This window comes from Pantoea sp. (assembly GCF_032114055.1).
Lineage (GTDB): Bacteria > Pseudomonadota > Gammaproteobacteria > Enterobacterales > Enterobacteriaceae > Pantoea.
Genome location: NZ_DAMCTB010000009.1, coordinates 57,672 through 114,239 on the forward strand (window position 1 = coordinate 57,672; position 56,568 = coordinate 114,239).

Below are 56,568 nucleotides of genomic sequence, written 5' to 3' on the forward strand. Positions count from 1 at the left end.
TCTGGTGATGAGAAGCGCTGCATCAGATGACGAACAATCACGGCCAGCTCGGCGCTGATTTTATCCAGCAACTGCGTGTCACGCTCTTTTACCGGTATCACTTCGGGGAACGTCAGGATAACCCGGCGACGTGACACGCCGCCGCTTCGGTCGCTGAAGCGCATCGGGTTGTTGTTCACCGCCAGAATGACCGCCGGTATATGAGTTGAATAGGCGTCGCGATATTTTGGATCGATAGCTACCGCGTCGCCGCCGGTTATCGCCTTGATGCCTGCGCCGTCGCCGCTCCATTTCTCCTGGTCAGGAAGGATAATAAGTGAGAAGCCCACCACGCTGGCGCGCTCGCGCGAGGATTCCAGCGTGTCGATGGTGGCGGACGTGGTGTTGTCTTTTCCGGCCAGCAGAGTGGCTATCGAAGCCATGACGCTTTTACCGCTGCCGCCGGGGCCGGTGACTTCGAGAAACATCTGCCAGTCATAGCGATTTGCCAGCACCATAAATAACGCCGCGAGGATGCGCTCCTGCTTGTCGTGATTATGTCCGGCTGCCCGCGTTAACCAGCGCCAGAAAGCCGGGGCGTGGTCTGCGAGGTTCTCACCTAGTCGCGGGGCGGTGTAGTCCACGCTGTTGACGGTGCGCAGCCAGTGCTCGCGGCGGTGCGGGCTGAACGTGCCGGTAGCGGTATCAAACACGAGGTTATAAAAGCCAATCTGAGGAACGCCAGCCCTGACAATCAATTCGCTCTCAGTGCAATACAGGCAGGCTGACTTGTCGGTCAATCAGCGTACACCATCGTTAACTGGACCACAGCGAATCTATTCATAGGCTTACAGACACAAAAAAGCCCGCATGGCTTGTGCCGTGCGGGCTTTCAGGACTTCAGCGGACAATTCTGGTATCGCCGCGAAAGAATTTTGGTGGAGCTGGCGGGAGTTGAACCCGCGTCCGAAATTACTACACCGTCGGCACTACATGCTTAGTCAGTTTTTACATTCGCCGGTTAGCTGCGAACAGACACGCCACTAACAGACTATCCTGATTGGATTTAACGCTTCAACCCCAGGCAAGGCATCCACGCGATCTCTTTTGGGTTTGACCTCTCTTGATCCCCGTCTTAAGAGCGGAAGCTAGGGAGAGAGGGCTCAGAGCAGGTTATTAAGCTGCTAAAGCGTAGTTTTCGTCGTTTGCGACTATTTTTTTGCGGCTTTTTACGAGGCAAACCGCCCCTCGGCATGCTCCTAAGGCTTCACAATCCCGTCGAGTCCAGAATCAGCCCCAGAACTTCAAATACTAGCAACTAAACAGCTTAAAATCCAGTGGTTAGCGCGCTGAATTCTTCATAATACGTGCTTTATCCAGCTTCCATTCGCGGTCTTTGATATCGTCGCGCTTGTCGTGCTCTTTCTTACCGCGTGCAACACCAATCTTCAGTTTGCACCAGGCGTTCTTCCAGTACAGCGACAGCGCCACGATGGTATAACCTTCGCGATTAACGCGGCCATAAAGGGAGTCAAGTTCACGTTGCTTCAGCAGCAGCTTGCGGCTGCGCGTCGGGTCACAGACTACATGGCTGGAGGCAACGGCTAAGGGTTGAAAGGTTGAACCGAACAGAAAGGCTTCGCCATCGCGCAGCAGAATATAGCTGTCGCTGATGTTGGCTTTACCGGCACGAAGCGATTTCACTTCCCATCCTTGTAACGATAATCCCGCCTCATACTCCTCTTCAATGAAGTATTCATGACGGGCGCGTTTGTTCATGGCAATAGTGGCAGAACCGGGTTTGTGTGCTTTTTTCTTTGTCATAGTGCGGCGTATTTTACATCACTTAGTCGGTTATCGCATCCCCAGTCCAGCAGGGCGGCAGGAAACGGGATATTCTAGCACACCCTTACTCAGGGACATTTTTGTTTAATCGCTGAAAATGCTATTATTCAGCGGTTTCGTGATGAACAGGAACCATTATGGCTCAGATTAGTCGTTCGGCGCTGGTCCCGTTTAGTGCCGGGCAGATGTACCAACTTGTAAATGATGTGGATGCCTATCCGCAATTCCTGCCGGGTTGCACGGGTAGTCGCGTACTGGATGCGTCTGAAAATGAGATGACTGCATCGGTGGACGTGTCGAAAGCGGGCATCAGCAAAACATTTACCACCCGCAACACACTGACCGACAACCAGAGCATTCACATGCAGCTGGTTGACGGGCCGTTCCGCAAGCTGACCGGCGGCTGGAAGTTCGTCTCGCTGGGAGATGACGCCTGCAAGGTTGAGCTCAGCCTGGAGTTCGAATTCACCAATATGCTGGTTGAGATGGCCTTTGGACGCATCTTCAAAGAGCTGGCTAACAGCATGGTGCAGGCGTTCACTCAGCGCGCCAAAGAGGTCTACCGTGCCTGATATCAGCGTCGAGGTGGTCTATGCGCTGCCCGATAAGCAGTATCAGCGCTATGTAAAGGTGGAGCAGGGCAGCACGGTCGAACAGGCCATCAGAGAATCCGGATTACTTGAGCTGCGTCGTGAGATCGATCTCGCCAGCAACAAAGTCGGCGTCTATAGCCGACCGGTGAAACTGGATGACGTGATAAACGAAGGCGATCGTATTGAGATTTATCGTCCGCTGATAGCCGACCCGAAAGAGTTGCGGCGTCAGCGCGCAGAGCGTGCGGCGGAAAGCAAAAAGTAGGGCAGTGTTGCGCCAGTACTGGCGGACAACGGCCATAAAAAAAGGCGCTCAGTGCGCCTTTTTGCTGTCTGTCGTGCAGACTATCCGGGATGCAGACGGCCTGCTGTTCGATCAGTTGCCGCTCTGGGAGAGATTCTGCTTGTTATCGATATGAGTCAGTACACCGTTGCCATCAAAGGTCAGCGTCAGCGTCTGCTGTTTCACATCTTCATGACCCGGTTCCTGACGGAAAATGTAATACCAGACGTTGCTGCCGAACGGATCTTTCATCATCGGTGTGCCCAGCGTATAGGCCACCTGCTGCTGTGTCATGCCGTTATGGATCTTGGCCACATCGTTGGCAACCAGGTAGTTGCCCTGGTTGATATCAGGACGATAGACCACGCGCTCTAAGGTGGAACATCCGGCGGTCATCATTAACATTACCACTGCCGCGGCAGTCAGCGTTTTACAGCGCATCTAAACATTCCTTTTCCGGGGCCAAACGCCTTTTACAGGCGATTTTCTTGCCATCAAAATCTGAACTCTGCCTGCGGCAGGCTTTATTACTCTGGCGACATAAGTGCCGATGATAATAAACCTTTTCGCTGTTGGAAACCTCTACAGAGCAAGCTTAAGACCACGGTAGGTTAAAAAAGTGCGCTGCTAGGCGGCTAAAAGTTCTTTTGCGTTCGCCAGGGTATTGCGGGTGACCTCGCTGCCGCCCAGCAGTCGTGCCAGTTCCTGCAGACGCGCCCGCTTGTCCAGCGGCTGCATGTGCGTTTCGGTCATCTCGCCATCGGTCTCTTTACTCACAAAGAAGTGCTGGTGACCGCAACCGGCGACCTGCGGCAGGTGAGTCACACACATCACCTGCGTGGATTCGCCCAGCTGACGCAGCAGTTTACCGACTACCGCAGCGGTTGGCCCGCTGATCCCGACATCGACTTCATCGAAAATCATCGCCGGGGTTTCCATTTTCTTCGCGGTGATCACCTGAATCGCCAGCGCTATACGGGACAGCTCACCACCGGAGGCGACTTTGCCCAGCGGCTGCAGCGGCTGACCCGGGTTAGTCGTCACCTGGAAATCGACGCGGCTGGCGCCGTCTGCGGTGAGCTGATCCGGGTTAAAGGTCAGGACGATGCGGAACTGGCCGTGCGGCATGGAGAGCAGATGCATACTCTGCGTAATCAGCTGCTGCAGTTCATCGGCATAGTGGCCGCGCTGCTGATGCAGCTGCTCCGCGCTTTTCAGTGCGGCCTGATAGTGCTCGCCAACCAGCGACTGCAGGCTCTCCTGGTCGCTCTCATGCTGCGACAGCAGCTCGGCCTCGGCCAGCAGCTGTTGGTGCAGTTCTGGCAGACCTTCAGGCGTGACGTGATGCTTGCGCGCCAGGGCAATCTGACGCGAAATACGCTGTTCCAGCTCATACAGGCGGTTCGGATCCAGATCCAGACTGTCACAGTAGTGGCGCAGTTCGTCGCTGGCTTCGCTCAGCTGAATGGCTGCCTCTTCCAGCAGGTTATGAACTCCATTGAGCTTCTCATCCAGTGAGGTGAGTTCAGCGATCATCTCACGCGCGCTGTAGAGCAGGCTGTGAAGGTTGTTGTCATCGCTGTCGGCTAACAGCTGCAGTGCCTGCTGACTGGTAGAGAGCAGCTGTCCACTGTTGGCCAGACGCTTGTACTCTTCATCAATCTGCTCATATTCGCCCTGCTGCGGCGCAAAATCATTCAGCTCTTTTAGCTGATACTGCAGCAGCTCGCGACGCGCTTCGCGCTCCTGCGCCTGCTGCTGATGCAGCGCCAGAGTCCGGCAGCTCTGATGCCAGGTCTGATAGCTGGCGCGCATCCGCTGCAGCAGATCGTCGTGACCGGCATAGGCATCCAGCAGATGTTTCTGGTGATCGGATTTAGTCAGAAGCTGATGGGCGTGCTGACCGTGGATCTGAATCAGTAACTGGCCCAGATCGCGCAGCTGAGAAAGCGGCACGGCCGTTCCGTTAATAAAGCCACGGGAACGACCATCCGCGCTGATGACGCGGCGCAGCAGACACTCGTTGCCGTCATCCAGTTGATTTTCTGTCAGCCAGCGCTGAGCGGAAGGAGAGGACTTAAGCTGAAAGCGGGCGCAGAGATCGGCCCGGCTGGCACCCTGACGCACCATATCGGCATCAGCACGACCGCCCAGACATAATCCCAGCGCATCGATAGCAATGGACTTACCGGCACCGGTCTCACCCGTGATTGCTGTCATACCGCGTTGGAAATCAATGTCGAGCTCACGAACGATAGCAAAGTTACTGATGGTCAGTTGGGCCAGCATAGGTTCACCTGTATGGAAAAACAGATATGGTTTTTCATACAGTATAAACTGGTTTTTTATCCAGTAAAGAGGGGAGGCCGGTTTTCAGAACAATTTTTTTGACCAGCCCAGCTTAGAGCTCAGCGTATTGAAATAGCTGTAATTTTTCGGGTGAATCAGGTTGAGATGATGGGCGCTGCGCCGGATAAGCACATCCTCACCTTCCTGAATCGGCAGTGCGATCTGACTGTCGCAGCTGATCTCCAGGTCACTGCGGCGCGAAGAAAAGCGCAGACGAATGGTACTGCTGCTGTTGATTACCAGCGGTCGCGCCGACAGCGTATGCGGGAACATTGGCACCAGCACAATGGCTTCCAGAGACGGCGTCAGAATCGGTCCGCCAGCGGAAAGCGAGTAGGCCGTTGAGCCGGTCGGCGTTGAGATAATCAGTCCGTCGGAGCGTTGAGAAAACGCAAACACTTCATCGATATAGACTTCAAATTCGATCATGTGCGCGACTTTACCGGGATGCAGCACTACCTCGTTGATGGCTGAACCGATGCGCGGTGAGCAGTCCGATTTGCACACCTGCGCTTCCAGCAGAAAGCGGCTTTCGACGAAATAGTTGCCCTGCAACACCTCATCCAGCTGCTGCTGCGCATTGTCCGGATCCAGGTCAGTCAGAAAGCCCAGATTACCGCGGTTAATGCCGATCACTTTGATGTCATAGCGCGCCAGCACCCGCGCCGCGCCGAGCATGTTGCCGTCACCGCCGACCACAACGGCTAAATCAGCCTGCTGACCAATCTCCGCCAGCGTGCCCGTTTCTACGTCGTGAAGCGACAGCTCCTGGGCAATCTGCTTCTCAACGATCACTTGATAACCTTTGGCTGTCAGCCAGCGCCAGAGCATCTCATGCGTGGTTAACGCGGTGGGATGGCGCGGATGACCCACAATACCAATGCAGTTAAAGTGTTTGTTCATCTGGTCGGTGTTCCTTATAAGCCAAAACGGCAAGGCAATGTGATAGGTTCCCTTGAATCCGTCATACCAATCCCCATAATAAGCCAACCAGCGAAATGAATGTGCAAAACGCGGAGAAATTCATGAGTAGTAAAGAACAGAACACCCCAAACGAGCAAGTCTCAGACGAAATTCAGCAGGATCAGCAGCAACCTCAGGAAGCGGAGACAGCAACAGAGGTGGATCCGCGTGATGAGCGTATTGCTCAGCTCGAAGCTGAATTAGCGCAGTCGCAGATCGGTGTACGCGATGCCCAGCTGCGTGCGCAGGCTGAAATCGAGAACATTCGTCGTCGTACCGAGATGGACGTTGAGAAGGCGCACAAGTTTGCGCTGGAAAAGTTTGCCAACGAACTGCTGCCGGTTATCGACAGCCTGGAACGTGCGCTGGAAGTGGCTAACAAAGAAGACCCTCAGCTGGCGTCGATGATCGAAGGGATCGAGCTGACCCTGAAAGGCCTGCTGGGTGCCGTGCGTAAGTTCGGCGTCGAAGTGGTCGGGGAAACGGGTGTGCCGTTCAACCCGGAAGTGCATCAGGCGATGTCGATGATGGAGTCTGAAGAGTTCGAGCCGAACCATGTCATGCTGGTGATGCAGCGTGGCTATACGCTGAATGGCCGCCTGCTGCGTCCGGCGATGGTTGCGGTGTCTAAAGCCAAAGGCTGATTGATCGCTGAATCCTGTCACACGGCCGCGCACTGACGCGGCCGTGTGCTTTCTGCCGTTAAGCCGGTAAGACCGGCGTCCAGTCTACCGGCTTTTTGCCGGCAGCGGTCAGCAGTTCATTGGTCGTGGAAAAGTGTTTACTGCCAAAGAAGCCGCGATGCGCGGAGAGCGGCGAGGGATGCGGCGCCTGCAGCACATGATGACGCTGACGATCGATGATGCTGCCTTTCTTCTGGGCATGAGAGCCCCACAGCAGGAAAATCACACCTTCACGGTGCGCATTGATCGCCGCGATCACGTTGTCCGTAAACGTCTCCCAGCCGAATTTCGCATGCGAATGCGCCTTCCCCGCCTCAACGGTTAACACCGTGTTCAGCAGCAGCACGCCCTGTTTAGCCCAGCTTTCGAGAAAACCGTGGTCAGGCTTTTCAAAGCCGGGAATATCCTGCACCAGCTCTTTGTAGATATTCTGCAGTGATGGCGGCACCTGAACACCGGGCAGCACCGAGAAGGCCAGACCGTGCGCCTGATTGGGACCGTGATAAGGGTCCTGACCCAGGATGACGACGTTGACATCGCCCAGCTCCGTCAGGCGGAAAGCATTGAAAACGTCTTTCTGCGGCGGATAGACGGTCACGCCCGCCGCACGTCGATCGGCGACCTGTTTCAGCGTTTCGACAAAATAGGGTTTCTCTTTCTCTTCGGCCAGCACATCGTGCCAGGTCAGCTTCTCAGCCATATTCAACTCCCTTAACGTTATTGTCCGTAAGCTTAGCGGTTCCGCGCAGAGAGCAGAAGGTAAAATAATTTTGATTAATACAAATTAAGTTGAAGGCGAAGATGATGGAAGATCAAGACGTTAGCCCAAAATGCCTTTTTATGGCCGGCCGATGTTGATACAGGTCAAAGCTGCACGCAATGAAGGGTGGTATACCGGGGCCTCTTAATCAGCTTATTCATCTATTACCCGGGAGACGCAATCATGATCACTGGAATCCAGATTACGCAATGCAGCAATCCACAATTACTGAACTCATTCTGGCTGCTGGATGAAGAGAAAGGCGAAGCTCGCTGCCTTTGTGCTAAAGCGGGCTATGAAGAAGATCAGGTTGTCGCCATCCGTGAACTGGGCGAATTCTCATATCGTGAGGTGCCGGTTGAAATTAAGCCTCAGGTTCGTGTGGAAGGCGGACAACATCTGAATGTCAACGTTCTGCGCCGCGAAACGCTGGAAGATGCCATTAAGCATCCTGAAAATTATCCGCAGCTGACTATCCGTGTTTCAGGCTATGCGGTGCGCTTTAATTCCCTGACGCCAGAGCAGCAGCGCGACGTTATTACCCGTACTTTTACAGAAAGCCTTTAAGTGCCCGGGTTAAAGGGGTGCTGAAAAAGCGCGCAAAGCACACACAGCAATTATTCATTGATAAATTAAGGGGATAGGGAGTTTGAGGCCGGATGTCTGACCTCTACTCTCATCAGGCGTGAACGTTGAGCGAAAAAACAGGCTGAAAGGGCTGTTACGCGCTGTTAAATAAAAAAAATCGCCTCCTGTGAGGCGATTTTTTTATTACGGCGACGATTTATTCTGCATTCCCGCTCGCCGGTGTCGTGCCGCTTGCCTTGCGACGTTTGCCGACATTTTTAGCGTCACGATGACGTTTCTTCACGCGGGGTTTTTCCGTTTCGCTCGCTTTCTTCTCTGCACGCTTCGCCAGTGCCTTTTTCGACGGTTTTCCGGTGGTTTTAGGGCTAGGCGCGCGCGTCACCGGGCGCAGCTCATCAATCACACGCGCTTTGATAGGCTCGTTCACGTAACGGGTGATTTTGCCCAGCAGAACGAAGTCGTGCGCTTCGACCAGCGAAATGGCGATGCCTTTACGGCCCGCGCGACCCGTACGGCCGATGCGGTGCAGATAGGTGTCAGCAGTGCGTGGCATGTCGTAGTTAAAGACATGGCTGACATCCTCAACATCGATACCGCGCGCGGCGACATCAGTCGCCACCAGCACGTTAACGCGGCCTTCACTCAGACGCTTAATCGCTTCGTTACGCTTGGCCTGCACCATTTCGCCTTCGAGATAGCTGGTGCGAATCCCCGCTTCATGCAGCCAGCTCACCAGCTCATGCAGACGTTCACGTTTGCGCACGAAAACAATGCTGCGCGTGACATCGGGCTGTTTCAGCAGATGAACCAGTAATTTGGTCTTGTGCTCCAGATCGTCCGCGCGGTAGTACCACTGCTGGATCTTTTTGCGTTCGCGGCGGCTCGGATCGGCCTCCAGCTCCACCGGGTCGTTGAGCAGACGCTCAGCGAAGTCGCGGATATTGTCGCCTTCCAGCGTGGCGGAAAAGAGCAGGGTCTGTTTGCGCCAGCGGGTTTCAGCCGCAATGGTTTCGATATCCTGGGCAAAGCCCATATCGAGCATACGGTCTGCTTCATCCAGCACCAGCGTCTCAACGGCGCGGCAGTCGAAGTTCTCTTCTTTGATGTACTGCAGCAGGCGACCGGTGGTCGCGACCACGATGTCCTGGTTTTCGCTGAACACTTCAGCGTGGTTCATATAGGCCACGCCGCCCGTGATGGTGGCGATATCCAGATGGGTATGTTTTGCCAGCTCACGCGCATGGTCGGCAACCTGCATCGCCAGTTCGCGTGTCGGGGTCACAATCAGGATGCGTGGCGGGCCGGACTTCTTGCGCGGAAAATCAAGCAAATGCTGCAAGGCCGGTAACAGATACGCGGCCGTTTTCCCGGTCCCGGTAGGTGCCGAACCCAGAACATCGCGGCCCTCCAGTGCGGGCGGAATTGCAGCAGCCTGGATCACTGTTGGGCGCGTAAAGCCTTTTTCCTGCAACGCTTGTAGCAGGCTTTCGTCAAGTTCGAGTTCGGAAAATGTGGTTACTGTCATGGTCTACCTCAGTTTGGGGCGCTGATTATAGACAGATCAGACTGAATCTTCATCTGTTAATCCGTTTCGGCTGTACCCGGCGTTGTCTGTTGCGTGAAATCACGCTGCTGTCACGTTACACTCATGCGCTGCCAGACGGCAGGAAAAATCGATGGTAGTGACGAATGATGCAGGATAAGCCGCGCAAACGGCCACAGTTAAACAATAACGGATTTACCTTTAAACAATTTTTTGTGGCGCACGATCGCTGTGCGATGAAAGTGGGCACCGATGCCATCCTGCTGGGGGCCTGGGCACCGGTTGCCAGCGTCAGGCGCATTCTTGATATCGGCAGCGGCAGCGGGCTGATCGCGCTGATGCTGGCGCAGCGCACGCCGTCACAGGTCGCCATTGATGCCGTTGAACTGGATGCCGACGCCGCGCAGCAGGCGCAGGAAAATGTGCAGCTCTCCCCCTGGCCTGATCGCATCTCGGTTTATCAGCAGGATATCGCCAGCTGGGCGGAAGCGTGCGATAAACGTTATTCGCTGATTGTCAGCAATCCGCCCTATTTTGCGCCTGGCGTGGCCTGCTCCAGCGTGGCCCGCGACAGCGCCCGTGCCACGGCCTCGCTGGACCATCAGACGCTGTTACGCAGTGCGGCGCTACTGATCGAAGAGGAGGGGATGTTCTGCGTGGTGCTGCCCGTCGACATTGGTCAGACATTTATCACCCTGGCGCAGGCCGACGGCTGGCATCTGCGTTTCCGGCTGGATGTGGCTGAATATGCTCATCGTCCGCCACACCGCGTCGTGCTGGGGCTCTCGCCGCAGGCCGGGGAAACGCTGCTGGAGCGTCTCGCTATCCGTGCGCCCGACACCCGCTATTCGGATGAGTGGTGCGGCCTGACGCAGGCGTTCTACCTCTTTATGTAGCCAGAAGGGGCCAGCACGGTCGGCAGCGCCTCCGGCAGTAATGCCGGATAGTCGCGGATAAAGTGCAGGCCACGACTCTCCTTGCGCGCCAGCGCACAGCGCACCATCAGTTCTGCTACCTGCACCAGGTTCCGCAGCTCCAGCAGATTATTGGAGAGGCGGAAATGACGATAATATTCATCTATCTCCTGCTGAAGCAGCGTAATGCGGCGTAATGCCCGTTCCAGTCGCCGGGTCGTGCGGACAATCCCGACGTAATCCCACATGAAAAGCCGCAGCTCGTGCCAGTTGTGCTGGATCACCACGCGCTCATCCGCATCATCCACCTGACTCTCATCCCAGGCGGGCAGTTCCGCAACGGCCTCAATGGCGGGCAGGGTACGCATCAGCTCTTCGGCTGCGGACCAGCCATAGACCAGACACTCCAGCAGCGAATTGGACGCCATGCGGTTCGCGCCATGCAGGCCGGTATAGCTCACTTCGCCGATGGCGAAAAGACCACTGACATCAGTCTGTCCATGCTGATCCACGACCACACCGCCACAGGTATAGTGCGCGGCAGGCACAATCGGGATTGGCTCTCTGGTGAGATCAAAGCCAAAGGTCAGCAGCTTCTCGTAGATCATCGGGAAATGCGCGCGGACAAAAGCTTCAGGCTGGTGGCTGATATCCAGATACATACAGTCGACGCCAAGCCGCTTCATCTCATGGTCGATAGCCCGGGCGACGATATCGCGCGGGGCCAGCTCCGCGCGTTCATCAAAGTCGGGCATAAAGCGGCTGCCGTCGGGACGTAACAGCCAGGCTCCTTCGCCGCGCAATGCTTCGGTTAACAGGAAATTCTGCGCCTGGGGATGAAACAGACAGGTCGGATGAAACTGGTTGAACTCCAGATTAGCGACCCGACAGCCGGCGCGCCACGCCATCGCAATGCCATCACCGGAGGCGATATCGGGGTTGGTTGTGTATTGATAGACTTTGGCCGCACCGCCGGTGGCGACCACCACGGCCCGCGCCTGGCAGGTTTCAACCTGCTCGCGGTTCCGGTTCCAGATCCAGGCCCCGATTACCCGGCGAGGGCCAGGCAGGCCACTTTTGTCTGAGAGGATCAGATCGACCGCGTTGGTGCGCTCCAGAATCCGGATGTTGGGGTGGCTCAGCGCCTGGCTTACCAGGGTGGTTTCCACCGCGTGACCGGTGGCGTCAGCGCTGTGCAGGATACGGCGATGGCTATGGCCGCCTTCGCGCGTCAGGTGATAACGCATGTCGCCCGCCGCCTGAGGATCGAGGTCGAAGGCCACGCCATTGTCGATCAACCATTGCACGCAGTGGCGCGCATTGCTGGCCACAAAGGAGACGGCCTCGCGATCGCACAGCCCTGCGCCGGCAATCAGCGTATCTTCAATGTGGGACTCGATGCTGTCCGTCTCATCAAATACGGCTGCAATACCGCCCTGCGCATAGAGGGTTGAGCCCTCATTAACCTGCGCTTTACTGAGAACCGTTACCTGATACTGTCTGGCCAGCCGTAACGCCAGCGACAGTCCGGCAGCACCGCTGCCGACAATCAAAACATCACACTGATAATCCGGGGTTGTTTTTATCATAATGTTTAATTTACTAAACAAGGACTGGTCTGAGCATAAGCCGGAACGGGTATTCTGTGAAGTATTTTAAACAGGCGGCGGGGCTTTTCGGCGGAGGTATTCCTGAAATTGCTGGTAATCAAGGAGTTAAAACAGCACGTCTGCTCATTTTGTTTTTTATAGCAAACACATAAAACCTGATTGATTTAATGATGAAAAAGCTGTCGTCATAGGTTAATCTGCCTGCGATTTGTGCTCCTTACACTGAACGAAAACGAACAACCCGTGTAGCGGCCACTGGAGCAGTAAATATCAGGGCGAAAAGTGAACTTCGCACCACATCACAACTCTAAGCGCATGCTTGCTCAGAATAATGAGATGTGCTGGCAGTTACTTTATGCATTTAGAATTTGGGGAGACATTACCTCGGATGAGCGAGCAGTTAACGGATCAGGTCCTTGTCGAGCGGGTACAGAAGGGAGATCAAAAGGCGTTTAACTTACTGGTGATTCGTTACCAGCACAAAGTGGCGAGTTTGGTTTCACGCTATGTTCCTTCGGGCGACGTACCAGACGTTGTACAGGAATCCTTTATTAAAGCGTATCGCGCGCTGGACTCATTCCGGGGCGATAGCGCGTTTTATACCTGGCTGTACCGCATTGCGGTTAACACAGCGAAAAATTACCTGGTTGCTCAGGGGCGACGTCCGCCATCCAGTGACGTGGATGCAATTGATGCGGAAAATTTCGAAAGTGCGAGTGCATTAAAAGAAATTTCGAACCCTGAGAACTTAATGTTGTCTGACGAATTGAAACAAATTGTCTTTCGTACCATCGAGGCGCTACCCGAGGATTTGCGTATGGCAATCACCCTCAGGGAACTGGACGGTCTGAGTTATGAAGAGATCGCCGTCATCATGGATTGCCCGGTAGGCACTGTTCGATCACGTATATTTCGTGCACGAGAGGCCATTGATAACAAAGTTCAACCGCTTATCCAACGTTAGTGATAACGGCTACTGGAAGGGTACACAGGCATGCAGAAAGAAAAACTTTCCGCTTTAATGGATGGTGAAACCTTAGATAACGAGCTGTTTTCCGCCTTATCTAAGGACGCAGAATTACAGAAAAGCTGGGCGAGCTATCATCTCATTCGTGACACGATGCGCGGCGATGTCGGCGAGCAGCTGCATTTTGATATCTCTGCGCGCGTCGCGGCCGCCATTGAAAAAGAACCGCTGCGTACGGTAACCACGCTGATTCCGGAAGCTCAGCCAGAACCTTCCCGCTGGGAAAAAATGCCCTTCTGGAAAAAAGCGCGTCCATGGGCTGCACAGTTGACGCAGGTGGGCGTTGCGGCCTGTGTTTCTCTGGCGGTGATTGTTGGCGTTCAGCACTACAACCAGCCGCAGGGTAGCGCCACACAGACGTCTGACTCACCGGTTTTTAACACGCTGCCGATGATGGGCAAAGCCTCGCCGGTCAGCCTGGGTGTGCCTTCTGATGCGTTTGATACCAACAGCGCGAATCAGCAGGTTCAGGACCAGCGTCGTCGTGTAAATGCTATGCTGCAGGATTATGAACTCCAGCGTCGTCTGCATGCGGATCAGCTGCAGTTTGAAACCAGTGCGCCAAAACAGGCACAGGTTGATGTTCCCGGCAACCAGTCATTAGGACAGCAGCAGCAGTAATGAAGCCGCTTTGGTATGCTGTTAGCCTGCTGGCAGGCAGCCTGTTATGGTCATCTGCAGCCCCGGCGCAAAATTCTGCGTCCGGGGCGCTATTACAGCAGATGGAACAGGCGAGCCAGAACCTCAACTACGAATTCGCCTATATCAACGTCTCACGCATCGGCATTGAATCGCTGCGTTATCGTCACGCGGTGATCGATAACCGGATATTTGCGCAGCTGCTGCAGATGGACGGGCCGCGTCGGGAAGTGATCCAGCGTGGCAACGATATCAGCTACTTCGAACCCGGACTCGATCCCTTTTCCCTCCCTGGCACGCATATTATCGATGCATTACCTTCGGTGATTTTTGCTGATTTCGGCAGGCTTTCTTCTGCCTATGATTTCATCACTGTTGGTCGTTCGCGCATCGCCGATCAGATGTGCGATGTGCTGCGCATCGTGTCGCGTGATGGCACCCGCTACAGTTATGTGGTCTGGCTGGATGTGGATACCCGGCTGCCGCTGCGCATCGATCTGCTCGATCGCGATGGCGAAACGCTGGAGCAGTTCCGCGTCATCAGCTTTGCGGTGGATGAGGGGGTGCGTAACCTGATGCAGGGACTGGAAAAGGCAAATCTGCCGCCGTCGCTCTCCGTGCCGAAAGGCGACGCGGTGACGCTCAGCTGGCAGCCAGGCTGGCTACCCGCCGGGATGTCGCTGGTATCGCAGAACCGTCGTACGCTGCCGGGACTGAATAAAAATATGGAGTCGAAGCTCTACAGCGATGGCCTGTTTAGCTTTGCGATTAACGTGACGCCAGCCGATAAAACCAGCAATACGCAGACATTGCGCACTGGGCGTCGCACAGTCCAGACCGTTGTGCGCAATAATAGCGAAATTGCGGTGATCGGCGAATTGCCGCCATCCACTGCCAAACGCATTGCAGACAGCATTGATCTGGGGTCACAAAAATGATGAGAGAATGGGCCACCGTGGTGGCATGGCAGGATGGCATCGCCACGCTGCACACTGAAGCAAAAACCTCCTGCAACAGCTGCCAGGCACGTAAAGGCTGCGGCAGCCACATGCTCAACAAGCTCGGCCCAAAGAATGCGCACGTCATGCAGATCGCCAGCAGCAAACCACTGCAGCCGGGACAGCGTATCGAACTGGGCATTAAGGAGAGCAGCCTGCTCGGGTCAGCACTGCTGGTCTACATGACACCGCTTTTTGGGCTTTTCCTGCTGGCGGGCCTGTTTCAGTCGCTCTTCGGCAGCGATCTGGCGGCTGCCTGTGGCGCACTGCTGGGCGGTGTCGGTGGCTTCATCGTCGCCAAAGGTGTTTCGATGAAATTTGGCGACCGCGAAGCCTTTCAGCCCGTCATTCTCAACATCGCCTTGCCGCCCGATGCGCTGCGCGTTGAAAGCGAAGCGTAACCTGTGTCCAGGCCGCGCCTCCCGCGGCCTTTGTCTGTTCTGCCCTGCGCAGATTTCTGTTTCGCTTCCACCACGTTCCATTCTTTTATGCGCGGCGTTAACAGTGTAATATGCGTCGTCATTAATGAGGCTGACAGGATTGTGGGTAAAGAGCGATCTTCCTGAATGTGTCTGTGCTCAGATTTTAAACTGAATTTTAAGCGAAGATATCTCAATAAATGAAGCACATAAGAAATTTCTCCATCATCGCTCACATCGACCATGGCAAATCTACGCTCTCTGACCGCCTTATTCAGATTTGTGGTGGCCTCACTGACCGTGAGATGGCTGCGCAGGTTCTCGATTCAATGGATCTGGAGCGTGAGCGTGGCATTACCATCAAAGCCCAGAGCGTGACACTCGATTATCACGCGCAAGACGGCGAAACTTACCAGCTCAATTTCATCGATACTCCGGGCCACGTCGACTTCTCTTACGAGGTCTCCCGCTCACTGGCAGCCTGTGAAGGCGCACTGCTGGTGGTGGATGCGGGTCAGGGTGTTGAAGCGCAGACACTGGCGAACTGCTACACCGCGATGGAGATGGATCTGGAAGTGGTGCCGGTTCTGAACAAGATTGACCTGCCTGCCGCCGATCCTGAGCGCGCCGCGCAGGAGATTGAAGATATCGTCGGTATCGATGCCGCCGATGCCGTGCGCTGTTCCGCCAAGACCGGCGTAGGCGTACCGGATGTGCTGGAACGCCTGGTACGGGATATTCCACCGCCGGAAGGCGATCCTGATGGCCCGCTGCAGGCACTGATCATTGACTCCTGGTTCGATAACTACCTGGGTGTCGTCTCGCTGGTGCGCGTGAAAAACGGCACCATGCGCAAGGGCGATAAGATCAAAGTCCTGAGCACCGGTCAGACCTACAACGCTGACCGTCTGGGGATCTTTACGCCAAAACAGGTCGATCGCACTGAACTGAAATGCGGTGAAGTGGGCTGGCTGGTCTGCGCCATCAAAGACATCCTCGGCGCGCCTGTGGGCGATACGCTGACCACCGCGCGTAATCCGGCAGACAAAGCGTTGCCAGGCTTTAAAAAAGTGAAGCCGCAGGTCTATGCCGGTCTGTTCCCGATCAGCTCTGATGACTATGAAGCTTTCCGTGACGCGCTCGGCAAACTGAGCCTGAACGACGCCTCGCTGTTCTATGAGCCAGAAAGCTCAACGGCGCTGGGCTTTGGCTTCCGCTGCGGCTTCCTGGGTCTGCTGCACATGGAGATCATTCAGGAGCGTCTGGAGCGCGAATACGATCTTGATCTGATCACTACGGCACCAACGGTCGTGTATGAAGTCATGACCACCAGTGGTGAAGTCGTGTATGTCGACAGCCCCTCTAAGCTGCCGCCGCTGAACAACATCGAAGAGCTGCGTGAGCCGATTGCGGAATGTCACATGCTGCTGCCGCAGGAGTATCTGGGCAACGTCATCACGCTCTGTATTGAGAAGCGTGGCGTGCAGACCAACATGGTTTATCACGGCAAGCAGGTTGCGCTGACGTACGAAATTCCGATGGCAGAAGTGGTGCTCGACTTCTTCGACCGTCTGAAATCAACGTCACGCGGTTACGCCTCGCTGGATTACAACTTCAAACGCTTCCAGCCTTCTGACATGGTGCGCGTTGACGTTTTGATTAACTCTGAGCGTGTGGATGCGCTGGCGCTGATTACTCACCGCGACAACGCGCCTTATCGCGGACGCGATCTGGTTGAGAAGATGAAAGATCTCATCCCTCGTCAGCAGTTCGACATCGCGATTCAGGCGGCCATCGGCAACCACATCATCGCGCGTTCAACGGTGAAACAGTTGCGCAAAAACGTGCTGGCCAAATGTTATGGCGGCGATGTCAGTCGTAAGAAGAAACTGTTGCAGAAACAGAAAGATGGTAAGAAGCGCATGAAGCAGGTAGGTAACGTTGAGCTGCCACAGGAAGCGTTCCTCGCCATTCTGCATGTCGGTAAGGACAGCAAATAAGGATTTCTGATGGCTAACATGTTCGCCCTGATTCTGGCGATAGCGACGCTGATTACTGGCATCGTCTGGGTTATTGATCGCTTTAAATGGGCGCCTGAGCGTCGTGCGAAACAGGCGGCGGCCCAGGCGCAGACCGGTAATGCACTCGACAGCAAAACGCTGGCGAAGGTCTCTTCTCAGCCTGGCTGGGTTGAAACCACCGCTTCCGTGTTTCCGGTGCTGGCTGTGGTTTTCATCGTGCGTTCGTTTATCTATGAACCTTTCCAGATCCCGTCGGGTTCGATGATGCCGACCCTGCTGATTGGCGACTTTATCCTGGTGGAGAAGTTTGCCTACGGCATAAAGGATCCCATTACCCAGACCACGCTGATCCCAACCGGTCAGCCAAAACGCGGTGATATCGCGGTATTCAAATACCCGAAAGATCCGAGTCTGGACTATATTAAGCGCGTTATTGGCCTGCCGGGCGACAAAGTCATCTATGATCCTTACAGCAAAACGCTGACGGTGAAACCAGCCTGTTCTGACGAAAAAGCCTGCGTGTCGGCGTTACCGGTGACCTACACTGACGTTCGGCCGAGCAACTTTATTCAGACCTTCAGCGGCTTTGATGGCAACGAAACCGGCAATGGCTTCTATCAGGTGCCGCAGGGCGATACGCTGCGCGGCGGACTGCGCCTGGGAACCCGTAAAGAGACGATCGGCAACGTCACACATGACATTCTGCTGGTTAACGAAGCGCAGAGTCAGGCGGGCATGTATTATCAGCAGCCAGGTCAGCCGCAGGCGACCTGGGTGGTGCCGAAAGGGCAATACTTTATGATGGGCGACAACCGCGATAACAGCGCAGACAGCCGTTACTGGGGCTTTGTCCCGGAACGTAATCTGGTGGGTAAAGCGGTGGCTATCTGGATGAGCTTTGAAAAACAAGAAGGGCAGTGGCCAACCGGCGTGCGATTCAGTCGCATTGGCGGTATCCACTAAATTATTGTCTGATTAACAGGCAAATCGGGTGGCCTCCTCAGGGAGGCCACTGCACACCAAACGGAACGTGCTGGAATGTCAGCCCCGTTTGGTATGCAGAGTCACAGACGCAACAAAGAACTGGAATCGCATGAACCCCATCCTGATTAACAAGCTTCAGCGCAAACTGGGCTACACTTTTACTCATTCGGAACTGTTACAGCAGGCCCTGACTCACCGCAGCGCCAGCAGTAAGCACAATGAACGCCTGGAGTTTCTTGGCGACTCCATTCTTAGCTATGTGATTGCGAATGCGCTTTATCACCGCTTCCCACGGGTTGATGAAGGTGACATGAGCCGCATGCGTGCCACGCTGGTGCGCGGTAACACGCTGGCGGAGATGGCGCGCGAATTCGATCTCGGCGAGTGCCTGCGTTTAGGGCCGGGCGAGCTGAAAAGCGGCGGTTTCCGTCGCGAATCGATTCTGGCCGATACGGTGGAAGCGCTGATTGGCGGTATCTTCCTCGACAGCAGTATCGAACGGGTCGAGCAGCTGATCCTCGACTGGTATCAGACCCGCCTCGACGAAATCAGTCCGGGCGACAAGCAAAAAGATCCGAAAACGCGACTGCAGGAGTATCTGCAGGGACGTCATCTGCCGCTGCCCAGTTATCTGGTGGTGCAGGTCCGTGGCGAAGCCCACGATCAGGAATTTACCATTCACTGTCAGGTGAGTGGCATGGCCGAGCCGGTTGTCGGTGTCGGCTCCAGCCGCCGTAAAGCTGAGCAGGCAGCAGCGGAACAGGCGCTGATAAAACTAGGTCTCGAATAGCTCTGCCGGCGTCCGCTGTGGCGTGATTACACCGGATGCAGAGCTGTCCCGGCGTCAGCAGACGCTGAATGACACACGATTTAAATAGCACTCTTTCGGCGTCTTTTCAGGCGCTGAACAATTCAGGACTCGAATGAGCGAAAACGTTACTTATTGCGGCTTTGTCGCGATTGTTGGCCGACCCAACGTCGGTAAATCCACCTTACTGAACCAGTTGCTGGGGCAGAAGGTGTCGATCACCTCACGCAAGCCGCAAACCACGCGTCACCGCATCATGGGCATTCACACCGAGGGTGACTATCAGGCGATCTACGTCGACACCCCCGGTCTGCACATGGAAGAGAAGCGCGCGATTAACCGTCTGATGAACCGCGCTGCCAGCAGTTCAATCGGCGACGTCGAGCTGGTGATCTTCGTGGTCGAAGGCACGCGCTGGACACCCGATGATGAGATGGTGTTGAACAAACTGCGCGGCAACAAGGTGCCGGTGGTACTGGCGGTCAACAAGGTTGACAACATCCAGGATAAAACTGTCCTGCTGCCGCATCTGCAGTTCCTCAGTCAGCAGATGAACTTCCTTGATATCGTGCCAATCTCGGCGGAAAGCGGCAAGAACGTCGACACCATCGCGGCGATTACCCGTAAGCATCTGCCGCAGGCCGATCATCACTTCCCGGAAGATTACATCACCGACCGCTCTCAGCGTTTCATGGCCTCAGAGATAATCCGCGAGAAACTGATGCGCTTCCTGGGCGCTGAGCTGCCTTACTCTGTCACAGTGGAAATCGAGCGTTTCGTCACTAACGAACGTGGCGGCTATGACATCCATGGCCTGATTCTGGTTGAGCGCGAAGGCCAGAAGAAGATGGTGATTGGCAACAAAGGTGCCAAAATCAAAGTTATCGGCACCGAAGCGCGCAGGGATATGGAAGAGATGTTTGAAGCTAAAGTGCATCTCGAACTGTGGGTGAAAGTGAAATCCGGTTGGGCAGACGACGAACGTGCGCTGCGTAGCCTGGGTTATACAGACGATCTCTGATTCAATGGAAGGCTGGCAACGCGCCTTTGTGCTGCATAGTCGTCCCTACAGCGAAACCAGTCTGCTGCTCGACCTGTTCAGCGAAAGCGAAGGGCGGGTGCGGGTGCTGGCCAAGGGCGCCCGGTCGCGGCGCTCGCAGCTGAAAGGTGCGTTACAGCCCTTTACCCCGCTGCTGGTGCGCTGGAGCGGGCGCGGTGAAGTCAAAACCCTGCGCAATGCCGAAGCGGTGTCGCTGGCTTTACCGCTCAGCGGCATTACGCTCTACTGCGGTCTTTACGTCAATGAGCTGGTCTCCCGCGTGCTGCAGCAGGAGTTTCCCTTCTCCGAACTCTTCTTTGATTATCTTAACTGCCTCCAGGCGTTAGCCTCTACTCACGGCCAGCCGGAACCGGCGCTGCGCCGTTTCGAACTGGCGCTGCTCGGTCATCTGGGATACGGCGTCGATTTCCTGCACTGCGCCGGCAGCGGCGAACCGGTCACCGATGAGATGACTTACAGCTACCGTGAAGAGCGCGGATTTATCGCCAGCCTGGTGGTAGGGCAGCGCAGCTTTACCGGCCGCGAACTGCGCGCCCTGTATGAGCGGGATTTTCCGGACGCCGCCACGCTGCGCGCCGCCAAGCGATTTACCCGCATCGCCCTGAAGCCCTATCTGGGCGGCAAGCCGCTGAAAAGTCAGGAGCTGTTCCGCCAGTTTGTCCCGAAGAAAAAGCCTGAACAGGCAGATGAATAGCGCGGGTTGTACCGCCTGCGGGGTCTGCGCGGTACACTCAACATCACGATGGAAAAGAAGTGAGGATGGTCATGGCTGAGTTGCTGTTAGGCGTCAATATCGATCACATTGCCACGGTGCGAAACGCCCGTGGCACAAACTATCCTGATCCGGTGCAGGCGGCGTTTATCGCCGAGCAGGCGGGCGCGGATGGTATTACCGTTCACCTGCGCGAAGATCGTCGCCACATCACCGACCGCGACGTGCGTATCCTGCGTGACACCATTCAGACGCGCATGAATCTGGAGATGGCGGTCACCGACGAGATGATCGGCATCGCTTGTGACATCCGCCCCCATTTCTGCTGTCTGGTGCCGGAAAAGCGTCAGGAAGTGACGACCGAAGGCGGTCTGGATGTGGCCGGGCAGCAGGAGAAGATGAACGCGGCCGTGCGTCTGCTGAGTGACGCGGGGATTCTGGTGTCGCTGTTTATCGATGCCGATCATCGCCAGATTGAGGCGGCGGTGGCCAGCGGCGCGCCCTATATCGAGATTCACACCGGCGCCTACGCCGAAGCCCCAGAGGGACGGGCACGCGACGCCGAGCTGGCGCGTATCCGTCACGCCGCGACCTTTGCCGCCAGCCTGGGGCTGAAGGTGAATGCCGGTCACGGTCTGACCTACCACAACGTGCTGCCAATTGCGGCGCTGCCGGAAATGCACGAACTGAACATCGGCCATGCCATCATCGGCCGTGCCGTGATGAGTGGCCTGCCGGATGCCGTCAGAGAGATGAAACAGCTACTGCGTGAAGCGCGTCGCTGATGGCTATTCTGGGACTGGGCACCGACATCGTTGAGATTGAACGCATCGCCGGGGTGATTGAACGCACAGGTGACAGGCTGGCGCGTCGGGTCCTGAGCGAAGCGGAATGGCAGCAGTATCAGGCCCATCATCAGCCGGTGCGCTTTCTCGCCAAGCGGTTTGCGGTCAAAGAGGCAGCGGCTAAAGCCTTTGGTACCGGCATTCGCGGCGGGCTGGCGTTTAATCAATTTGAAGTTTACAACGATGCGCTGGGCAAACCGGGATTACGTTTCTTCCAGCATGCGGCGGAAGTGGCGCAGAACCTGGGGGTGAACCGGGTTCACGTCACGCTGGCTGATGAGCGTCACTACGCCTGTGCCACGGTGATTATCGAAAGCTAGCCGTGCAGCAGCACAAACTTCTCCCACAGCGCATCGCGTGATTCGATGTGCTGTGGGTCAGTAATGATGGTGTTGTCGATAGGGCAGACCTGCTGACAGGTCGGCACCTCATAGTGACCAACGCATTCGGTACAGCGGCTGGCATCGATCTCATAGATCGCATCACCCAGCGAAATGGCCTGGTTCGGGCACTCCGGTTCACACATATCGCAGTTAATGCATCGGGATGTAATCAACAGCGCCATTTTCCCCACCTGATAACAACAGAAAAAGCGCGGGTATTATACGTACTGCTGATGATCAGACCAGCTTTTTCACCAGCGCCTCGCTGTGACGGATATGGCTGGAGGCGCGTTCCGGGTCGTTCTGCACCAGCGCCATAAACAGCAGATCGGTCAGGGCCAGCTGCGCCGTGGTAGAGGAAATTGCTGCGCTGCGCGTGCTCTGCTCTTCAGCCACCGTATAGAGACAGTAACTGGCGCTCTGCTGTAGCGAGTTGGGGGTGAAGCCGGTAAAGGCTACCACATCGGCTCCCACCTGCACGGCTTCCTGCGCCGCCAGATTGATCTCGCGTCGCTCGCCGGTGTAGGAGATAGCGAGCAGTACATCGCCAGGCCCCATCGCCTGAACGCTGGCCAGCAGCGCGTGCATGTCCTGCTCGGCGACCGCATTAATGCCAATTTTCATCAGCTTCCAGGAAAAATCTTTTGCCACCAGCCCTGAGGCGCCGATGCCCACCAGCAGAATACGCCGGGCATTTTTCAGCAGCTGTAGCACGTCATTAAGCTTCTCTTCACTGTTGATATCCAGCGTGGCGCGGATCGCCGAAAGCTTTTCGGTCAGCAACTTTTCACCCACCATCTTGAGCGGGTCGTCGCTGAGAATATGGTTATGCACGGTAATGGCATCCTTGTCCGCCAGCGACTCACTCAGGGCCAGCTTCAACGCCGGAAAACCTTTGTAACCCAGCTTCTGGGCAAATTTGACGACACTCGACTGACTGACGCCAGCCTCTTCCGCCAGCTTCTGTGAGCTCAGATGGCGCGCCCGATCGGGTTGTGACAGTAAAAAATCCGCCAGCCGACGCTCGTTCAGGGCCAGACGTGGATAAAGCTGGCGAATGCGCAGCAGTGAACTCATGCCCAATCCTCATCATTCAGAAATAATCGGAGAAGAATAAACTATTCATCAGGCATTGTAGTCATCGGAATTAAAAATGACACGCATCGCCGAGCCGCCTGATGATGGCTACACTACTCTTTATCATCCCGGAATCTGTCTGAAGGAGAGTTGTTTGACCAGGGGAACACATCGTCGCATCGTATTTTTTGACCTGGATGGCACACTGCACCAGCAGGACATGTTTGGCACTTTTATGCGCTATCTGCTGCGTCGCCGCCCGCTTAACCTGCTGCTGGTTGTGCCACTGCTGCCGGTGGTCGGGATCGGTTTACTGCTAAAGGGGCGGGCCGCCCGCTGGCCCATGAGCCTGTTGCTCTGGTCGATTACCTTCGGCCGATCAGAACAGACCCTGCTGCAGCTGGAAGCGGAATTTGCACAGTGGTTCCGCCTGCGCGTCAGAGCCTTTCCGGTGGTGCAGCAGCGCCTGACCGACTATCTGGGCAGTGATGATGCGGATGTCTGGCTGATCACCGGATCGCCGCAGTCGCTGGTGGAGCAGGTCTATTACGACTCGGCGTTTCTGCCGCGGGTAAAACTGATCGCCAGCCAGATGCAGCGCGGCTGGGGCGGCCGGGTGCTGTCGATGCGCTGCCTGGGCCATGAAAAGGTGGCGCAGCTCGAGGAGAAAATCGGCACGCCATTGCAGCTTTATAGCGGCTACAGCGACAGCAAGCAGGACAACCCATTACTGTTTTTCTGTCAGCATCGCTGGCGCGTGACGCCTGCGGGTGAGCTGCAACAGCTGGAATAAGTTTCGACACGCAGGAGGAGATCGCTATAATGCGCCGCTTTTCAGTCGCCCGGAGTGGTCTGCATGAAACAACAAGATGAATACTGGATGCGCCATGCGCTTGAGCTGGCGCGTCGTGCCTGGGCGCAGGGCGAGGTGCCGGTCGGTGCCGTGCTGGTGCAGAACGATCGGGTGATTGGTGAAGGGTGGAACCGCCCCATCGGCCAGCACGATCCCACGGCGCATGCGGAGATCATGGCGCTGCGGCAGGGCGGCAAGGTGCTGGAGAATTACCGTCTGCTGGATACCACGCTCTACGTCACGCTGGAGCCGTGCGTGATGTGCGCCGGTGCGATGGTACACAGCCGCATTACCCGGCTGGTTTATGGGGCCCACGATATTAAAAGCGGGGCAGCGGGGTCGCTGCTGGATGTGCTCGGCCATCCGGGCATGAACCATCAGGTTGAACTGCACAGCGGCGTGCTGGCGGAAGAGTGTGCAGCGATGCTGAGCGACTTTTTCCGTATGCGTCGCGAACAGAAAAAAGCGCTGCGTCAGGCGCAGCGTCAGGGTTAGTTCATGGCAATCGTTGGTTCGACCGCCGGATAACCTTTAGCCAGCTCTGCCTGCGCCTCCGCCTGCCGTGCCAGGCGCTTCTCCTGCTCCTGCAGATAGCCCACCAGGCTTATCTGATATTTGCGGATATTCTCCACATAGTTATAGGCTTCATGTCCACGCGCATAACCGTATGTCGTCTGCGCGTAGTAACGCTTCTGGCTCAGCATCGGCAGACGCAGCTTCACATCCGCCCAGCTATCGGGGTTACCGCCCTGGCGGGCCGTCAGCTTGCGCACATCCAGCAGATGGGCATAGCCCATGTTATAGGCCGCCAGCGCAAACCAGATGCGCTCATCCTCCGGGATGGTCTGCGGCACCTTCAGCATCATATCCTGCAGGTACTGGCTGCCGCCGCGAATGCTCTGTTCCGGATCGGTCCGGTCGCCCACATCCAGACTGTCGGCGGTATTGCGGGTCAGCATCATCATGCCGCGCACGCCGGTAGGCGAGGTGGCCTGCGGATTCCAGTGCGACTCCTGGTAGGCGATCGCCGCCAGCAGCCGCCAGTCGATGCTGGTGGCATACTTCTCAAACAGCGGTCTGATGTCGGGCAGCGTATTGTCGATGGCGCGCAGGAAGGTGCGGGTATCGACATAATCAAAGGTGCCGACATGGCCGAGATATTTCTCCTCCAGCCGCGCCATCGCCCCTTCCTCGCCCATACCATTAAAGAAGTCGAGCATCGCGGCATTCAGGCTGTCATCATCGCTGTGCCGTACATACCAGGTCACCGGCTCTTCATCGGTCACGTCGAACGCTACCGCCAGCTGCGGATAGATGCGCTGCAGCAGGGCGATTGTCACAGAATCGCCAATCGTGTAGTCGAGTTTGCCATCTGCCACCGCTTCCAGCAGGGCTTTAGGACTCTGATCGGTGGCGATTGCCCAGTCCAGATCGGGGAACTGACTGGAGCGCGCGCTCTTCAGCGTGGAGAGATAGGCCGAACCGGAGGCGACCGTCAGCCGCCCCTTTAAATCACCGAGGTTTTTAGGCCGTGGCTTATCCACACGATAGACCAGCTGCTGCGAAACATTGTAGTAACCCGGCCCGGTCTGATAACGGGTCAGGCGCTCGCGGTTGTAGTTCAGGCCCGCAGCCAGCACGTCAGCTTTGCCATCATCCAGATCGTCAAACAGGTCGCTCAGGTTGGGACGAACCGTCACCTTAAGTTTCACGCCCAGATAATCGGCGAAGCGTTTTGCCAGCTCATAATCCATACCGGCCGGAGAGTGGTTCACTGTGTAGTAAGTTAAGGGGGAATTGATGGTACTGACACGCAGCACTCCCCGTGATTTGATCTGTGAAATCGCGTCCTGACCGCCCCCATACCAGGGGACGGATGGCCACAGCGCCAACGCGAGCAGCACGGCAACCAGACCGATAAACAGATAGTTAAATTTTAGGCGTTTCAAATAGTTATCTCTCGCTGGCTCTAAGGCCTCTGTCTTTTAAAGGCAGTATTTATCTTCTTTGAACTCCCAGAGCGAGGGGCATTCTGCGCAACAAAATGACGCTGAGCAACTTTTATAGCAGCTTTTGTGCAAAATTCAGGCAAATCCGGGTAGCCAAAAATTCTGCGCAAACGGTTTCGTCGCGAGGTCGCTTTCTCTATAATACGCCCCGTTTTCCCTGTTGCGCCCAATTTGCGTCCCCCGGCGCCCTGACGAGAGACTTATTAATGGAAATTCTGCGTGGTTCGCCCGCCCTGTCGGCATTTCGTGTAAACAAACTGCTGACCCGCTTTCAGGACGCTCATCTGCCGGTGAGTGATATTTACGCTGAGTACATCCATTTTGCTGATGTCAGCACGCCCTTAAGCGCCGACGAACAGAGCCGTCTGCAGCGCCTGCTGAAATATGGTCCCTCGCTGGCTGAACATGCCCCACAGGGGCGTCTGCTGCTGGTCACGCCACGTCCCGGCACCATTTCCCCCTGGTCCTCCAAAGCTACCGATATAGCCCACAACTGCGGACTGCCGCAGGTGCGTCGTCTGGAGCGCGGCCTGGCCTTTTATGTGCAGGCACCGCAGCTGACGGAAGCGCAGTGGCAGACGCTGGGTACGCTGCTGCACGATCGGATGATGGAAACGGTCTTCAGCGATCTGGCACAGGCTGAGCAGCTCTTCGCGCACCATGCGCCGCAGCCGGTGAAAAGTGTGGATCTGCTGGGCGAGGGCCGTGAGGCGCTGGTCCAGGCAAACACCACCCTGGGGCTGGCGCTGGCGGACGATGAAATCGACTACTTGGTGGCGGCGTTTACTGCCCTGGGCCGCAATCCGAACGACATCGAACTCTATATGTTTGCTCAGGCGAACTCGGAGCACTGCCGTCACAAGATCTTCAACGCCGACTGGGTGATTGACGGCGAGAAGCAGCCGAAGTCGCTGTTTAAGATGATCAAGAATACGATGGAGCAGACGCCGGACTACGTGCTCTCTGCCTATAAAGATAACGCCGCTGTCATGGAAGGCTCAGAGGTGGGCCGCTTCTTTGCAGACGCCGGAGAAGATGCGTATCGCTGGCATCAGGAAGCCGCACACATTCTGATGAAAGTTGAAACGCACAACCACCCCACGGCGATCTCGCCATGGCCAGGTGCGGCGACCGGTTCCGGTGGTGAAATCCGTGACGAGGGCGCTACCGGACGCGGCTCCAAGCCAAAAGCGGGCCTGGTGGGCTTCTCGGTTTCAGACCTGCGCATCCCGGGCTTCGAACAGCCGTGGGAAGAGAACTTCGGCAAACCGGACCGTATCGTCAGCGCGCTGGAGATCATGACCGAAGGCCCGCTGGGTGGCGCGGCGTTTAACAACGAGTTTGGTCGTCCTGCCCTGAACGGGTACTTCCGTACTTATGAAGAGCAGGTGACCAGCCACAACGGTACTGAACTGCGCGGCTATCACAAGCCGATTATGCTGGCGGGCGGCATCGGTAACATCCGTGCCGACCACGTGCAGAAAGGCGAAATTTCCGTAGGCGCGAAGCTGGTGGTGCTGGGCGGTCCGGCTATGAATATCGGTCTGGGCGGCGGCGCGGCCTCATCAATGGCCTCAGGTCAGTCGGATGCCGATCTCGACTTCGCCTCGGTTCAGCGTGACAACCCGGAGATGGAACGCCGCTGTCAGGAAGTGATTGACCGCTGCTGGCAGCTGGGCGACAAAAACCCGATTCTGTTTATTCACGACGTGGGCGCTGGCGGTCTCTCCAACGCCATGCCGGAGCTGGTCAGCGACGGTGGCCGTGGCGGCCGCTTCAACCTGCGCGACATTCTGAGCGATGAGCCTGGTATGAGCCCGCTGGAAGTGTGGTGCAACGAATCGCAGGAACGTTATGTGATGGCCGTGGCGCCCGACCAGCTGGCGCAGTTTGAGGCGATCTGCCAGCGCGAGCGCGCGCCGTTCGCGGTCATCGGTGAAGCGACCGAAGAGCTGCATCTGAGCCTGGAAGACAGTCACTTCGGCAATAAGCCGATCGATATGCCGCTTGATGTTCTGCTGGGCAAAACGCCGAAGATGACGCGGGATGTGGTCAGCCAGCAGGTTCAGGGCATCGCCCTGCAGCGTGAGGGGATTACGCTGGTCGATGCGGTGAACCGCGTTCTGCATCTGCCCGCTGTGGCAGAGAAAACGTTCCTGATCACCATCGGTGACCGCAGCGTGACCGGCATGGTCGCGCGTGACCAGATGGTCGGTCCGTGGCAGATCCCGGTGGCGAACTGCGCGGTTACCACCGCCAGCCTCGACAGCTATCACGGCGAAGCTTTCGCGCTGGGCGAACGATCGCCGGTGGCGCTGCTGGACTTTGCGGCATCGGGACGTCTGGCGGTCGGTGAAGCTCTGACAAACCTGGCGGCTACCCAGATTGGTTCACTGAAGCGCGTGAAGCTTTCGGCCAACTGGATGTCCGCAGCCGGTCATCCGGGTGAAGATGCCGGGTTATATGCGGCGGTGAAAGCGGTCGGCGAAGAGCTTTGCCCGGCGCTTGGGATCACCATCCCGGTTGGCAAAGATTCGATGTCGATGAAAACCCGCTGGCAGGAAGGCACCGAGCAGCGTGAGATGACCTCGCCGCTGTCGCTGGTGATCACCGCCTTTGCACGTGTCGAAGATGTCCGTCGCACGGTGACGCCACAGCTGCAGGCCGATCAGGATAACCTGCTGCTGCTGATCGACCTTGGCAACGGGGCGAACACGCTGGGCGCCACCGCGCTGTCGCAGGTCTATCGTCAGCTCGGCGACAAGCCGGCCGACGTGCGTGATGCCACGCAGCTCGCCGGCTTCTTCAATGCGATTCAGGCGCTGGTGGCTGAGCAGAAACTGCTGGCCTATCACGACCGTTCCGACGGCGGTCTGCTGGTGACGCTGGCGGAGATGGCCTTTGCGGGTCACTGCGGCGTCGACGTGGATATTGCCTCGCTGGGCAGCGACGCCCTGTCCGTGCTGTTCACCGAAGAGCTGGGTGCGGTGATCCAGATCAACGCCGCCGATCGCGCGGCGGTTGAGCAGATTCTGGCAGATCACGGTCTGGCGGCCTGCACGCATCTGCTGGGCAGCGCACAGCCGGGCGATCGCTTCGTGATCCGCGCCGGAGAAAGCGCGGTCTACAGCGAAAGCCGTACCACGCTGCGCACCTGGTGGGCCGAAACCACCTGGCAGATGCAGCGCCTGCGCGACAACCCGGCGTGTGCCGATCAGGAGCACGACGCGAAGAAAAACGACAGCGATCCTGGCCTGAACGTTCATCTGACCTTTAATCCGCAGGAAGATGTGGCGGCACCGATGATCGCCACCGGCGCACGGCCAAAAGTGGCGGTGCTGCGTGAGCAGGGCGTAAACTCCCATGTGGAGATGGCGGCCGCCTTTGACCGGGCCGGTTTCACCGCGATTGACGTTCACATGAGCGATCTGCTGGCCGGACGCCGCGATCTGGATGGATTCCAGGCTCTGGTCGCCTGCGGCGGCTTCTCCTACGGCGACGTGCTGGGAGCCGGTGAAGGCTGGGCGAAATCGATTCTGTTTAACCCGCGCGTGCGTGACACGTTCGAAACCTTCTTCCACCGCCCGCAGACTCTGGCGCTGGGCGTCTGTAACGGCTGCCAGATGATGTCAAATCTGCGCGAGCTGATTCCAGGCAGCGACCTCTGGCCGCGCTTCGTCCGCAACCAGTCAGAGCGGTTTGAAGCGCGCTTCAGCCTGGTCGAAGTGGCCGCCAGTCCGTCGCTGCTGCTGGATGGCATGGCCGGTTCACAGATGCCGATCGCCGTTTCGCACGGGGAAGGCTTTGTGGAGGTTCGCGACGCTGCGCATCTGGCGGCGCTGGAGTCGAAAGGGTTGGTGGCCCTGCGCTTTGTCGATAACTTCGGCAAGGTTACAGAAACCTATCCGGCTAACCCGAATGGCTCACCGAACGGCATCACCGCCGTGACCAACGAAAGTGGTCGCGTCACTATCATGATGCCGCATCCGGAGCGCGTATTCCGTACCGTCAGCAACTCCTGGCATCCGGCAGAGTGGGGCGAGGATGGCCCATGGATGCGCATCTTCCGTAATGCGCGCAGACAGCTGGGTTAATATTCACCGCTGAAAAAAACAGGAGGCCAGTATGCCTCCTGTTTTTTTGTGATGCTGTTGGCATACAGCGACAGCAGGTACGGACCACTGTCGCTGTATAGCGACATCTATCTCTTTGATTTTCAATATAAGCAATTGTGTCGGGAATTTATGTCGTCTGGAGGAGACAGATTGGACGACTGCCATCAGAATTTTCGCAACGCCTGCGCCTCATGTCGGTTCAATCTGCTGAAAAATATAATGATTTATTTTCTGGCACGGAAGTTGCTATAATTCTGTCACTGCTCATTCACCTGTTTATGATTGCCCCGCATAGCGGAAAAGAGCTCATAAAGCCCGAATGACGCACCAAACGGAGCCTGCCGTCCACCTGACCGATAATCGCTTGCGTTATCAACCACCGGACGTCACGTTGAGTAAGGCTCCACCCATTTTTACGCGATGCCTCACGCGTCGTGTCTGCGGCAGGCCACTGAGCCTGCCGTTTTCTTTTCTTTCCCTTTCTTCCGCCGACAGAGTCCGCTAGCATCCAGACAGCAAATTTCTGAGGAAACGGCTGCGTGAAAAAATGGCGTTTATTTCCCCGATCGCTGCGTCAGCTGGTGCTGATGGCGTTTGTGCTGGTCCTGCTGCCGTTGCTGGTGCTGGCCTGGCAGGCGTGGGAGAGTCTCTCTGCGTTAAGCGAACAGGCTGCGGACACCAACCGCAACACTTTCACCGACGTGCGCAGAAGTGAGGCGATGGCACGAACGGCTGTTGAGCTGGAGCGCAGCTATCGCCAGTATTGCGTGCTGGATGATGCCTCGCTGGCACGCCTCTACCAGACTCAGCATACCCGCTACAGTCAGATGCTGAATTCACACAGCGCCAGCCTGCCTGAGCTGCCGGTGTTCCGGATTCTGCAGGCAACCCTGCCGCTGCTGACGCCGCTGCAATGTGATAACGGCAACCCGGTTCCGCGCGCCGCAGAGGCGCTTGATCGCTTCTCCGCCACTAACGCGCAGATGGTGCAGGATACGCGCGAGGTGGTCTTTTCACGCGGCCTGCAACTGCAGCGCGAAATTGCCGATCGCGGCCAGTTCTTCGGCTGGCAGGCGCTGATTCTGTTTATCATCAGCCTGGCGCTGATGCTGCTGTTTACCGGCATGATCATCGGCCCGGTCAAGCGCATCGAACGGATGATCAACCGGCTGGGAGAAGGCCGGGAGCTGGGCAGCAGCGTGAAATTCCGCGGCCCGCGTGAGCTGCGCTCGCTGGGGCAGCGCATCGTCTGGCTCAGTGAACGGCTGCAGTGGCTGGAATCACAACGCCACGAGTTTCTGCGCCATCTTTCTCACGAGCTGAAAACGCCACTGGCCAGCCTGCGCGAAGGCACCGAGCTACTGGCGGATGAGGTCGCCGGAACGCTCAACGCCGATCAGAAAGAGGTGGTGACGATCCTCGACAGCAGCAGCCGCCATCTGCAGCGATTGATTGAGCAGCTGCTGGATTACAACCGCAAGCTGGCGGATGGCCCGATTCAGCTGGAACCGGTCAGCGTGACGGAGATTGTAGAGAGTGTGGTAAACGCCCACGCGCTCTCGGCGCGCGCCAAGCTGATGCAGACGGCGGTCGATCTGCGGGTCGGCCACTGTCTTGCCGAACCGCTGTTACTGATGCGGGTCATCGATAACCTCTATTCGAACGCCGTGAACTACGGCAGGGAATCCGGTACCATCTGGCTGCGCAGTCAGCAGCAGGGTGAACGGATATGGATTGAGGTCGCGAACAGCGGCACGCCCATCCCGCCGGAAGAGCAGGCGATGATTTTCGAACCTTTCTTCCAGGGCAGCCAGCAGCGCAAAGGGCCGGTAAAAGGCAGCGGGCTGGGACTGAGTATTGCCAAAGATTGCCTGCGCCGGATGCACGGCGACCTGACGCTGGTCCCCTGCGGGCAGGCTGACGTCTGTTTTCGAATTGAACTGAACACCACAGCCGGGAATGTCTGACCGATGAAATATTTACCCGCTTTGCTGCTGAGCACGCTAATGCTCTGCGGCTGTACCGCCTCCCCGGCCACCTCCTCTCTGCCGTCAGGCCATCAGGTGGCGGAACCCGAGGTCAGCGTGGCTGATTATCTGGCGATCCGCTGCAGCGACCTGTGGCCGGTGGAGAAGGGCGAGGCGCTGGACAACCCGCTGTACTGGATGCGGGCGATCGACTGCGCGGAGCATCTTTCTCCCGCTGAAGCCCGGGCAGAAGCCCACCGCTGGCCGGCAGAGAGCTGGTCGCGTGCCTTTAAGCAGGGCGTACTGATGTCCAACGGCAACGTCACGCCCGTCGAGCGTCGTCGCTATGTGGAAACCCTGGATCGCTACAGCAGCGACTTTCCGTCCTCTTTGCGCCCGTTAATTCAGCTCTGGCGCAGCAACCAGACGGCGCAGCTCGATCTCAGCGAAGCGCGCACCCGTTATGCGCATCTGCAGCAGACCAGCGATGCTCAGCTGGAGGCGACACGCCAGCAGATGGTGAAGCAGCAACAGCAACTCAGCGACACGCAGCATAAGCTGGAGCGGCTGACCGACATTGAGCGTCAGCTCTCTTCTCGTAAAGCGCCGGATGTTTCTGACAATGGTCACGGCACTGCGTTACCGCAGGATGAGGAACAGTAATGGTCAGACAGGCGGCAAAACTGCTATTGGTGGATGACGATCCCAGCCTGCTGAAGCTGCTGGGGATGCGTCTGCGCAGCGAAGGTTATCAGGTCACCACGGCGGCCAGCGGACCCGAAGCGTTACGTCTGCTGCAGAAAGAGAAAATCGAACTGGTGATCAGCGATCTGCGGATGGATGAAATGGATGGTCTGGCGCTGTTTGGTGAGATCCAGAAACGCCACACCGGTCTGCCGGTGATTATTCTGACCGCGCACGGCTCCATCCCGGACGCCGTTTCGGCCACCCAGCAGGGCGTGTTCAGCTTCCTGACTAAACCGGTGGATCGGGATGCGCTCTATAAGGCAATTGATGAGGCGCTGGCACAGCAGGCACCGGTCAGTGACGACCGCTGGCGGGAGGCGATCGTCACCCGCAGCCCGCTGATGCTGCGGCTGCTTGAGCAGGCACACATGGTGGCACAGTCAGACGTCAGCGTGCTGATCAACGGGCAGAGCGGCACCGGTAAAGAGATCCTGGCCCAGGCGATTCACGCCGCCAGTCCGCGCAACGGCAAACCCTTCGTGGCGATCAACTGCGGCGCACTGCCGGAGCAGTTGCTGGAGTCCGAGCTGTTCGGACACGCGAAAGGGGCTTTCACCGGGGCGGTCAGCGCCCGTGACGGCCTGTTTAAAACCGCAGCCGGCGGCACGCTCTTTCTTGATGAAATCGGCGACATGCCTCAACCGCTGCAGGTCAAGCTGCTGCGGGTATTGCAGGAGCGCAAGGTCAGGCCGCTGGGCAGCGATCATGATATCGACATTGATGTGCGCATTATCTCCGCGACGCACCGCGATCTGCCAAAGGCGATGGAGAAAAAAGAGTTTCGCGAGGATCTCTTCTACCGCCTCAATGTGGTGAACCTGAAAATACCGGCGCTGCATCAGCGCACGGAGGATATACCCCTGCTGGCGAACCATCTGCTGCGTCAGGCCGCCGAGCGCCATAAACCTCAGGTACGCAGTTTTTCGGTCGATGCGATGAAACGTCTGATGGCTGCCAGCTGGCCGGGCAACGTTCGCCAGCTGGTTAACGTGATTGAGCAGTGCGTCGCGCTCAGCTCATCACCGGTCATCAGTGATGCGCTGGTGGAACAGGCACTTAGCGGTGAAAACAGCGCCTTGCCGACGTTCGCCGAGGCGCGCAATCAGTTCGAGCTGAACTATCTGCGAAAACTGCTGCAGATGACCAAAGGTAACGTCACCAACGCCGCACGCCTGGCCGGACGCAACCGCACGGAGTTCTATAAACTGCTGTCCCGCCATGAACTGGATGCCAGCGATTTTAAAGAGTAGCCCGGGCAAATAGCGTGCGCGAGCGGGGTATGTCACGACGCGGATCGCATCGCGGCCCTCAGCGTAACCTGACAGCGCTTGCGGCCGCCCGAAGAATCCCGGATATTACCGCCCGACAGCGCCAGCAACATTTATACTTGATATACCCTCTGACCATAGAGGAAGTGAAAAAGGGTCTGACATGAAAAAGATTGATGCGATTATTAAACCATTCAAACTCGATGATGTTCGTGAAGCCTTAGCGGAAGTGGGCATCACCGGGATGACCGTGAGCGAAGTGAAGGGCTTTGGCCGCCAGAAAGGGCATACCGAGCTGTATCGCGGCGCAGAATATATGGTCGACTTTTTACCGAAAGTGAAAATCGAGATGGTGGTGGGCGACGATATCGTTGATACCTGCGTCGAGACCATTATGCGCACCGCGCAGACCGGCAAAATCGGTGACGGCAAGATCTTTGTCTTCGACGTGGCGCGCGTCGTACGTATCCGTACCGGCGAAGAGGATGAAGAGGCGATCTGATTCACGCTTCAGCTGAAAAAAAGCCCGCTTAGCGGGCTTTTTTTATGGCGCTGTCACATCCCTTTGTGCGGGCCAAAGAGCTCATAATGGATACGCGTCGCTGCGACACCGGCATCACGCAGCTGCGCCACCACATGCTGCATAAAGGGCAGCGGGCCACAGAGGTAAAAGTGCGTTTCGGGTGAGGCGAGCCGCGCAGAGAGCTGGCTGATATCCATCACGCCCTGCGCATCATAGCGACCAATATCCTCCGCCGTGGGATGGCGATACCAGACCCGGCTGACGAAATCGCTGAGCAGGGCGCCCGTGTCGCGCACCTCTCTGGCAAAGGCGTGCTGTCTGCCATTCTCTGCCGCATGCAGCCAGCTGACAGGCGCCGGATGATGAGCGGCCGCCAGCGCATGCAGCATCGCCAGCATCGGCGTCTGCCCGACGCCCGCGGAGATCAGCGCCACCGGGGTGAGCGGCTCTATATCCAGGAAGAAGTCGCCGTGCGGCGCGGCCAGCTGCAGCACATCGCCCACTCTGCCATGCTCATGCAGCCAGCCGGAGACCGTACCCTGCGCCTCACGTTTTACCGCGATACGATAATGCTGGCCGTTGCTGCGGTGCGTCAGCGAATACTGACGAATCTGGTGATGTTCGAAGCTGGCGGGCTGCAGATGCACCGTCAGATACTGACCCGGTTTAAAGGCGGCAACCGGGCCGCCACCGACTGGCGTAAAGGTAAAGCTCTTGATCGCCTCGCTCTGCGGCTCGATGGCGCTGATGCGAAAGGCGCGGGTGCCGCGCCAGCCACCGGTCTGCTGCTCCGTCGCCTGATAGATCTCCTCTTCCCGCCGGATAAACACATCCGCCAGCACGTTATAGGCCCGCCCCCATGCCGCCAGCACCTCATCGCCTGGATTCAGCAGCTCCTGAATGGTCGCCAGCAGGTTTTCGCCAACGATAGCGTACTGCTCAGGCTGAATATTCAGGCTGGTGTGTTTCTGGGCGATCTTCTCCACCGCAGGCAGCAGCACAGCCAGATTCTCCAGATTAGCACCGTAGGCGCAGATCGCATTGAACAGCGCCTCACGCTGATCACCGTTGCGCTGGTTGTTCATGTTAAAGACATTTTTGAGTTCCGGATGGCGCGATAGCATGCGGTCATAGAAGTGTGCGGTCAGCGCCGGGCCACAGGCGGCAATGGCAGGCAGGGTCGATTTAACGGTGGCGATAGTCTGGGCATCAAGCATAAGAACGAACCTCACTGTAAAGATGTATTTTAAATGCATCTTATGGCTACTCTGCTCATCCTGTAAATACGCAGTTCGTTTTTTGCGTCATCGGCGTGGCAACTTTTATGTGCATAGTGTGAAACGGCGGGTTCCGGTGGCAGGCAAACGCCGCAGAGCGGATGAGGCAAAAAGTGTAAAAAAGCGATGCCATCTGCCAGCCAATCGTTTGCGTAAAAAGAGGCGGTTCACCCTACCTTCACCTGTTAAAACGGTTTACACTGTGGGCCTTCGCCCCTGAGAGGGGGTAAATACCGTCAGAAAGTTAGCTGAGTCAGGAGATCCGGATGTTAAAGCGTGATATGAACATTGCCGATTACGATGCCGAGTTGTGGCAGGCAATGGAGCAGGAGACAGTGCGTCAGGAAGAGCACATTGAACTGATTGCTTCTGAAAACTACACCAGCCCGCGTGTTATGCAGGCACAGGGTTCTCAGCTCACCAACAAATACGCTGAAGGTTATCCAGGCAAACGCTACTACGGCGGTTGTGAATACGTTGATATCGTTGAGCAACTGGCTATCGACCGCGCGAAAGCGCTGTTTGGTGCCGATTACGCTAACGTGCAGCCACACTCCGGTTCCCAGGCTAACTTCGCGGTTTACACGGCGCTGCTGCAGCCGGGCGATACCATCCTCGGCATGAACCTGGCGCACGGCGGACACCTGACCCACGGCTCACCGGTTAACCTGTCAGGCAAACTCTATAACGTCGTGGCTTACGGCATCGATGAAGCCGGTAAGATTGACTACGACGAGCTGGCGGAACTGGCGAAAACCCATAAGCCAAAAATGATCGTCGGTGGCTTCTCGGCCTATTCCGGCGTCTGCGACTGGGCGAAAATGCGCGAGATCGCGGACAGCGTCGGTGCATGGCTGTTCGTCGATATGGCACACGTTGCCGGTCTGGTGGCTGCTGAGGTCTACCCAAGCCCGATCCCACATGCGCATATCGTCACCTCTACGACGCACAAAACCCTGGCGGGTCCGCGTGGCGGCATCATCCTGGCGAAAAACGGCGACGAAGATTTCTACAAGAAACTGAACTCGGCGGTCTTCCCTGGCGGTCAGGGTGGTCCTCTGATGCACGTTATCGCCGGTAAAGCGGTTGCCTTCAAAGAGGCGATGGAGCCGGAATTCAAAACTTACCAGCAGCAGGTGGCAAAAAACGCCAAAGCGATGGTCGAGGTTCTGATCGCGCGCGGCTACGACATCGTGTCTGGCGGAACGCACAACCATCTGTTCCTGATCGATTTGGTGAGCAAAAACCTGACCGGTAAAGAGGCGGATGCGGCGCTGGGCCGTGCCAACATCACCGTGAACAAAAACAGCGTGCCAAACGATCCGAAAAGCCCGTTTGTCACCTCCGGTATCCGTATCGGTACGCCGGCAGTGACCCGTCGTGGCTTCAAAGAAGCAGACGTGCGCGAGCTGGCGGGCTGGATCGCCGACGTGCTGGACAACATCAATGACGAAGCGACTATTGAGCGCACCAAACAGAAAGTGCTGGATATCTGCAGCCGTCTGCCGGTTTACGCGTAATCGCTAACCTGTTGTGAAACAGTATTAAAAGGATGGCCTCTGCCATCCTTTTTTATTGCCTGTCCCGCAGCGCTCTGCCAGAGTAGCGCCCACTTATGCTGCTATGCAGCACACCTGCTGGAGGGAATATGGCAATCGCGTCTGCCAGATGGCTCGGATTGGGCTACTTCACTTACTTCTTCTGTTACGGCATCTATCTGCCATTCTGGGGCGTGTGGCTAAAAGGCACCGGTCTGGATGCGGAAAAGATTGGCCTGCTGCTGGGCTGCGGCATGGTGGCGCGTTTTGTCGGCAGCCTGCTGATCGCCTCTCAGGTCCGTAATCCCGGCCGGCTGATCATCGCACTGCGTCTGCTGGCGCTGATGACCTGCCTGTTTGCTGCCGGTTTCTGGGCAGGGGAGCAGTGGATGTGGCTGCTGACCGTAATGATTGGTTTTAACCTCTTCTTCTCGCCGCTGGTGCCGCTCAGCGATGCACTGGCCGCGACCTGGACGCAGCAGATTGGTCTGGCGTACGGGCCGGTAAGACTATGGGGATCGCTGGCTTTTGTGGTCAGCTCGGCGTTAACCGGCGTGCTGGTCAGCGCTTACTCCTCACAGGCGATCCTGCTGCTGCTCTCCATTGGCGTCATTGCCATGCTGGGTGGCATGATGCTCACCCCCGCGACGCAGCCGCACGGCAGCGAACGGCAGAGCGCCGCGGGCGGCGGCTGGGCGGTATGGCGCGACCTGCTGCGGGAAAAGGCGGTCTGGCGATTCATGCTCTGCGTGACGCTGCTGCAGGGCGCGCATGCCGCCTATTACGGTTTCAGTGCGATCTGGTGGCAGGAGAGCGGCTATTCAGCCTCAATGGTGGGCTATCTCTGGTCGCTGGGCGTGGTAGCGGAAATAATTATTTTCGCCCTGAGCAACCGCCTGTTCCGCCGCTGGAGTGCGCGCGATCTGCTGCTGCTTTCAGGCATCTGTGCGCTGATCCGCTGGAGCCTGCTGGGTGCCAGCACCGCGCTGCCGCTGCTGATTGTGGCGCAGATCCTTCACTGCGGCAGCTTCACCGTCTGTCATCTGGCGGCGATGCGCTTTATCGCGGCGCGCCAGGGCGCGGAAGTGATCCGGCTGCAGTCGCTCTATTCGGCGCTGGCGATGGGCGGTGGGATTGCAATCATGACCATGATCTGCGGGGTGCTGTTCGCCCATCTGCAGGGGCATCTTTTCTGGGTAATGGCTCTGGTGGCGCTGCCTGCGCTGTTTCTGCGTCCGGGCTACGACTCCAGTAAATAACGAATACGCTGCTGATGGTGTAATGTCAGCGGCAGTTCAGCATGCACCAGCGGTGGCGAGAACAGCGGCAGTGAGGTCGGGTAAGGCGAAATGATAATGTCTACATCCCGCGGCGCACCCTCCCGCTGAAACAGTTTTACGTCCTGATAGGTAATATTGACGGGCAGCAGGGTAATTTCCCGGATCTGCTGCTCAACATCCTGTTCCAGTTCAGCATCGTCACCGGTCAGCAACAGCACCTGCTTTTCCTGTAAGGCACTGCCCTGCATCAGCCAGGCACCAAAAATAATGGTAACTAAGCCCACCTCTTCCTGAGAAAAGGTCACCTGATAGTGCTGCTCAAACCGCTGCAGCGCCTGCTGAGTGGTGCGCAACAGTCGGGGATAGAGGCGGTTGACATCCAGGGCCACGCTATTATCAATACCGATGCTGAAATGGGTGCGGTCCAGCGCCTGGGTCAGGTGAGGATAGAGCTGGTGCAGTAACTCGTCGCGATTGGCGAAAGTCATGCCGGCACACTGCTCAAAATCATCGATGAGCTGCTGAGTGGCCTGCATGAGTTGCTCTTCAGCGGAATGAGTAACGGTCTCCACGCCAGGCGTGTGGATCTGGCTGAACAGCAGCGTCCAGAAGTCCGTCTCACTGACGGGGGGCGCAGGATGGCAGCGTTTGCGCCAGTGATGAATCACATCCTCCGCGGCCTGCCGTTCAGCTTTATGCTGCAGCCACGCGCGCTGGGTTTCACTGAACAGCACCGGCTGACGCTGACACAGGCCATACTTCATGTAGATCTGCAAAAAAAGCCTATCGCGATCGCTGAATTCACGCTTCATGCGCAGGCTGCAGTGCTGAATCAGCGCCTGCAGATTGACCTCATCCCACAGCGCTTTTTCAATCTTCATCACTTTCAGACGCTGGCGCAGAGGCGCGGCAAACTGCTCGCAGACAAAATCCGGCGACAGACGCAGACTGCGTCGCAGGTTGTGCAGCAGACAAAGGCGTCGATCCAACTCTGTACCATGAAGGCGAAAGCTGCCGTCGACCATCTGGTGTAATTCCAGCTGGTGATATCGCTGTATCTCAAGGCCCACATCCGCGATATCCTGTCTTGCAACAGCAGGATCAACCCCATTCAGCTGGCAGACTTTTTCCAGTGTAAGCATGGGTGATGGCAGAAATAGCAGCAATAAAAGATGGCACTGACGCTGTGAACGGGTGAAGAGTGGTGCCAAAGGGGGAGCAGAACTCATCAATCAGATTTCCAGCAGGCTATTTTCAGCTAAGAATAGTCACCCCCGTCAGCAGTTGCGCGGTTTATGCGGTTTATTTACCGGAGGTTTAAGGCGGGTCACAAAATTTAGTTACCTGTGGATCCTTTTTATCGGAAACGTTACTTTATAACATTATGAAACGTGCGCTTTTACTCTTGCTGATGGCCGCCAGTCCGGCTTTACTGGCCCATCCTCATAGCTTCATTGATATGAAAACCGAACTGGTGGCGAAAGATGACACCTTTACCGGCCTGAAGATGATCTGGACAATGGATGAGATTACCTCTGCCGACCTGCTCTATGACGCGGGTGAGGCTAAACCTGGCAGCGTGGTGTGGAAAAAACTGGCGGCAGGTGTAATGGCTAATGTCCTGGGGCAGCACTACTTTTCGGAAATCTGGCACAACCAACAGCGGGTAAAGTTTTTGAATCTGCCAACGGAATACAACCTGTCGCGCAGCGGCCACAAGGCGGTGCTGGAGTTCATTCTGCCGCTGGCGGAACCGCCGACGCTGAGCGGACAACGCTTTGAGATTCTGACCTTCGATCCCACCTATTTTGTCGATATGTTCTATGACAATCCGGGCGCCCTGACGCTGCCGCCTGCGCTGCAGACGCGCTGCCGGTTTACTCTGAACACGCCAAAACCTGACGATTCGCTGAAGCAGTATGCGCTGTCACTGGATAAGGCGGACGCACCGGCTGAAGAGCTGGATCTGGGACGTCAGTTTGCGCAGACGGTGGTGCTGAAATGTCAGTAATTTCGCCGTCGCTACGGACTGCCCGGCGCTGGCCGCTCTGGATACTGTTGGCACTGTTTATCAGCAGTGCGGGGCTGGTCTGGCTCTACTGGTCACAGATTCTGCTGCAGAGCGTACTATGGCAGAAAGATCTGCACCGGCAGATGACCTGGCTGCTACAGCAGGTGGCGGAGCAGCCCCATCAGGCTGGCCTTTCGCTGGTCATCTTCAGTCTGCTCTATGGTGTGCTGCACGCGCTGGGGCCGGGCCACGGTAAAGTGGTGATTACCACCTTTCTGGCGACCCATCCGAGCCGCGTAAAAACCAGTATCAGACTCACGCTGCTCGCTTCCCTGCTGCAGGGCTCGGTGGCGATCGCTCTGGTGACGGTGATGCTGGTGCTGCTGAAAACCTCGTCGCGCCAGCTGCATCTCAGCAGTTTCTGGCTGGAGAAGGGCAGTTACCTGCTGGTGGCAGGCCTGGGGATAGTGATGGGGTATCGGGCGCTGCGTGCGCTGTGGCGGGCGTTACGTCCGCCAGCGGCACCGCCGTTTCGCGCGTTCCAGCCGCTGACGCCGCATTCCCCTCACCATCAGCACAGCGATCAGTGCGGATGCGGACATGCACACCTGCCGACACCGCAGCAGATGAGCGGAAATGTCAGTATGAAAACTCAGCTGCTGGTGGTGGTGTCGATGGGGCTGCGTCCCTGTTCCGGCGCGATTATGATGCTGCTGTTTGCCAAAGTGATCGGCGTCTATCTCTGGGGCGTTCTCTCTGCGGCGGTGATGGCGCTGGGCACGGCGCTGACGATTTCGGCCATTGGCCTGCTGGTTCAGCAGGCGCGCACGGTAGCGCAGCGACTGGCCCAATCACGCGGAGACGCCGGAAAGTACTCGCTGGTGATGCCGCTGCTGATGCTGACCGGCAGCATGATTTTAATCGTCGCCGGAGTGGCCTTATGGCAGGCCGCCCAAATGACGCCAGCCGGTGGCATTCGCCCTTTCTGACTTAAACGCAGCGGGAGTTAAATTCCCGCTGTCCACCTTTTCCCCGTTAATTATCTTTAAATTCACTTCGTTAATTTTTTCTCTCTCCGCTTTAGTGGAGAAAAAACTATTCCCTGTCTACGCTGTTAATACCAAAACGGCATTCCGCCGTCAGGATGATAAATGTTCAGAACTGCTTTTTGTCTATTGTGAGGAGTCTATTTCATGGCCGATACCCGTTTTAATAATGGCTATACCGAAACAGTGGCGACCGGGCCCGCTGGATTACCGTTGAAGCGTATTTCCTGGAGCGCTGTCTTCGCCGGTGTTATTTGCGCCTTAATCGTTCATATCATCCTGACGCTGCTGGGGACGGCTATTGGGGCTACTACTATTGATCCGATGAAAGAACAGAATCCCCTTGATGGCATCGGTACCGGCGCACTGGTCTGGACGGCCATTGAAATGCTGGTCGCGATGGCAGCAGGGAGTTATGTCGCAGGCCGGCTGGCTCAGCGTGAAGGCGCAATGCACGGCTTACTGATGTTTGGCGTTAGTACAATTTTCACTATTTACCTGGCCATTGCGCTGGCGACCAGTGTATTAGGCGGCGCCATGAATATTCTGGGTGCCGGTTTCCAGACGCTGGGAAATGGTATTTCCGCCGCCGCGCCATCAGTGACGCAAATGGCTAAAGAGAAGCTGCAGGAAAATAATATTAATCTGGACAGCCTGCAGAATGAACTGGAAACGACTTTACGTCAGACCGGTAAGCCGGAATTACAGCCAGAGAACCTGAAGCAGGATGCAAATAACGAAGCGCAGAACGCTGAGAACCAGGCAAGTAATACCGCGAATCATCCTGAGACAGCTGATACTGATCTGACTAACTGGTTAAAAGGCGTGATGGATCGTCACTCTGATACGCTGCAGGCTGCTGACCGTGATGCGCTGAAAAATATTATTAAAGCCCGTACCGGTAAAAGTGATGAGGAAGTGGACCAGATCGTAGCCAAAGCTGAGCAGAACTATCAGCAGGCTATGCAGAAATATCAGGAACTGAAACAGCAGGCAGAACAGAAAGCGCGTGAAGCCGGTGAGAAAGCCGCTGCCGCAACCGCTAAAGCGAGCTGGTATGCTCTGATTCTGCTGATTATCGAAGCCGTGCTGGCTGGTGTGATGGGGATGGTGGGCCGTCGGACTCAGCCTCGTCAGGTGCTGTCACACGAACGTCGTTAATCGGTTTCAACAGGCAATAAAAAAGGCGGCCAGCAGGCCGCCTTTTTTGTGTCTGAAACTTAGCGTTTTAATGCTTCGCTCAGCTCATCGCGCATACCCGACAGCATCGCTTTCACTACGCGCGGGTTACCTGCAACCAGGTTACCTGACAGCAGATAGCCGTGGTTTCCGGTGAAGTCAGTGACCAGACCGCCCGCTTCACGAACCAGCAGTTCACCCGCTGCAAAATCCCACGGCTTCAGGCCAATCTCAAAGTAGCCATCCACACGACCGGCCGCCACATAAGCCAGATCCAGCGCAGCAGAACCGGTGCGGCGGAAATCAGCGCACTGGGTAAAGAGCTTAGTGAGGATATTCATGTACGCAGGCGCATGCTGCTTCATTTTGAACGGGAAACCGGTCGCCAGAACGGTGCCATCCAGATCGCGGGCAATGCTGCCGCGCAGACGATAGCCGTTCAGCTGTGCGCCCTGACCACGTGAAGAGGTGAAGAGTTCATTACGCATCGGATCGTAAACCACCGCGACTTCAGTGCGGCCTTTGATGCGTACAGCGATAGAGACGGCAAAGTGGGGTAAACGTTTGATAAAGTTGGAGGTGCCATCCAGCGGATCGATAACCCATTGAACGTCCTGATCTTCACCCGCCAGTTCACCGCTTTCTTCAGTGATGATGGTGTGTTTTGGATAAGATTTACGAATAATTTCGATAATCAGGCGTTCTGCTTCGCGGTCAACATTGGTTACGAAGTCGTTGCTGCCTTTCTGGCTGGCTTCGACGGCGTCCGGGGTTTCATAATATTTGGCAATTAAATTTCCGGCCTTGCGCGCTGCGCGCACGGCAATGTTGAGCATTGGATGCATCGGTATCTCTCGCTGGATGTTAAAGAACGGGGAAAACGGCGCGGAGTATAGCAGTGTGTTCGGTAAATGTCCTGCTTTATGTTAGGATTCTCCCCACTGATTTTACTGACCCGTTTCTGAGTATCCCTAATCATGTTGCAAAATATCCGTATCGTGCTGGTCGAAACTTCTCATACCGGTAACATGGGTTCTGTGGCGCGCGCCATGAAAACCATGGGGTTAACCAACCTCTATCTGGTAAATCCGCTGGTCAGGCCTGACTCCCAGGCAATCTCCCTGGCGGCCGGGGCCAGCGATGTGATTGGCGAGGCAAAAATCGTCGACTCCCTGGATGAGGCCATCGCCGGTTGCAGTCTGGTGGTGGGCACCAGCGCGCGTTCCCGTTCGCTGCCCTGGCCGATGCTGGATGCACGCGAATGTGGCGTGAAAAGTGTGGAAGAGGGCCAGCAGGCACCGGTTGCGCTGGTCTTTGGTCGCGAACGTGTCGGCCTGACCAATGAAGAGCTGCAGAAGTGCCACTATCACGTCGCGATTCAGGCTAACCCGGAATACAGTTCGCTGAACCTGGCGATGGCGGTGCAGATTATTGCCTATGAAGTACGCATGGCCTGGCTGCAGTCGCAGGCGCAGGCGACTTCGCAGCCGAAGTATGACGAGTCGCCGTATCCGCTGGTCGATGACCTTGAACGCTTCTATCAGCATCTGGAACAGATGATGCTGAACAGCGGCTTTATACGTGAAGCCAATCCGGGCCAGGTGATGAGCAAACTGCGCCGTCTCTACACCCGCGCGCGTCCGGAACGTGACGAACTCAATATTCTGCGCGGGATGCTGTCGTCGTTTGAAAAGCCGAAAAGCGATAAAAACTAAGCAGATAATAGTTGAGTAAATTACCTGGTTAAATACCTGACTGATTTACCAGGTTAAATAGTTGACCAATTTACTCGGGAATGTCAGACTTCATCGCATCTGCTGTTAATCCTCCGATAACCGGACGCTATTGAGGTCGTACGCTATGAGACTGACATCCAAAGGACGTTATGCCGTTACTGCCATGCTGGACGTTGCCCTTCACTCTCACGAAGGCCCCGTTCCGCTGGCTGATATTTCTGAACGTCAGGGCATCTCGCTCTCCTATCTGGAGCAGTTATTCTCGCGGCTGCGTAAAAACGATCTGGTTTCCAGCGTCCGGGGACCGGGCGGGGGTTATCTGCTGGGCAAAGCCTCTGATACCATCTCTGTCGGCGAAGTGATTACCGCCGTTGATGAGTCCGTCGATGCCACGAAATGTCAGGGCAAAGAGGGCTGCCAGGGGGGAGAGCGTTGTCTGACTCACGTCCTGTGGCGCGACCTGAGCGTGCGCATCAGTGATTTCCTGAACAACATTACCCTGGCTGAGCTGGTGAATAATCAGGAGATTCTGGACGTGGCTGACCGGCAGAATGCGATTGATAATCGCCGCTTCCAGAGCCCGCGCGCTCAGGAAATCAACATCAACCAGCGCGCCTCCTGATCCCCGCTGTTCCGGCCCTAACTGCTAACGCGGTCAGGGCCGAATCTGCTATAAAGACGTATGATTTTTAATACGGAGCTGTAGCGCAATGAAATTACCGATTTACCTGGATTATGCCGCCACCACGCCGGCCGATCCGCGTGTGGCCAGCAAAATGATGCAGTTTCTGACGCTGGATGGCACGTTTGGTAATCCGGCCTCGCGATCGCACCGTTTTGGCTGGCAGTCTGAAGAGGCGGTCGATGTTGCCCGCAATCAGATTGCCGAGCTGGTCAATGCCGATCCGCGCGAAATCGTCTTTACGTCTGGCGCTACCGAATCGGATAACCTCGCGATTAAAGGGGCAGCCCATGCCCATCAGGCGCGCGGCAGACATATCATCACCAGCCGTACAGAACATAAAGCGGTGCTCGACAGCTGCCAGCAGCTTGAGCGTGAAGGCTTTACGGTCACCTATATCACACCGCCTTCAGACGGCATTATCACCCCTGAACAGCTGCGCGCGGCGCTGCGTGATGACACCATTCTTGTCACCCTGATGCATGTGAACAATGAAACTGGTGTGATTCAGGATATTGCTGCCTTTGGCGAACTCTGCCGCGAACGGGCGATTCTGTTTCATGTGGATGCGACCCAGAGCGTCGGCAAACTGCCGATCGATCTCAGTGTGCTGCCAGTGGACCTGATGTCCTTCTCTGCCCACAAACTCTACGGCCCGAAAGGGATTGGCGCGCTCTATGTGCGGCGTAAGCCGCGCGTGCAGATCGCGGCGCAGATCCACGGCGGCGGACACGAGCGCGGTATGCGCTCCGGTACGCTGCCGGTACATCAGATTGCCGGAATGGGCGAAGCCTTCCGTATCGCCGCCGAAGAGCGTGAAATCGAGATGGCGCGACTGCAGGGCCTGCGCCTGCGCCTGTGGGAAGGGATCAGCGTACTCCCCGGCGTTTCTCTTAATGGCACGCTTCAGCAGGCCGCGCCAAACATTCTCAACCTCAGTTTCGCTGACGTTGAGGGAGAATCTCTGATCATGGCGCTGAAAGATCTGGCGCTCTCGTCCGGCTCCGCCTGTACCTCGGCCAGCCTGGAGCCCTCTTATGTCCTGCGGGCAATGGGGCTGGATGAGGAGCTGGCACACAGTTCGCTGCGCTTCTCGCTGGGGCGCTTCACCACAGAAGAAGAGATTGACTACGCTATTGCCCTGGTGCAGAAATCGGTGACCCGCCTGCGCGCTGTCATGAAACCCTGATACCCGGTCATAATCCGGAAACGGCACCCTGCGATGCACTTTGCTGGCAACCGCTGACGGAATCTGTTATCAGGTCTCTGCGAGTTACATTAACATCTTATTAAAGCCGTTATAACAATCAGGCTGGATGAAACAGATAACGACTATGGAGCTTTTCGATGACCACACAACCGATGAACATTACGCTTAGCAGCCAGCCCGCCGATGCGCGCTGGGGCGAAAAAGCGATTCTCAGCAGCAACGACAGCGGCATGACGCTGCACCTGACCGGCGCGGATGCGCTGAATACCATTCAGCGTGCGGCGCACAAACTCGACAGCCAGGGGATCCGCCACGTGGCGCTGACCGGCGAAGGCTGGCACCTTGAGCAGTGCTGGGCATTCTGGCAGGGCTTCCGTGGCCCGAAAGGCCTGCGTCAGGTTGAGTGGCCTGCGCTGGGCGAGCACGAGCAGGCCGAATTCGATCGCCGCCTGAAAATCGTCGACTGGGTGCGCAATGTCATTAACCTGCCTGCCGAAGATCTGGGGCCGGAGCAACTGGCACACAACGCCATCGATCTGATCAGCGAAGTGGGCGGCAGCGCGGTCACCTATCGCATTACCAAGGGCGAGGATCTGCGTGAGCAGGGCTATATGGGTCTGCACACCGTCGGCCGTGGTTCCAGCCGTCCGCCGGTCTTCCTGGCGCTCGACTACAACCCGACCGGCGACGATAAAGCCCCGGTCTATGCCTGTCTGGTCGGTAAAGGCATCACCTTTGATACCGGCGGCTACAGCCTGAAGCAGAGCAGCTTCATGGATTCGATGAAATCGGATATGGGCGGCGCGGCAACGGTCACCGGCGCGCTGGCAATGGCGATCTCACGCGGCCTGAACAAGCGCGTGAAACTCTATCTCTGCTGTGCCGACAACATGGTCAGCAGCAACGCCTTCAAGCTGGGCGACATCATTCGCTATCGCAACGGCAAATCGGTGGAAGTGATGAACACTGACGCGGAAGGGCGTCTGGTGCTGGCCGATGGGTTGATCGACGCCAGCGAGCAGAACCCGACGATGATTATCGACGCCGCTACGCTGACTGGCGCCGCCAAAACCGCGCTGGGCAATGATTACCATGCGCTGTTTACCTTTGATGAGGTGATGGCGCAGTCGCTGATGGGCAGCGCGGTCAGTGAGAACGAACCCTTCTGGCGTCTGCCGCTGGCCGAATTCCACCGCAGCCACCTGCCGTCTAACTTCGCCGATCTGAATAATATTGCCAGCCCCTCCCATGCGGCGGGTGCCAGCAGTGCGGCGGCATTCCTCTCTTATTTCGTCAGCAATTATCAGCAGGGCTGGCTGCATATCGACTGCTCCGCGACCTATCGCAAAGGCGCGGTCGATCAATGGGCGGCGGGTGCAACCGGTCTGGGTGTGCGCACGATTGCCAATCTGTTACTGAAATAAGCCGAACTCAGCGGTGGCCAGGGTCACCGCTGTTCAGAGGGAAAGTATGAACCGTCTTGAAGAGGTGCTGAAGCTGGCGGCAACCGAGCCCGCCCATCGGCCCGAATTTTTTCAACTGCTGCTGGAATCGGATGTCTGGGTACCGGGCGAAAGCACCCGGCAGCAGTTGGATGCCAGCACGCCCGTCGATCTGCAGCACTGGGAAAAAGAGGATGGCAGCAGCGTCATTCCTTTTTTCACCTCGGAAGAGGCGATGAGCGAAGCGGTTAAGGGTGAGCAGGCCTGGCTGCGTCTGCCGGTGCGGACGCTGTTTGAGATCACGCGCGGCGAGACGCTGTTTCTCAATCCGAGACTTCCTTCCGGCAAGGAGTTTACCGCGTCCGAGATCGCGCATCTGCTGGCGGAAGAGGGCAGTGCGCTGACCCAGCAAACCGTGCTGGAGGGTGGCACCTCGCTGCTGCTTTCTGAAGTGGCAGAACCGCCCGCGCAGATGATCGATTCGCTGACGCAGCTGTTCAGCAAGCATAAACAGGTGCGTCGCGCGTTTATCGCCACCATTCGTGAGCGGGCGGATGAGGTGCCTAATCTGTTAATCGGGATCGAAGCAGACAGCAACATCGAGGCGATTATTCAGGCGGCGGGCAGCGTGGCAACCGACACGCTGCCGGACGATGCGCCGATCGATATCTGTGAGGTGACGGCGGAGGATCGCGGCATCAGCCACTTCTTCACTGCCCACATCACGCCCTTTTATGAACGTCGCTGGGGCAGTTTTCTGCGTGACTTTAAGGGCAGCGAACGGATTATCTGACAGGCAAAAAAACAGGCGGCTCCCGAGCCGCCTTTTTTTATTTCGCAATGGGTAAGTCGTCGCGACTGCCCCATTCACCCCAGGAACCGTCATACAGCGTGGCATCCCGTGCGCCCAGCGCGGTCAGTGCCAGAATCAGCACTACCGCCGTCACGCCTGAGCCGCAGCTGGCGACTACCGGTTTGTTAATATCCACGCCCGCGTCGGCAAACAGCCGACGCAATTCGGCATCCGGCTTCAGTTTGCCTTCTTCAACCAGCGTATTCCACGGCACGTTCAGGCTATTGGGAATATGCCCGCGATGCAGGCCGGGACGCGGCTCATCCACCTCCGCGTTAAAGCGGTTAGCGGCACGTGCATCAACGATCTGTGCGCCCCCTTCATGGCTGATCAGCAGCACATCCGTCAGGCGTTTCACCCGGCTGTCATCCGCATGCGCTTCAAATTCACTTTCCGGCAGTTTTACCGGGCCGGTTGCCAGCGCATAACCGGCCGTTTTCCAGCCCTGTAATCCGCCCGCCAGAATCGACACCTGAGTCACGCCAAAGGTATGCAGCATCCACCAGGCGCGCGGGGCGGAAAAGAGATTCCCTTCGTCATAGACAATCAGGTGCTTATCGCTGCTGATGCCCAGCTCGCGCATTGCGACGGCGAAAGCCTCGGCACGCGGCAGCATGTGCGGATAGGGGCTGGTGTGATCGGAAAGCGCTTCAATATCGAAGTAGGGCGCATCCGGCAGATGCGCCGCCAGATATTCAGCCTGAACATTCCGCACCGCCTCCATACCGGGTGGCAGCAGCCGGGCATCCAGCACCTGAAGCCCCTCATCATCGTAGTGCTCATGCAGCCAGTCGGCGGACACAAACAGGGGAGTCGTCATAACAACCTCATCTCAGCAATCTGTCGCACCAGTGTCGGGGAATGCGCGCCCCATCTCAAGAGAAGCATTGATTAAATGCGAGCATTGATATGAAATTGCCTGGCATTATCCACTGACACTCTCTGCGTTCCGGTAAAGGAACTACCATGAAAAAACGCACTAACCGACGGCTGTTCAGCATGTTGTTCGGCGGGGTGCTGCTGGCGGCAACCCTGTTTCCCGTTCTGCCGCTTCAGGCGACTGAGGCGCCTGCCACAGCGCAGGTCAGCAAACCGCTGACGATTATCGATCTTTCAGAACTGCAGATTGTCAGGCCGCTGCCGGGCAGAGGTTCGCTGACTCTATCGGTCGCGGTGCAGGGCGGGCAGAGCCTACGGCGCGGGTAGTTTCTGAATGGTGAACCGCTGGTGACGCAGGGCGCCGCAACTCACCTGTCGCTGCCGCTCGACAGGCCAGGTGAATACAAGCTGGTGGTCATGGATGAAGAGGGGCAACTGGCCCCGGTTACTTTTCGCCGCGACTGACGGTTTTTTGCGCTAAATCATAACTTTGGCCGCTCTGCCTCGACTCAGATCAAGAATTTTCACCAAATTAGGGATCTCTGGTAGGCAACGCCGGACTCAGCCCCTATAATCGGCGCCGTTTCTTAACCGGGGCGGATGTCACCGGTTTCTTCAGAACGTCAAGACAGAGGTCATCATGGCAATCGAACGTACTTTTTCTATCATCAAGCCAAACGCCGTCGCTAAAAACGTGATTGGTGCTATCTACAACCGTTTTGAAAGCGCAGGCTTCAAAATCGTTGGCGCAAAAATGCTGCAGCTGAGCAAAGAGCAGGCTGAAGGCTTTTACGCTGAGCACCAGGGCAAGCCATTCTTCGATGGCCTGGTTGAATTCATGACCTCTGGCCCGGTTGTTGTTTCCGTGCTGGAAGGTGAAAATGCCGTTCAGCGTCACCGCGACCTGATGGGCGCTACTAACCCGGCAAACGCACTGGCTGGCACCCTGCGTGCTGACTACGCTGACAGCTTCACCGAAAACGCGACCCACGGTTCAGATTCTGTTGAATCCGCAGCCCGCGAAATCGCCTACTTCTTCGGCGAAAACGAAATCTGCCCACGTACCCGTTAATCGCCTGGCGATAAAGGTTACAGCGGCTTTACAAAAATCTGCCTGGGGGAGGTGACTCCCGCCTGTTATCAGGCCGCAGATGTTGTACAATATTGCGCCTTCATTGACTCCGCTTAATGAAGGCGCAATTTTTTCACCTATCCCTGAACAGCGCCATAACGTGTAACAACGAGGCCAGAGAATATTATGTCCGAACAGATTGTGACGCCCGCGTCCGCATCCCCTATTGTCGTTTCCCCGAAAAGCCAGAAAATCAACCTGCTCGATCTTAACCGTCAGCAGATGCGCGAATTCTTCCAGTCGCTGGGCGAAAAGCCGTTCCGCGCTGACCAGGTCATGAAGTGGATCTATCACTACTGCTGCGATGATTTCGAGCAGATGACCGACATCAACAAAAAGCTGCGTAACCGGCTGATGGAACTGACGGAAATCCGCGCACCAGAGGTGGCAGAAGAGATGCGCTCCACAGACGGCACGATTAAATGGGCGATTCGCGTGGGCGATCAGCTGGTGGAAACGGTCTATATCCCGGAAGGGGACCGCGCCACGCTCTGCGTCTCTTCGCAGGTAGGATGCGCACTGGAGTGTAAATTCTGTTCGACCGCACAGCAGGGCTTTAACCGTAACCTGCGGGTGTCAGAAATTATTGGTCAGGTGTGGCGTGCGGCGAAGATTGTCGGCGCAGCGAAAATCACCGGCCAGCGTCCTATTACCAACGTCGTGATGATGGGCATGGGCGAGCCGTTGCTCAACCTCAACAACGTGGTGCCAGCGATGGAAATCATGCTGGATGACTTCGGCTTTGGTCTGTCGAAGCGTCGTGTGACCCTCTCCACGTCAGGCGTGGTGCCAGCCCTGGATAAACTGGGCGATATGATCGATGTCGCGCTGGCGATCTCCCTGCATGCGCCTAATGACAAACTGCGTGACGATATCGTACCAATCAACAAAAAGTACAATATCGAAACCTTCCTGGCGGCGGTAAAGCGCTACATCGGCAAATCTAACGCCAACCAGGGGCGCGTGACGATCGAGTATGTACTGCTGGATCATGTCAACGACAGCACAGACGATGCGCATGAGCTTGCCGCATTACTGAAAGAAACACCCTGTAAGATTAACCTGATCCCCTGGAACCCCTTCCCGGGCGCACCTTATGGGCGTAGCTCCAACAGCCGTATCGACCGTTTCTCCAAGGTCCTGATGGACTATGGTTTCACCACCATCGTCCGCAAAACCCGTGGCGACGACATTGATGCGGCCTGCGGTCAGTTAGCCGGAGAGGTCATCGACCGTACCAAGCGGACGATGCGGAAAAAGATGGCGGGTGAAGCCATCTCTGTGAAGGCGCTCTAGAAGCGCGACCACAGACGTTTCCTGAAGGGATGACACGTGGCAGGCTGCTGCCTGTCAACGTCAACCGAAAGGAAGCGATTATGCGTAATGGATTACTGCTGGCGCTGTTAGTTGTAAGCGGGTGTGTCAGTCAGCCTCATCAACCTGGCGCTGCCGAGGTGCGTCTGCAACTCGGCATGCATTATCTGGCGGCAGGGGACTACGCTGCCGCAGAGCGAAATTTTGCGCGTGCGCAGGCCGCCGCACCTGAGGATTACCGGGTCTCACTTGCGCTGGCACGACTGGCGCAGATGCAGGGTAATCAGTCAGCGGCGCAGACACACTTTATACTGGCACAGCAGCAGGCGCCGGATAATGGTTTCGTCGCTAACAATTACGGTGCGTTTCTCTGCGCTTTAAGGCAGTATGACGAAGCGCATCAACAGTTTAGTCGGGCAAATGCAGCACAGCAGTCTGACGCACGTAATGACGCGCTTGAACTGGCAGGATATTGTTATCTGCAGGCTGGCGATACGCGTGCGGCCCGCAGGACGCTACGGCTGGCCATCGGGGCAGACCGTCGCAAAGCGGACGCGCTGCTGGCAGAAGCTGAAAAGCAGATGGCCGATAACCATTTGACAGCCGTGCAGATTTTGCTCGATGTTTACCAGCACTCACTGCCCGAAACGGCACAAAGTCTGGCGTTACACTTACGTTTCGCCGCGCAACAGGGAGATGCCGCTGACGTTTTACGTTATGGCGACCGGTTAGCGCGACGTTTTCCGCAATCGATACAGTACCAGCGTTATTTAGCTAATGAATACTGAAGCCACTCAAGAAAACTCTGCATTACACTCTACAGGCGAACGCCTGCGTCTGGCCCGTGAGCAGATGGGGCTGACGCAGCAGAATGTTGCTGAACGCCTGTGCCTGAAACTGACCACCGTGCGTGACATCGAGGAAGATAAATCGCCTGTCGATCTCGCCTCGACGTTTTTGCGCGGTTACATCCGCTCCTATGCGCGTCTGGTGCACATTCCTGAAGAGGAACTGCTGCCGATGATGGCGAAACAGACGCCGGTCCGGGCAGCAAAAATTGCGCCGATGCAAAGTTTCTCTCTTGGCAAGCGCCGCAAGAAACGTGATGGCTGGCTGATGATTTTCACCTGGCTGGTGCTGTTTGTTGTCGTGGGGCTGACCGGTGCCTGGTGGTGGCAGAATCACAAGGCGTCGCAGGATGATCTGGTGTCGGTGACTGACCAGAACGGCAGCGGAGATAACAGCCAGTCTATTCCGTTGGGTGAAACCAGCGGTGACAGCGCGGCACCGGCTGCGCCTGACGAAACCGCCAGCGAAAACAGCACGGCCAGCACCCCTGCCACTGCGGCACCGGCGGCCAGCGCCAGCAATAGCACCGCTGCCACCCAGCCGGATGCAGCCAGCACCACCGTCGTGTCGCCGAGCCAGGCGCCAGCAGAGAACACGGCTGCGGCGCCTGCTGCGACCAGCAGCACCGGTACCGCCTCTCAGATGCCTGTAGGCGCGGCTGCGGTCAGTGAACCTGCGGCTGACCCGAATGCGGTTGTTATGACCTTCACGGCTGACTGCTGGCTGGAAGTGAGCGATGCCACAGGCAAAAAACTGTTCAGCGGCACGCAGCGCAGTGGTGGTAAACTCAGCCTGGCGGGAACACCTCCGTATCGTCTGAAAATTGGCGCGCCATCGGCGGTTCAGGTGCAATATCAGAATCAGCCCGTTGATTTGAGTCGTTTTATCCGTAATAACCAGGTTGCTCGCCTGACATTGGGTGCGCAATAACAGCGTATCCTGTACCGGGCAATTGTGGAGAAGAAATCTATGCATAACGAAGCACCCATTATCCGTCGTAAATCTAAACGCATTTACGTCGGCAAGGTGCCGGTCGGTGACGGCGCCCCAATCGCTGTTCAGTCGATGACCAACACCCGCACCACGGATGTGGAAGCGACGGTAAATCAGATCAAAGCTCTTGAGCGCGTCGGTGTCGACATCGTGCGTGTCTCGGTGCCGACCATGGATGCCGCAGAAGCATTCAGGCTGATCAAGCAACAGGTAAACGTTCCGCTGGTTGCCGATATTCATTTTGACTACCGCATCGCGTTAAAAGTGGCCGAGTATGGCGTCGACTGTCTGCGCATCAATCCCGGTAATATCGGGAATAATGAGCGTATCCGCTCGGTCGTTGACTGCGCACGCGACAAAAATATTCCTATCCGGATTGGTGTTAACGCCGGTTCGCTGGAAAAAGATCTGCAGGAAAAGTATGGCGAACCGACGCCGCAGGCGTTGCTGGAATCTGCCATGCGCCACGTCGATCATCTTGACCGCCTCAACTTCGACCAGTTTAAAGTCAGCGTGAAAGCGTCTGACGTCTTCCTGGCGGTCGAATCTTATCGCCTGCTGGCGAAACAGATTGAGCAGCCGCTGCATCTTGGCATCACTGAAGCGGGTGGCGCGCGAGCGGGTGCGGTGAAATCTGCGATCGGACTGGGTCTGCTGCTTTCCGAAGGCATTGGCGATACGCTGCGTATCTCGCTGGCGGCCGATCCGGTGGAAGAGGTCAAAGTTGGCTTCGATATTCTGAAGTCACTGCGCATCCGCTCTCGCGGGATTAACTTCATCGCCTGTCCAACTTGTTCACGTCAGGAGTTCGACGTTATCGGCACGGTCAACGCGCTGGAGCAGCGTCTGGAAGATCTGATCACCCCGATGGATGTCTCTATCATTGGCTGTGTGGTCAATGGACCAGGCGAAGCGACGATCTCGACGCTGGGCGTGACCGGTGGCAGCAAGAAAAGCGGCTTCTACGAAGATGGCGTGCGTCAGCGCGACCGTCTCGACAATGACGATATGATCGACCAGCTGGAAGCGCGTATCCGTGCTAAAGCGTCGATGCTGGATGCCAGCCGCCGTATTGATGTGCAGCATCTGGAAAAATAATGGCGTGCGCGGCCTGCGTACGTGACTTTTTTGACTGAACCTGTGCGGTTTCATCCTCATAAGGTATGATGCCGGACAGGTTTTTTTGCATTAAGAGATTTTAACGTGGCGAAGAATATTCAGGCGATTCGCGGGATGAACGACTACCTGCCTGCGGATACGGCCTTCTGGCAACGGATTGAAGGCGTGCTCAAGCAGACGCTGGCGAGCTACGGTTACAGCGAAATTCGCTTACCGCTGGTGGAGCAAACCCCACTGTTTAAACGCGCCATCGGTGAAGTCACCGATGTGGTTGAAAAAGAGATGTACACCTTTGAGGACCGCAACGGCGAAAGCCTGACGCTGCGTCCGGAAGGCACCGCAGGCTGTGTGCGCGCCGGTATTGAACACGGCTTACTCTATAACCAGGAGCAGCGTCTCTGGTACATGGGGCCAATGTTCCGCTATGAGCGTCCGCAGAAAGGCCGTTATCGCCAGTTCTACCAGATCGGCGTGGAAGTCTTTGGTCTGCAGGGACCGGATATCGATGCCGAGCTGATTATGCTGAATGCCCGCTGGTGGAAAGCCCTTGGGATCGCCGATCACGTTCGTCTGGAACTAAACTCTATCGGCTCGCTGGAAGCCCGTGCAAATTACCGTGATGCGCTGGTCGCGTTTCTTGAACAGCACAAAGCGTCGCTGGATGAGGATTGCAAACGCCGCATGTACAGCAATCCGATGCGCGTGCTCGACAGCAAGAATCCGGAGATTCAGCAGCTACTGAACAACGCCCCTCAGCTGGGCGACTACCTGGATGACGAATCCCGTGAACACTTCAGCGGCTTGTGTGCCCTGCTGGATGATGCCGGTATCGGCTACACCGTCAATCAGCGTCTGGTACGCGGACTGGACTACTACAATCGCACCGTGATTGAGTGGGTTACCGACAGCCTGGGGTCTCAGGGCACGGTCTGCGGCGGCGGTCGCTACGATGGACTGGTTGAACAGCTCGGCGGTCGCGCCACCCCAGCCGTTGGTTTCGCCATGGGAATGGAGCGTCTGGTGCTGCTGGTTCAGGCTGTTAACCCTGAATTTGAACCGACGAGCAATGTGGATGTCTATGTAATCGCTTCCGGTCAGGGCGTGCAGTCTGCTGCGATGCAGCTGGCTGAGAAATTGCGCGACGAAGCGCCGGAACTGCGGCTGATGACAAACTTCGGCGGCGGCAACTTCAAGAAACAGTTTGCCCGTGCTGACAAGTGGGGCGCACGCATCGCGCTGGTATTAGGCGAGGATGAAGTCAAGGCGGGTCAGGTCGTGATTAAAGATCTGCGCCGTGGCGAGCAGCAAACGCGGGATCAGGCAGAGGCTGCTGCGGTATTACGTACACTGTTACAGTCAGCGTGATACAGCATCAACCATAGAAAGGAGAAGGATTGCGTGGAAGTGTATAGCAATGAAAACGAGCAGACCGAAGCGCTGCGCAACTTTTTTGCCAACAATGG

56 protein-coding genes, 1 other RNA gene and 1 pseudogene (2 of these 58 running past the window's edge) are annotated in these 56,568 nt (G+C 56.8%); 42 read left to right on the forward strand and 16 right to left on the reverse strand.

The window, feature by feature from the left end:
• The 3 genes and pseudogenes from RT657_RS14950 to smpB all read right to left on the reverse strand — a co-directional run.
• Positions 1-710: pseudogene (locus tag RT657_RS14950) on the reverse strand (primase-like DNA-binding domain-containing protein); its annotated part reaches 373 nt to the left of the window's first position; the annotation flags it as partial.
• A 205-nt stretch (positions 711-915) separates the two neighbouring features.
• Positions 916-1,277, reverse strand: a transfer-messenger RNA (tmRNA) gene (gene ssrA, locus RT657_RS14955).
• 43 nt (positions 1,278-1,320) lie between these two features.
• On the reverse strand, positions 1,321-1,803 hold the full coding sequence (gene smpB, locus RT657_RS14960; RefSeq protein ID WP_111140615.1) for an SsrA-binding protein SmpB: 483 nt from the start codon (positions 1,801-1,803) through the stop codon (positions 1,321-1,323).
• Between the two features lie 158 nt (positions 1,804-1,961).
• On the opposite strand from smpB, the gene RT657_RS14965 reads away from it, so the two are divergent.
• Both RT657_RS14965 and RT657_RS14970 read left to right on the forward strand, forming a co-directional pair.
• Positions 1,962-2,396, forward strand: a complete 435-nt coding sequence (locus RT657_RS14965) for a type II toxin-antitoxin system RatA family toxin (protein ID WP_111140614.1) — start codon at positions 1,962-1,964, stop codon at positions 2,394-2,396.
• Positions 2,389-2,682 carry an RnfH family protein gene (locus RT657_RS14970; RefSeq protein WP_313655402.1) on the forward strand — a complete coding sequence of 98 codons (294 nt, stop codon included), beginning with the start codon at positions 2,389-2,391 and terminating at the stop codon, positions 2,680-2,682. The genes RT657_RS14965 and RT657_RS14970 overlap by 8 nt, the downstream gene beginning before the upstream one ends.
• Before the next feature lie 111 nt (positions 2,683-2,793).
• Here the strand turns inward: RT657_RS14970 and bamE are convergent, their stop codons facing one another.
• From bamE to nadK, 3 genes are all read right to left on the reverse strand, one after another.
• On the reverse strand, positions 2,794-3,141 hold the full coding sequence (gene bamE / locus RT657_RS14975) for an outer membrane protein assembly factor BamE (protein ID WP_313655403.1): 348 nt from the start codon (positions 3,139-3,141) through the stop codon (positions 2,794-2,796).
• Positions 3,142-3,327: 186 nt separating this feature from the next.
• Complete coding sequence (gene recN, locus RT657_RS14980) at positions 3,328-4,989, reverse strand: DNA repair protein RecN (protein WP_313655404.1); 1,662 nt, start codon at positions 4,987-4,989, stop codon at positions 3,328-3,330.
• 84 nt (positions 4,990-5,073) lie between these two features.
• Positions 5,074-5,952 carry an NAD(+) kinase gene (nadK, locus tag RT657_RS14985; protein WP_313655405.1) on the reverse strand — a complete coding sequence of 293 codons (879 nt, stop codon included), beginning with the start codon at positions 5,950-5,952 and terminating at the stop codon, positions 5,074-5,076.
• Between the two features lie 122 nt (positions 5,953-6,074).
• On the opposite strand from nadK, the gene grpE reads away from it, so the two are divergent.
• Positions 6,075-6,656, forward strand: coding sequence for a nucleotide exchange factor GrpE (gene grpE, locus RT657_RS14990; protein WP_313655407.1), 582 nt, complete (start codon positions 6,075-6,077; stop codon positions 6,654-6,656).
• A gap of 58 nt (positions 6,657-6,714) precedes the next feature.
• On the opposite strand, the gene ung is transcribed toward grpE, so the two are convergent.
• On the reverse strand, positions 6,715-7,395 hold the full coding sequence (gene ung, locus RT657_RS14995) for a uracil-DNA glycosylase (RefSeq protein ID WP_313655409.1): 681 nt from the start codon (positions 7,393-7,395) through the stop codon (positions 6,715-6,717).
• 243 nt (positions 7,396-7,638) lie between these two features.
• On the opposite strand from ung, the gene grcA reads away from it, so the two are divergent.
• The gene (gene grcA, locus RT657_RS15000) at positions 7,639-8,022 is read left to right on the forward strand and encodes an autonomous glycyl radical cofactor GrcA (RefSeq protein WP_313655410.1); all 384 of its coding nucleotides are present in this window, start codon (positions 7,639-7,641) and stop codon (positions 8,020-8,022) included.
• Between the two features lie 217 nt (positions 8,023-8,239).
• On the opposite strand, the gene srmB is transcribed toward grcA, so the two are convergent.
• On the reverse strand, positions 8,240-9,568 hold the full coding sequence (gene srmB / locus RT657_RS15005) for an ATP-dependent RNA helicase SrmB (RefSeq protein WP_313655411.1): 1,329 nt from the start codon (positions 9,566-9,568) through the stop codon (positions 8,240-8,242).
• Positions 9,569-9,732: 164 nt separating this feature from the next.
• Here srmB and trmN point away from each other — a divergent pair, with 164 nt between their 5' ends.
• Entirely contained in the window at positions 9,733-10,482 is a 750-nt protein-coding gene (gene trmN, locus RT657_RS15010) for a tRNA(1)(Val) (adenine(37)-N(6))-methyltransferase TrmN (protein WP_313655412.1), read from the forward strand.
• Here the strand turns inward: trmN and nadB are convergent.
• Entirely contained in the window at positions 10,467-12,089 is a 1,623-nt protein-coding gene (nadB, locus tag RT657_RS15015) for an L-aspartate oxidase (protein WP_313655414.1), read from the reverse strand. The genes trmN and nadB overlap by 16 nt on opposite strands.
• 409 nt (positions 12,090-12,498) lie before the next feature.
• On the opposite strand from nadB, the gene rpoE reads away from it, so the two are divergent.
• The 11 genes from rpoE to acpS all read left to right on the forward strand — a co-directional run bounded on the left by rpoE (position 12,499) and on the right by acpS (position 21,943).
• On the forward strand, positions 12,499-13,074 hold the full coding sequence (gene rpoE / locus RT657_RS15020) for an RNA polymerase sigma factor RpoE (RefSeq protein ID WP_111139166.1): 576 nt from the start codon (positions 12,499-12,501) through the stop codon (positions 13,072-13,074).
• A 30-nt stretch (positions 13,075-13,104) separates the two neighbouring features.
• Positions 13,105-13,758, forward strand: a complete 654-nt coding sequence (rseA, locus tag RT657_RS15025; RefSeq protein ID WP_313655417.1) for an anti-sigma-E factor RseA — start codon at positions 13,105-13,107, stop codon at positions 13,756-13,758.
• Positions 13,758-14,714: a sigma-E factor regulatory protein RseB gene (gene rseB, locus RT657_RS15030; RefSeq protein WP_313655418.1), complete on the forward strand. Its 957-nt coding sequence runs from the start codon at positions 13,758-13,760 to the stop codon at positions 14,712-14,714. Before rseA ends, rseB begins: the two co-directional genes overlap by 1 nt.
• The gene (rseC, locus tag RT657_RS15035; RefSeq protein ID WP_313655419.1) at positions 14,711-15,175 is read left to right on the forward strand and encodes a SoxR-reducing system protein RseC; all 465 of its coding nucleotides are present in this window, start codon (positions 14,711-14,713) and stop codon (positions 15,173-15,175) included. Before rseB ends, rseC begins: the two co-directional genes overlap by 4 nt.
• Before the next feature lie 218 nt (positions 15,176-15,393).
• Positions 15,394-17,193 (forward strand): translation elongation factor 4, encoded by a 1,800-nt coding sequence (gene lepA, locus RT657_RS15040; RefSeq protein WP_313655421.1) that lies wholly within the window; start codon positions 15,394-15,396, stop codon positions 17,191-17,193.
• Positions 17,194-17,202: 9 nt separating this feature from the next.
• Complete coding sequence (lepB, locus tag RT657_RS15045; protein WP_313655423.1) at positions 17,203-18,177, forward strand: signal peptidase I; 975 nt, start codon at positions 17,203-17,205, stop codon at positions 18,175-18,177.
• A gap of 130 nt (positions 18,178-18,307) precedes the next feature.
• Positions 18,308-18,988 carry a ribonuclease III gene (gene rnc, locus RT657_RS15050; RefSeq protein WP_010257656.1) on the forward strand — a complete coding sequence of 227 codons (681 nt, stop codon included), beginning with the start codon at positions 18,308-18,310 and terminating at the stop codon, positions 18,986-18,988.
• A 133-nt stretch (positions 18,989-19,121) separates the two neighbouring features.
• The gene (era, locus tag RT657_RS15055; RefSeq protein WP_313655424.1) at positions 19,122-20,027 is read left to right on the forward strand and encodes a GTPase Era; all 906 of its coding nucleotides are present in this window, start codon (positions 19,122-19,124) and stop codon (positions 20,025-20,027) included.
• A 4-nt stretch (positions 20,028-20,031) separates the two neighbouring features.
• Positions 20,032-20,760 carry a DNA repair protein RecO gene (gene recO / locus RT657_RS15060; protein ID WP_313655425.1) on the forward strand — a complete coding sequence of 243 codons (729 nt, stop codon included), beginning with the start codon at positions 20,032-20,034 and terminating at the stop codon, positions 20,758-20,760.
• 71 nt (positions 20,761-20,831) lie between these two features.
• The gene (gene pdxJ / locus RT657_RS15065; protein ID WP_313655426.1) at positions 20,832-21,563 is read left to right on the forward strand and encodes a pyridoxine 5'-phosphate synthase; all 732 of its coding nucleotides are present in this window, start codon (positions 20,832-20,834) and stop codon (positions 21,561-21,563) included.
• Positions 21,563-21,943, forward strand: coding sequence for a holo-ACP synthase (gene acpS / locus RT657_RS15070; protein WP_313655427.1), 381 nt, complete (start codon positions 21,563-21,565; stop codon positions 21,941-21,943). Before pdxJ ends, acpS begins: the two co-directional genes overlap by 1 nt.
• On the opposite strand, the gene RT657_RS15075 is transcribed toward acpS, so the two are convergent.
• Together RT657_RS15075 and RT657_RS15080 are read right to left on the reverse strand one after the other, a co-directional pair.
• Positions 21,940-22,188: a YfhL family 4Fe-4S dicluster ferredoxin gene (locus RT657_RS15075; protein WP_313655428.1), complete on the reverse strand. Its 249-nt coding sequence runs from the start codon at positions 22,186-22,188 to the stop codon at positions 21,940-21,942. The genes acpS and RT657_RS15075 overlap by 4 nt on opposite strands.
• Positions 22,189-22,243: 55 nt before the next feature.
• Positions 22,244-23,083, reverse strand: a complete 840-nt coding sequence (locus RT657_RS15080; RefSeq protein WP_313655429.1) for a MurR/RpiR family transcriptional regulator — start codon at positions 23,081-23,083, stop codon at positions 22,244-22,246.
• A gap of 154 nt (positions 23,084-23,237) precedes the next feature.
• Between RT657_RS15080 and yfhb the strand changes: the two genes are divergently transcribed.
• Both yfhb and tadA read left to right on the forward strand, forming a co-directional pair.
• Entirely contained in the window at positions 23,238-23,876 is a 639-nt protein-coding gene (gene yfhb / locus RT657_RS15085) for a phosphatidylglycerophosphatase C (protein ID WP_313655430.1), read from the forward strand.
• A 63-nt stretch (positions 23,877-23,939) separates the two neighbouring features.
• Positions 23,940-24,431 carry a tRNA adenosine(34) deaminase TadA gene (gene tadA / locus RT657_RS15090; RefSeq protein WP_313655431.1) on the forward strand — a complete coding sequence of 164 codons (492 nt, stop codon included), beginning with the start codon at positions 23,940-23,942 and terminating at the stop codon, positions 24,429-24,431.
• Here the strand turns inward: tadA and mltF are convergent.
• A complete protein-coding gene (mltF, locus tag RT657_RS15095) occupies positions 24,428-25,885 on the reverse strand; it encodes a membrane-bound lytic murein transglycosylase MltF (RefSeq protein WP_313655432.1) in 1,458 nt (485 codons plus the stop codon). The two genes, tadA and mltF, sit on opposite strands and share 4 nt — an antisense overlap.
• Positions 25,886-26,151: 266 nt before the next feature.
• Between mltF and purL the strand changes: the two genes are divergently transcribed.
• The 5 genes from purL to glnB all read left to right on the forward strand — a co-directional run bounded on the left by purL (position 26,152) and on the right by glnB (position 34,544).
• Positions 26,152-30,039, forward strand: a complete 3,888-nt coding sequence (gene purL / locus RT657_RS15100; protein WP_313655434.1) for a phosphoribosylformylglycinamidine synthase — start codon at positions 26,152-26,154, stop codon at positions 30,037-30,039.
• Between the two features lie 560 nt (positions 30,040-30,599).
• On the forward strand, positions 30,600-32,027 hold the full coding sequence (locus RT657_RS15105) for a HAMP domain-containing sensor histidine kinase (protein WP_313655435.1): 1,428 nt from the start codon (positions 30,600-30,602) through the stop codon (positions 32,025-32,027).
• A 3-nt stretch (positions 32,028-32,030) separates the two neighbouring features.
• The gene (qseG, locus tag RT657_RS15110) at positions 32,031-32,690 is read left to right on the forward strand and encodes a two-component system QseEF-associated lipoprotein QseG (RefSeq protein ID WP_313655436.1); all 660 of its coding nucleotides are present in this window, start codon (positions 32,031-32,033) and stop codon (positions 32,688-32,690) included.
• On the forward strand, positions 32,690-34,024 hold the full coding sequence (gene glrR, locus RT657_RS15115) for a two-component system response regulator GlrR (RefSeq protein WP_313655437.1): 1,335 nt from the start codon (positions 32,690-32,692) through the stop codon (positions 34,022-34,024). Before qseG ends, glrR begins: the two co-directional genes overlap by 1 nt.
• A 181-nt stretch (positions 34,025-34,205) precedes the next feature.
• Positions 34,206-34,544, forward strand: a complete 339-nt coding sequence (gene glnB, locus RT657_RS15120) for a nitrogen regulatory protein P-II (protein ID WP_003848647.1) — start codon at positions 34,206-34,208, stop codon at positions 34,542-34,544.
• Between the two features lie 53 nt (positions 34,545-34,597).
• Here glnB and hmpA read toward each other — a convergent pair whose 3' ends face one another.
• On the reverse strand, positions 34,598-35,782 hold the full coding sequence (gene hmpA / locus RT657_RS15125; protein ID WP_313655438.1) for an NO-inducible flavohemoprotein: 1,185 nt from the start codon (positions 35,780-35,782) through the stop codon (positions 34,598-34,600).
• Positions 35,783-36,108: 326 nt separating this feature from the next.
• Between hmpA and glyA the strand changes: the two genes are divergently transcribed.
• Both glyA and RT657_RS15135 read left to right on the forward strand, forming a co-directional pair.
• Complete coding sequence (gene glyA / locus RT657_RS15130; RefSeq protein WP_128084409.1) at positions 36,109-37,362, forward strand: serine hydroxymethyltransferase; 1,254 nt, start codon at positions 36,109-36,111, stop codon at positions 37,360-37,362.
• A gap of 128 nt (positions 37,363-37,490) precedes the next feature.
• Positions 37,491-38,639, forward strand: a complete 1,149-nt coding sequence (locus RT657_RS15135) for a 3-phenylpropionate MFS transporter (RefSeq protein ID WP_313655439.1) — start codon at positions 37,491-37,493, stop codon at positions 38,637-38,639.
• On the opposite strand, the gene csiE is transcribed toward RT657_RS15135, so the two are convergent.
• Complete coding sequence (gene csiE / locus RT657_RS15140; RefSeq protein WP_313655440.1) at positions 38,621-39,889, reverse strand: stationary phase inducible protein CsiE; 1,269 nt, start codon at positions 39,887-39,889, stop codon at positions 38,621-38,623. The genes RT657_RS15135 and csiE overlap by 19 nt on opposite strands.
• A 155-nt stretch (positions 39,890-40,044) precedes the next feature.
• On the opposite strand from csiE, the gene RT657_RS15145 reads away from it, so the two are divergent.
• From RT657_RS15145 to RT657_RS15155, 3 genes are all read left to right on the forward strand, one after another.
• Positions 40,045-40,671 carry a DUF1007 family protein gene (locus tag RT657_RS15145; protein ID WP_313655441.1) on the forward strand — a complete coding sequence of 209 codons (627 nt, stop codon included), beginning with the start codon at positions 40,045-40,047 and terminating at the stop codon, positions 40,669-40,671.
• A complete protein-coding gene (locus RT657_RS15150; RefSeq protein ID WP_313655442.1) occupies positions 40,662-41,660 on the forward strand; it encodes a nickel/cobalt transporter in 999 nt (332 codons plus the stop codon). Before RT657_RS15145 ends, RT657_RS15150 begins: the two co-directional genes overlap by 10 nt.
• Before the next feature lie 204 nt (positions 41,661-41,864).
• Positions 41,865-42,878, forward strand: a complete 1,014-nt coding sequence (locus RT657_RS15155; protein WP_313655443.1) for a TIGR04086 family membrane protein — start codon at positions 41,865-41,867, stop codon at positions 42,876-42,878.
• 59 nt (positions 42,879-42,937) lie between these two features.
• Here the strand turns inward: RT657_RS15155 and suhB are convergent, their stop codons facing one another.
• A complete protein-coding gene (suhB, locus tag RT657_RS15160) occupies positions 42,938-43,741 on the reverse strand; it encodes an inositol-1-monophosphatase (protein WP_111139139.1) in 804 nt (267 codons plus the stop codon).
• A 132-nt stretch (positions 43,742-43,873) separates the two neighbouring features.
• On the opposite strand from suhB, the gene trmJ reads away from it, so the two are divergent.
• From trmJ to sseB, 5 genes are all read left to right on the forward strand, one after another.
• Entirely contained in the window at positions 43,874-44,611 is a 738-nt protein-coding gene (trmJ, locus tag RT657_RS15165; protein ID WP_313655444.1) for a tRNA (cytosine(32)/uridine(32)-2'-O)-methyltransferase TrmJ, read from the forward strand.
• 145 nt (positions 44,612-44,756) lie between these two features.
• A complete protein-coding gene (iscR, locus tag RT657_RS15170; protein ID WP_313655445.1) occupies positions 44,757-45,254 on the forward strand; it encodes a Fe-S cluster assembly transcriptional regulator IscR in 498 nt (165 codons plus the stop codon).
• Positions 45,255-45,342: 88 nt separating this feature from the next.
• A complete protein-coding gene (locus tag RT657_RS15175) occupies positions 45,343-46,503 on the forward strand; it encodes an IscS subfamily cysteine desulfurase (protein WP_313655446.1) in 1,161 nt (386 codons plus the stop codon).
• Between the two features lie 158 nt (positions 46,504-46,661).
• Positions 46,662-47,948 carry an aminopeptidase PepB gene (gene pepB / locus RT657_RS15180; RefSeq protein WP_313655447.1) on the forward strand — a complete coding sequence of 429 codons (1,287 nt, stop codon included), beginning with the start codon at positions 46,662-46,664 and terminating at the stop codon, positions 47,946-47,948.
• A 46-nt stretch (positions 47,949-47,994) separates the two neighbouring features.
• A complete protein-coding gene (sseB, locus tag RT657_RS15185) occupies positions 47,995-48,759 on the forward strand; it encodes an enhanced serine sensitivity protein SseB (protein ID WP_313655448.1) in 765 nt (254 codons plus the stop codon).
• Between the two features lie 37 nt (positions 48,760-48,796).
• On the opposite strand, the gene sseA is transcribed toward sseB, so the two are convergent.
• Positions 48,797-49,639 (reverse strand): 3-mercaptopyruvate sulfurtransferase, encoded by an 843-nt coding sequence (gene sseA / locus RT657_RS15190; protein WP_313655449.1) that lies wholly within the window; start codon positions 49,637-49,639, stop codon positions 48,797-48,799.
• 146 nt (positions 49,640-49,785) lie between these two features.
• Between sseA and RT657_RS15195 the strand changes: the two genes are divergently transcribed.
• The 9 genes from RT657_RS15195 to RT657_RS15235 all read left to right on the forward strand — a co-directional run.
• Entirely contained in the window at positions 49,786-50,025 is a 240-nt protein-coding gene (locus RT657_RS15195) for a hypothetical protein (protein WP_313655451.1), read from the forward strand.
• A 3-nt stretch (positions 50,026-50,028) separates the two neighbouring features.
• Positions 50,029-50,163 (forward strand): hypothetical protein, encoded by a 135-nt coding sequence (locus RT657_RS15200; RefSeq protein ID WP_313655538.1) that lies wholly within the window; start codon positions 50,029-50,031, stop codon positions 50,161-50,163.
• A 175-nt stretch (positions 50,164-50,338) separates the two neighbouring features.
• Positions 50,339-50,770 carry a nucleoside-diphosphate kinase gene (ndk, locus tag RT657_RS15205; RefSeq protein WP_313655453.1) on the forward strand — a complete coding sequence of 144 codons (432 nt, stop codon included), beginning with the start codon at positions 50,339-50,341 and terminating at the stop codon, positions 50,768-50,770.
• A 186-nt stretch (positions 50,771-50,956) separates the two neighbouring features.
• Positions 50,957-52,126, forward strand: a complete 1,170-nt coding sequence (locus RT657_RS15210; RefSeq protein ID WP_313655455.1) for a bifunctional tRNA (adenosine(37)-C2)-methyltransferase TrmG/ribosomal RNA large subunit methyltransferase RlmN — start codon at positions 50,957-50,959, stop codon at positions 52,124-52,126.
• Positions 52,127-52,206: 80 nt separating this feature from the next.
• Entirely contained in the window at positions 52,207-52,932 is a 726-nt protein-coding gene (gene pilW, locus RT657_RS15215) for a type IV pilus biogenesis/stability protein PilW (protein ID WP_313655456.1), read from the forward strand.
• Positions 52,922-53,923, forward strand: a complete 1,002-nt coding sequence (gene rodZ, locus RT657_RS15220; RefSeq protein WP_313655457.1) for a cytoskeleton protein RodZ — start codon at positions 52,922-52,924, stop codon at positions 53,921-53,923. Before pilW ends, rodZ begins: the two co-directional genes overlap by 11 nt.
• Before the next feature lie 39 nt (positions 53,924-53,962).
• On the forward strand, positions 53,963-55,084 hold the full coding sequence (gene ispG / locus RT657_RS15225; RefSeq protein WP_313655458.1) for a flavodoxin-dependent (E)-4-hydroxy-3-methylbut-2-enyl-diphosphate synthase: 1,122 nt from the start codon (positions 53,963-53,965) through the stop codon (positions 55,082-55,084).
• Positions 55,085-55,189: 105 nt separating this feature from the next.
• On the forward strand, positions 55,190-56,470 hold the full coding sequence (gene hisS, locus RT657_RS15230; protein ID WP_313655459.1) for a histidine--tRNA ligase: 1,281 nt from the start codon (positions 55,190-55,192) through the stop codon (positions 56,468-56,470).
• Between the two features lie 33 nt (positions 56,471-56,503).
• Positions 56,504-56,568: the 5' portion of a YfgM family protein gene (locus RT657_RS15235; protein WP_313655460.1), read on the forward strand. 553 nt of this gene lie beyond the right edge of the window; the window shows 65 of its 618 coding nt (coding positions 1-65); its start codon is at positions 56,504-56,506; the stop codon falls past the right edge of the window.

Bases quoted from the DNA above. Each gene is read 5' to 3' on its own strand.
- smpB (WP_111140615.1), bottom strand. From the start codon at position 1,803: ATGACAAAGAAAAAAGCACACAAACCCGGTTCTGCCACTATTGCCATG.
- RT657_RS14965 (WP_111140614.1), top strand. From the start codon at position 1,962: ATGGCTCAGATTAGTCGTTCGGCGCTGGTCCCGTTTAGTGCCGGGCAG.
- bamE (WP_313655403.1), bottom strand. From the start codon at position 3,141: ATGCGCTGTAAAACGCTGACTGCCGCGGCAGTGGTAATGTTAATGATG.
- recN (WP_313655404.1), bottom strand. From the start codon at position 4,989: ATGCTGGCCCAACTGACCATCAGTAACTTTGCTATCGTTCGTGAGCTC.
- nadK (WP_313655405.1), bottom strand. From the start codon at position 5,952: ATGAACAAACACTTTAACTGCATTGGTATTGTGGGTCATCCGCGCCAT.
- grpE (WP_313655407.1), top strand. From the start codon at position 6,075: ATGAGTAGTAAAGAACAGAACACCCCAAACGAGCAAGTCTCAGACGAA.
- ung (WP_313655409.1), bottom strand. From the start codon at position 7,395: ATGGCTGAGAAGCTGACCTGGCACGATGTGCTGGCCGAAGAGAAAGAG.
- grcA (WP_313655410.1), top strand. From the start codon at position 7,639: ATGATCACTGGAATCCAGATTACGCAATGCAGCAATCCACAATTACTG.
- srmB (WP_313655411.1), bottom strand. From the start codon at position 9,568: ATGACAGTAACCACATTTTCCGAACTCGAACTTGACGAAAGCCTGCTA.
- trmN (WP_313655412.1), top strand. From the start codon at position 9,733: ATGATGCAGGATAAGCCGCGCAAACGGCCACAGTTAAACAATAACGGA.
- nadB (WP_313655414.1), bottom strand. From the start codon at position 12,089: ATGATAAAAACAACCCCGGATTATCAGTGTGATGTTTTGATTGTCGGC.
- rpoE (WP_111139166.1), top strand. From the start codon at position 12,499: ATGAGCGAGCAGTTAACGGATCAGGTCCTTGTCGAGCGGGTACAGAAG.
- rseA (WP_313655417.1), top strand. From the start codon at position 13,105: ATGCAGAAAGAAAAACTTTCCGCTTTAATGGATGGTGAAACCTTAGAT.
- rseB (WP_313655418.1), top strand. From the start codon at position 13,758: ATGAAGCCGCTTTGGTATGCTGTTAGCCTGCTGGCAGGCAGCCTGTTA.
- rseC (WP_313655419.1), top strand. From the start codon at position 14,711: ATGATGAGAGAATGGGCCACCGTGGTGGCATGGCAGGATGGCATCGCC.
- lepA (WP_313655421.1), top strand. From the start codon at position 15,394: ATGAAGCACATAAGAAATTTCTCCATCATCGCTCACATCGACCATGGC.
- lepB (WP_313655423.1), top strand. From the start codon at position 17,203: ATGGCTAACATGTTCGCCCTGATTCTGGCGATAGCGACGCTGATTACT.
- rnc (WP_010257656.1), top strand. From the start codon at position 18,308: ATGAACCCCATCCTGATTAACAAGCTTCAGCGCAAACTGGGCTACACT.
- era (WP_313655424.1), top strand. From the start codon at position 19,122: ATGAGCGAAAACGTTACTTATTGCGGCTTTGTCGCGATTGTTGGCCGA.
- recO (WP_313655425.1), top strand. From the start codon at position 20,032: ATGGAAGGCTGGCAACGCGCCTTTGTGCTGCATAGTCGTCCCTACAGC.
- pdxJ (WP_313655426.1), top strand. From the start codon at position 20,832: ATGGCTGAGTTGCTGTTAGGCGTCAATATCGATCACATTGCCACGGTG.
- acpS (WP_313655427.1), top strand. From the start codon at position 21,563: ATGGCTATTCTGGGACTGGGCACCGACATCGTTGAGATTGAACGCATC.
- RT657_RS15075 (WP_313655428.1), bottom strand. From the start codon at position 22,188: ATGGCGCTGTTGATTACATCCCGATGCATTAACTGCGATATGTGTGAA.
- RT657_RS15080 (WP_313655429.1), bottom strand. From the start codon at position 23,083: ATGAGTTCACTGCTGCGCATTCGCCAGCTTTATCCACGTCTGGCCCTG.
- tadA (WP_313655431.1), top strand. From the start codon at position 23,940: ATGAAACAACAAGATGAATACTGGATGCGCCATGCGCTTGAGCTGGCG.
- purL (WP_313655434.1), top strand. From the start codon at position 26,152: ATGGAAATTCTGCGTGGTTCGCCCGCCCTGTCGGCATTTCGTGTAAAC.
- qseG (WP_313655436.1), top strand. From the start codon at position 32,031: ATGAAATATTTACCCGCTTTGCTGCTGAGCACGCTAATGCTCTGCGGC.
- glrR (WP_313655437.1), top strand. From the start codon at position 32,690: ATGGTCAGACAGGCGGCAAAACTGCTATTGGTGGATGACGATCCCAGC.
- glnB (WP_003848647.1), top strand. From the start codon at position 34,206: ATGAAAAAGATTGATGCGATTATTAAACCATTCAAACTCGATGATGTT.
- hmpA (WP_313655438.1), bottom strand. From the start codon at position 35,782: ATGCTTGATGCCCAGACTATCGCCACCGTTAAATCGACCCTGCCTGCC.
- glyA (WP_128084409.1), top strand. From the start codon at position 36,109: ATGTTAAAGCGTGATATGAACATTGCCGATTACGATGCCGAGTTGTGG.
- RT657_RS15135 (WP_313655439.1), top strand. From the start codon at position 37,491: ATGGCAATCGCGTCTGCCAGATGGCTCGGATTGGGCTACTTCACTTAC.
- csiE (WP_313655440.1), bottom strand. From the start codon at position 39,889: ATGAGTTCTGCTCCCCCTTTGGCACCACTCTTCACCCGTTCACAGCGT.
- RT657_RS15145 (WP_313655441.1), top strand. From the start codon at position 40,045: ATGAAACGTGCGCTTTTACTCTTGCTGATGGCCGCCAGTCCGGCTTTA.
- RT657_RS15150 (WP_313655442.1), top strand. From the start codon at position 40,662: ATGTCAGTAATTTCGCCGTCGCTACGGACTGCCCGGCGCTGGCCGCTC.
- RT657_RS15155 (WP_313655443.1), top strand. From the start codon at position 41,865: ATGGCCGATACCCGTTTTAATAATGGCTATACCGAAACAGTGGCGACC.
- suhB (WP_111139139.1), bottom strand. From the start codon at position 43,741: ATGCATCCAATGCTCAACATTGCCGTGCGCGCAGCGCGCAAGGCCGGA.
- trmJ (WP_313655444.1), top strand. From the start codon at position 43,874: ATGTTGCAAAATATCCGTATCGTGCTGGTCGAAACTTCTCATACCGGT.
- iscR (WP_313655445.1), top strand. From the start codon at position 44,757: ATGAGACTGACATCCAAAGGACGTTATGCCGTTACTGCCATGCTGGAC.
- RT657_RS15175 (WP_313655446.1), top strand. From the start codon at position 45,343: ATGAAATTACCGATTTACCTGGATTATGCCGCCACCACGCCGGCCGAT.
- pepB (WP_313655447.1), top strand. From the start codon at position 46,662: ATGACCACACAACCGATGAACATTACGCTTAGCAGCCAGCCCGCCGAT.
- sseB (WP_313655448.1), top strand. From the start codon at position 47,995: ATGAACCGTCTTGAAGAGGTGCTGAAGCTGGCGGCAACCGAGCCCGCC.
- sseA (WP_313655449.1), bottom strand. From the start codon at position 49,639: ATGACGACTCCCCTGTTTGTGTCCGCCGACTGGCTGCATGAGCACTAC.
- RT657_RS15195 (WP_313655451.1), top strand. From the start codon at position 49,786: ATGAAAAAACGCACTAACCGACGGCTGTTCAGCATGTTGTTCGGCGGG.
- ndk (WP_313655453.1), top strand. From the start codon at position 50,339: ATGGCAATCGAACGTACTTTTTCTATCATCAAGCCAAACGCCGTCGCT.
- RT657_RS15210 (WP_313655455.1), top strand. From the start codon at position 50,957: ATGTCCGAACAGATTGTGACGCCCGCGTCCGCATCCCCTATTGTCGTT.
- pilW (WP_313655456.1), top strand. From the start codon at position 52,207: ATGCGTAATGGATTACTGCTGGCGCTGTTAGTTGTAAGCGGGTGTGTC.
- rodZ (WP_313655457.1), top strand. From the start codon at position 52,922: ATGAATACTGAAGCCACTCAAGAAAACTCTGCATTACACTCTACAGGC.
- ispG (WP_313655458.1), top strand. From the start codon at position 53,963: ATGCATAACGAAGCACCCATTATCCGTCGTAAATCTAAACGCATTTAC.